The 43,825-nt window shown below is 42.0% G+C and carries 40 protein-coding genes and 1 pseudogene; 16 read left to right on the forward strand and 25 right to left on the reverse strand.

Annotated features, from left to right (window positions below):
* Positions 1-95 precede the first annotated feature (95 nt).
* The 12 genes from D0T84_RS11360 to D0T84_RS11415 form a co-directional block, all read right to left on the reverse strand.
* The gene (locus D0T84_RS11360) at positions 96-896 is read right to left on the reverse strand and encodes an alpha/beta hydrolase (protein ID WP_163307990.1); all 801 of its coding nucleotides are present in this window, start codon (positions 894-896) and stop codon (positions 96-98) included.
* 137 nt (positions 897-1,033) lie between these two features.
* On the reverse strand, positions 1,034-1,600 hold the full coding sequence (locus D0T84_RS11365; RefSeq protein WP_163307991.1) for a hypothetical protein: 567 nt from the start codon (positions 1,598-1,600) through the stop codon (positions 1,034-1,036).
* 110 nt (positions 1,601-1,710) lie between these two features.
* Positions 1,711-2,331 (reverse strand): peptide chain release factor H, encoded by a 621-nt coding sequence (prfH, locus tag D0T84_RS11370; RefSeq protein WP_163307992.1) that lies wholly within the window; start codon positions 2,329-2,331, stop codon positions 1,711-1,713.
* 40 nt (positions 2,332-2,371) lie between these two features.
* Positions 2,372-2,554 carry a hypothetical protein gene (locus tag D0T84_RS11375; RefSeq protein WP_163307993.1) on the reverse strand — a complete coding sequence of 61 codons (183 nt, stop codon included), beginning with the start codon at positions 2,552-2,554 and terminating at the stop codon, positions 2,372-2,374.
* A gap of 373 nt (positions 2,555-2,927) precedes the next feature.
* Positions 2,928-3,521: a hypothetical protein gene (locus D0T84_RS11380; protein WP_163307994.1), complete on the reverse strand. Its 594-nt coding sequence runs from the start codon at positions 3,519-3,521 to the stop codon at positions 2,928-2,930.
* Positions 3,522-3,523: 2 nt separating this feature from the next.
* Positions 3,524-4,093: a hypothetical protein gene (locus D0T84_RS11385; protein WP_163307995.1), complete on the reverse strand. Its 570-nt coding sequence runs from the start codon at positions 4,091-4,093 to the stop codon at positions 3,524-3,526.
* A 327-nt stretch (positions 4,094-4,420) separates the two neighbouring features.
* Positions 4,421-5,266, reverse strand: a complete 846-nt coding sequence (locus D0T84_RS11390) for a metallophosphoesterase (protein ID WP_163307996.1) — start codon at positions 5,264-5,266, stop codon at positions 4,421-4,423.
* A gap of 1,037 nt (positions 5,267-6,303) precedes the next feature.
* Positions 6,304-7,701: an RtcB family protein gene (locus D0T84_RS11395; RefSeq protein WP_163307997.1), complete on the reverse strand. Its 1,398-nt coding sequence runs from the start codon at positions 7,699-7,701 to the stop codon at positions 6,304-6,306.
* Positions 7,698-8,420, reverse strand: a complete 723-nt coding sequence (locus tag D0T84_RS11400; RefSeq protein WP_163307998.1) for a hypothetical protein — start codon at positions 8,418-8,420, stop codon at positions 7,698-7,700. The genes D0T84_RS11395 and D0T84_RS11400 overlap by 4 nt, the downstream gene beginning before the upstream one ends.
* Entirely contained in the window at positions 8,405-9,181 is a 777-nt protein-coding gene (locus tag D0T84_RS11405; RefSeq protein ID WP_163307999.1) for a hypothetical protein, read from the reverse strand. Before D0T84_RS11405 ends, D0T84_RS11400 begins: the two co-directional genes overlap by 16 nt.
* 397 nt (positions 9,182-9,578) lie before the next feature.
* Positions 9,579-10,895, reverse strand: coding sequence for a gliding motility-associated C-terminal domain-containing protein (locus tag D0T84_RS11410; protein ID WP_163308000.1), 1,317 nt, complete (start codon positions 10,893-10,895; stop codon positions 9,579-9,581).
* A 161-nt stretch (positions 10,896-11,056) separates the two neighbouring features.
* Positions 11,057-12,262 (reverse strand): pyridoxal phosphate-dependent aminotransferase family protein, encoded by a 1,206-nt coding sequence (locus D0T84_RS11415; protein WP_163308001.1) that lies wholly within the window; start codon positions 12,260-12,262, stop codon positions 11,057-11,059.
* Between the two features lie 270 nt (positions 12,263-12,532).
* Here D0T84_RS11415 and D0T84_RS11420 point away from each other — a divergent pair, with 270 nt between their 5' ends.
* From D0T84_RS11420 to D0T84_RS11450, 7 genes are all read left to right on the forward strand, one after another.
* Entirely contained in the window at positions 12,533-13,405 is an 873-nt protein-coding gene (locus tag D0T84_RS11420; RefSeq protein ID WP_163308002.1) for a murein hydrolase activator EnvC, read from the forward strand.
* Positions 13,406-13,421: 16 nt separating this feature from the next.
* The gene (locus tag D0T84_RS11425; protein ID WP_163308003.1) at positions 13,422-14,570 is read left to right on the forward strand and encodes a 1-deoxy-D-xylulose-5-phosphate reductoisomerase; all 1,149 of its coding nucleotides are present in this window, start codon (positions 13,422-13,424) and stop codon (positions 14,568-14,570) included.
* Between the two features lie 329 nt (positions 14,571-14,899).
* Positions 14,900-16,237 (forward strand): RIP metalloprotease RseP, encoded by a 1,338-nt coding sequence (rseP, locus tag D0T84_RS11430; RefSeq protein ID WP_163308004.1) that lies wholly within the window; start codon positions 14,900-14,902, stop codon positions 16,235-16,237.
* A 42-nt stretch (positions 16,238-16,279) separates the two neighbouring features.
* A complete protein-coding gene (locus D0T84_RS11435; RefSeq protein WP_163308005.1) occupies positions 16,280-17,233 on the forward strand; it encodes a methylenetetrahydrofolate reductase in 954 nt (317 codons plus the stop codon).
* 92 nt (positions 17,234-17,325) lie between these two features.
* Positions 17,326-18,450 (forward strand): DNA polymerase III subunit delta', encoded by a 1,125-nt coding sequence (gene holB, locus D0T84_RS11440; RefSeq protein ID WP_163308006.1) that lies wholly within the window; start codon positions 17,326-17,328, stop codon positions 18,448-18,450.
* An 85-nt stretch (positions 18,451-18,535) separates the two neighbouring features.
* Complete coding sequence (locus tag D0T84_RS11445; RefSeq protein ID WP_163308007.1) at positions 18,536-20,062, forward strand: regulatory iron-sulfur-containing complex subunit RicT; 1,527 nt, start codon at positions 18,536-18,538, stop codon at positions 20,060-20,062.
* Positions 20,028-20,531, forward strand: a complete 504-nt coding sequence (locus tag D0T84_RS11450; RefSeq protein ID WP_163308008.1) for a gliding motility lipoprotein GldH — start codon at positions 20,028-20,030, stop codon at positions 20,529-20,531. The genes D0T84_RS11445 and D0T84_RS11450 overlap by 35 nt, the downstream gene beginning before the upstream one ends.
* Here the strand turns inward: D0T84_RS11450 and D0T84_RS11455 are convergent, their stop codons facing one another.
* Together D0T84_RS11455 and D0T84_RS11460 are read right to left on the reverse strand one after the other, a co-directional pair.
* Positions 20,532-21,131 carry a ribonuclease HII gene (locus D0T84_RS11455; protein WP_163308009.1) on the reverse strand — a complete coding sequence of 200 codons (600 nt, stop codon included), beginning with the start codon at positions 21,129-21,131 and terminating at the stop codon, positions 20,532-20,534. It abuts the gene before it with no gap.
* A gap of 199 nt (positions 21,132-21,330) precedes the next feature.
* A complete protein-coding gene (locus D0T84_RS11460) occupies positions 21,331-22,575 on the reverse strand; it encodes a metallophosphoesterase (protein WP_163308010.1) in 1,245 nt (414 codons plus the stop codon).
* Between the two features lie 89 nt (positions 22,576-22,664).
* Between D0T84_RS11460 and D0T84_RS11465 the strand changes: the two genes are divergently transcribed.
* The 5 genes and pseudogenes from D0T84_RS11465 (at position 22,665) to D0T84_RS11485 (ending at position 27,736) form a co-directional block, all read left to right on the forward strand.
* Positions 22,665-24,212, forward strand: coding sequence for a glycoside hydrolase family 10 protein (locus D0T84_RS11465; protein ID WP_163308011.1), 1,548 nt, complete (start codon positions 22,665-22,667; stop codon positions 24,210-24,212).
* Positions 24,213-24,357: 145 nt separating this feature from the next.
* On the forward strand, positions 24,358-25,056 hold the full coding sequence (locus tag D0T84_RS11470) for a hypothetical protein (RefSeq protein WP_163308012.1): 699 nt from the start codon (positions 24,358-24,360) through the stop codon (positions 25,054-25,056).
* Between the two features lie 3 nt (positions 25,057-25,059).
* A pseudogene (locus D0T84_RS11475) lies at positions 25,060-26,208 on the forward strand (class I SAM-dependent RNA methyltransferase); the annotation flags it as partial.
* 16 nt (positions 26,209-26,224) lie between these two features.
* Entirely contained in the window at positions 26,225-27,019 is a 795-nt protein-coding gene (locus D0T84_RS11480) for a hypothetical protein (protein ID WP_163308013.1), read from the forward strand.
* A 153-nt stretch (positions 27,020-27,172) separates the two neighbouring features.
* Positions 27,173-27,736 carry a GNAT family N-acetyltransferase gene (locus tag D0T84_RS11485; RefSeq protein WP_163308014.1) on the forward strand — a complete coding sequence of 188 codons (564 nt, stop codon included), beginning with the start codon at positions 27,173-27,175 and terminating at the stop codon, positions 27,734-27,736.
* Here the strand turns inward: D0T84_RS11485 and D0T84_RS11490 are convergent.
* From D0T84_RS11490 to miaB, 6 genes are all read right to left on the reverse strand, one after another.
* Positions 27,715-28,479 carry a DUF6599 family protein gene (locus tag D0T84_RS11490; protein WP_255495330.1) on the reverse strand — a complete coding sequence of 255 codons (765 nt, stop codon included), beginning with the start codon at positions 28,477-28,479 and terminating at the stop codon, positions 27,715-27,717. The genes D0T84_RS11485 and D0T84_RS11490 overlap by 22 nt on opposite strands.
* On the reverse strand, positions 28,480-29,631 hold the full coding sequence (locus D0T84_RS11495) for a DUF362 domain-containing protein (RefSeq protein WP_163308015.1): 1,152 nt from the start codon (positions 29,629-29,631) through the stop codon (positions 28,480-28,482).
* Between the two features lie 541 nt (positions 29,632-30,172).
* On the reverse strand, positions 30,173-30,532 hold the full coding sequence (locus D0T84_RS11500; protein ID WP_163308016.1) for a hypothetical protein: 360 nt from the start codon (positions 30,530-30,532) through the stop codon (positions 30,173-30,175).
* Entirely contained in the window at positions 30,522-30,899 is a 378-nt protein-coding gene (locus D0T84_RS11505; protein WP_163308017.1) for a hypothetical protein, read from the reverse strand. Before D0T84_RS11505 ends, D0T84_RS11500 begins: the two co-directional genes overlap by 11 nt.
* Entirely contained in the window at positions 30,889-31,092 is a 204-nt protein-coding gene (locus D0T84_RS11510; protein ID WP_163308018.1) for a YtxH domain-containing protein, read from the reverse strand. Before D0T84_RS11510 ends, D0T84_RS11505 begins: the two co-directional genes overlap by 11 nt.
* A gap of 209 nt (positions 31,093-31,301) precedes the next feature.
* A complete protein-coding gene (gene miaB, locus D0T84_RS11515; protein ID WP_163308019.1) occupies positions 31,302-32,675 on the reverse strand; it encodes a tRNA (N6-isopentenyl adenosine(37)-C2)-methylthiotransferase MiaB in 1,374 nt (457 codons plus the stop codon).
* A gap of 146 nt (positions 32,676-32,821) precedes the next feature.
* Between miaB and D0T84_RS11520 the strand changes: the two genes are divergently transcribed.
* On the forward strand, positions 32,822-33,610 hold the full coding sequence (locus D0T84_RS11520; protein ID WP_163308020.1) for an aspartate dehydrogenase domain-containing protein: 789 nt from the start codon (positions 32,822-32,824) through the stop codon (positions 33,608-33,610).
* Here the strand turns inward: D0T84_RS11520 and D0T84_RS11525 are convergent.
* Positions 33,593-34,477: a D-isomer specific 2-hydroxyacid dehydrogenase family protein gene (locus D0T84_RS11525; RefSeq protein WP_163308021.1), complete on the reverse strand. Its 885-nt coding sequence runs from the start codon at positions 34,475-34,477 to the stop codon at positions 33,593-33,595. The genes D0T84_RS11520 and D0T84_RS11525 overlap by 18 nt on opposite strands.
* A 27-nt stretch (positions 34,478-34,504) precedes the next feature.
* Positions 34,505-34,786, reverse strand: a complete 282-nt coding sequence (locus tag D0T84_RS11530) for a hypothetical protein (protein ID WP_163308022.1) — start codon at positions 34,784-34,786, stop codon at positions 34,505-34,507.
* 527 nt (positions 34,787-35,313) lie between these two features.
* Between D0T84_RS11530 and D0T84_RS11535 the strand changes: the two genes are divergently transcribed.
* Both D0T84_RS11535 and D0T84_RS11540 read left to right on the forward strand, forming a co-directional pair.
* Positions 35,314-36,123, forward strand: a complete 810-nt coding sequence (locus D0T84_RS11535) for a metallophosphoesterase (protein ID WP_163308023.1) — start codon at positions 35,314-35,316, stop codon at positions 36,121-36,123.
* Positions 36,104-36,748 carry a hypothetical protein gene (locus tag D0T84_RS11540; RefSeq protein WP_163308024.1) on the forward strand — a complete coding sequence of 215 codons (645 nt, stop codon included), beginning with the start codon at positions 36,104-36,106 and terminating at the stop codon, positions 36,746-36,748. Before D0T84_RS11535 ends, D0T84_RS11540 begins: the two co-directional genes overlap by 20 nt.
* Positions 36,749-36,750: 2 nt before the next feature.
* Here the strand turns inward: D0T84_RS11540 and D0T84_RS11545 are convergent, their stop codons facing one another.
* Entirely contained in the window at positions 36,751-37,812 is a 1,062-nt protein-coding gene (locus D0T84_RS11545; protein ID WP_163308025.1) for a lipopolysaccharide assembly protein LapB, read from the reverse strand.
* A gap of 399 nt (positions 37,813-38,211) precedes the next feature.
* Here D0T84_RS11545 and D0T84_RS22965 point away from each other — a divergent pair, with 399 nt between their 5' ends.
* Entirely contained in the window at positions 38,212-38,346 is a 135-nt protein-coding gene (locus D0T84_RS22965; protein ID WP_255495331.1) for a hypothetical protein, read from the forward strand.
* 7 nt (positions 38,347-38,353) lie between these two features.
* On the opposite strand, the gene D0T84_RS11550 is transcribed toward D0T84_RS22965, so the two are convergent.
* Together D0T84_RS11550 and dnaG are read right to left on the reverse strand one after the other, a co-directional pair.
* On the reverse strand, positions 38,354-40,444 hold the full coding sequence (locus D0T84_RS11550; RefSeq protein ID WP_163308026.1) for a dihydrofolate reductase: 2,091 nt from the start codon (positions 40,442-40,444) through the stop codon (positions 38,354-38,356).
* Between the two features lie 1,042 nt (positions 40,445-41,486).
* Positions 41,487-43,487 (reverse strand): DNA primase, encoded by a 2,001-nt coding sequence (gene dnaG / locus D0T84_RS11555; protein ID WP_163308027.1) that lies wholly within the window; start codon positions 43,485-43,487, stop codon positions 41,487-41,489.
* Positions 43,488-43,825 lie beyond the last annotated feature (338 nt).

Consider the following 43,825-nt stretch of genomic DNA (forward strand, 5'->3'; position numbering starts at 1 on the left):
GGCTTACTTTTGATTATGCGAAAAACAAACACTGATATACAAGAGGATATGTCTAAAATAGGCAAGCTTTCTGCTTTTAGCGGACAACAATGATTCTAACTATATTTCTTCACCCAATCCAATATCAATAAACACCCCGGAGCACACACGCTTCCGTGATCAAAACCCTGCAATTCGTATAATACAACATCCTTATTTCCTAAGGACTTGAGTACAGCTTCCAGATGCGCATTTTCTTCATATCTGGCTGTCATTTCCAGTTTGCGATCTCCCGAAATCAGCAGGGTAGGAGGGATATTTGAACGAGCCCTGTTCAGAGGTGCATATTCATCTATTACAGGGATATTAGAGGGGATACCCCGCTCTTTGCGGATGGTATAATGTGTATTTGTCTGGCCGCTGATAGGGATCAATCCTTTTATATTATCTGCATCTATGCCATATTTGTCCAGGTAACTTTTATCCAGGCCTACCATCAGAGTTAAATAGCCTCCCGCCGAATGCCCCGAAATATAAATATCTTTTACACTGCCGCCATATGCCGCAATATTATTAAATGTCCAGGCAATGGAAGCTGCTGCATCATCCGTGTAAGCCGGATTTGTGGCTTTTGGGCTAAGACGGTAATTTACTGCGACAACAGCTACCCCTTTCTCTTTCAGTTCATCGGGAATACCTTTCTCTCCACCTTCGAGTCCTCCTCCATGAAACCAGACAATGACAGGAAAGTCTTTCTTGTCCACCGGATAGTATATATCCAGCTTGCAACGTTCCTTACGGTAAGCATCTGTTTCGTTATCACTGATATAGGATATGTTATTCTCCGTTTTATAGCCGTTTTGGGCAAATATGAATGAAGTACATAAACAGAAGATTATAAAAACTAGCTTTTTCATGACATGGTTTTTTATATTGAGATATAAAGGTAATGGAATTTTCGTGAAAACAATAGAAGCGAGCATCCCTGCCCACTTCTACTAAAGATTAATTAATTAATTAATCAATCTTACTGAACTTAACTTATTAACTTATCCTATTTTCTGTTAGCATTGTTCGTATTTCTGCTATTGTCAGACTGCCTGTTATTTGTATTCCTGCTATTCTTAGAACTTGTATTACTTTCTCTGGCTTCTTGTATCTTATTGGAAGAGTTTGGATTAGAGCTATTCGTATTTACCCAACTTCTCGTATTGTTCTTACTATTATTGTATTTCGTATTGTTGCTGTAACGGATAGGCTCTTGTGTCCTGTCTCCCTTATACTGGGAATATGACTTCTTATGAGTTTTGTTTTGCAACCAGGGCTGTTTGTCATTTATCACCACTTTGTACATGCTATACAGGTCGTATTTGCGATAGTTTGACGGCAGATACTTATTAGATATCCATCTGCTTCCACTCAGATAATAGAAAAGAGAGTTGGCCACATCGAAATACACGTTGATATCAGGGAAATAATAATATCCTGCATAATCGTATCCTATTGGCCCCCAAGCTGGTTGTTGGTCCAGATTAATATTTATATTTATGTTCTGCGCAGATGAAAGATTGAACAGTCCTGCTGCAAAGAATATGCTGATGATTACTATAAACTTTTTCATAACCTCAAGGTTTAATTATTTATCCAAAAATATGAACAGTAATTCAGCCTTACAACGATAATCGACAAAGAGCGAAATTCTCTCGACGAAAAAGTTAAAACTATCAGCTTCTAAGTCAATGGCGCTTCTATTGTCTTTACAGGATTTCCCCGCTGTAGATTATTGTGGTTACTCCAGTTCGACTGAGCCACAATCATCGCTTGTTCTACGTTCCATGCCGCTAGTTTGATCAACAGGCGTTCGGTTGCCAGTATCTTATTCTGTAATTGAGACCGCTGGTCGGATGCCGTAACCGAAATACCTGTAGGCGTATGAATAGCCCTTACTGCCGATTCGGTTTTATTCACATGCTGACCTCCGGGACCCGATGCGCGAAGTGTTTCGTAACGGATCTCCTTCTCGTTGGCTTCCTGATTTGTCGGTACAGTGAATGTTTGTACTCCTATAAACCAGTTCTTCCGTTTATGGTAAATACGGTATGGGCTTTTTGATATCCATTGTATGGTTCCCTCCCATTCCGAGACTATTTCCTTTGTTCCCTTGCCTTCGATAGATAAGGTAGCTGACAATAAGGTTCTGTTTAGTGGACCGGCTTCCCGATCTATAACTTCGGCTTTCAGCCCTTTATCTTTTACTTGTTTCAGCATCTTTTCCAGTACCAGGGCTACAGCACGGCAGCATTCGGCCGGGCCCCGTCCGGAGGTTATTTGTAAGTATATTTTATTATTCATGCGAATTAGTTTTTGTTTAAACTATATGTTGTTTAATATTCTATTCTGCGCGCAATCTCAGATTGCTTACCTTACTTTTGGCCGAAGCTCCAAAAGTAAGCAAAAAAGCATTGCGCCCCGCTTCGCCGTACGACCCACCATCGGTTTGACGGCTGAATGAAGTGATGAAAGATTCATCATTGCAATAATCGGCAGACGATGCATAAAAGCGCCCGCACTTCATTCTACGCCGCCTGCACCGGGTGGGTACCCCGTACGCTTGCTAATGGCGCTGGCTGGCGCCTGACAAATAGGGTCTATCTTCTGCCTTGACGTTACCTTGCGCCCGGGAGAGAGCCCGGCAGTTAGGAAAAGTAAAGCAAGCAATCGCAGATTGCGCGCAGCACAATAAAATTAAAGAACGATCATATTAATTATATTTTCAACTACTGATTGACATTATTCATTATCGGTCAAAAAAATGTAGTCAATAAGAAACTGTTTAAATTTTATTCGTTCAAATTTTTAGAATTGTTTTAGAGATGTTTTTTTCTTCCTCGAAACGATAATAGCGGGCTATTTGAGTTGAGAGAAAGGAAAAAACAGCCGAAAACAGACTAAAAATGAACGAAGAAAAAAGTATAATAAAATATTCGTATAAAATTTGAACAGTTTCTAAATAATTGAAAGATATTTTCCAGCTCGCTGTGATTACCATCTGTTTTCAATACAGATAAACCGAGATATTCTTTTCTGTAATGATTTATGACTCCTGTGTTAAATGTAAACGGACTAGTTTCTTCCAAGAGAAGCGTACACAGCACGGTTTTCAGCGTATTTGCCTTTACACGCATGGTATGTGGCGAATAGCGCGAAGGATGTATATGGATAAACTCTTCTTTCTCTATCATACGTAGTGTCCATACAGAGCCGTCAGAAAGTTGTAATTCACGATAATCGTTATTCAAAGAAAGCCAGAGCTTATACATGTTTTTGTCCAGAAGATTCTGTTCTTTCAAAATCTTGTAAATTTCATCTTTAATCTGCTGGCTGATAAGTTCGCCTGTATAATAATCAAGCTGCGAAGCCCCAAAAGACTTAATATCCGCATCTATACTCCCGTTCCATCTCCCTTTATTATTTTTCAGCCATTCAACTCCGGACAGAAAATGATGCTTAAAGTCATGATAATGTATAAAACTGATACCCATCGTTATTTTCTTTCTAGTCGTTCTATTTCTTTAATAACATCGCTTCTGTTTTTCGCGTCTTTTATAAATGCCGGTAATTTTGCAGTCATTGTCATCAGGTATGGCCATTTCCGTTCGCGCAGGTCAGATTCTACAAACTCTTTTATCTCTTGTAAATGTTCGCGGTTGTATGCCCAGAAAAGATTCCCCCTGACTGTGCCCTGTAGCCAAAGTGGCAACCTGAAAAATGGGTCTTTCATAAGACCTGAATTTTGAGGTAGAGAGTTTATCTTTCTGTAACTTGCTACATTTGGCGAATACTCGATGGTTGCTTCACAATGGGAACAAGTAACACTGAGTTCTTTTGGCGCAACCTTAAATCCCGATTGTTCGGCATAGATGTCTTTTCCGCAATAGGGGCAAAAGCGTTTGATATATGCTTTATACAGAATATTATCATTAGCATCCTTTTGTGCCATGCAGTTGGGACAGTTTAATATCCCTTTCTCTACATTTGCCGGTTTATGGCATTCAGGGCATTCTACAAGATAGTAATTGGCGTAGTACCTTCCTGATTTGGTATATCTTTTCATTGTGAACTAAACTAATTTTACTAAAAAGTGACAAAAGTGACAAAAGTGACTCTTTTTCTGTTCTTATCAATGTTACTTTTTCCCGATATAAAAATAAAGACCTTATAAGAGTCTGTTCAAATTTTATAGCAAGTCTTTTTTATAGCTATTTTTAGATGGATTTTACCCTTTTTGCTAGCAGGTTTAGCGGGCTAAACCAAGAGTAAAAAGGGTAAAATACGCTAAAAAGAGCATAAAAAAATTGCTAAGAACTATTGACCAGAACCTGTAATAAAAATTTTCGCTAAAATTTAAACAGGCTCTAATATTAGATAATTTTATTTGAAATCACAACAACCATGTATGTTTATTGAACTGACAAAGAAAATCGATACTCACCGGGTCCCCTTCAATCACACCGTTCACTTTGTCTACAATAAACATGCAACCTTCGGGTAAATTGCCGGAAACATCAAATTCGAGTTCCTTTATTTTTACGGAAAAGGTCTGGTTGTTTTCATCTATCTCTACTTTATAAGGTTGACCTGTATGCCCGAAAAAATGAGCGAAAGGCTTCAATTGGTTCAGTACAGGCCGGAGTTCGTCCATGCCGAATCCCGGGCTTGTCATCTCGGAGGATATGTCATGTGAGATGAGTATATCAATCTTTTGTCCCTGATCCAGTGCCCTCTTTATCTCCCTGCGTTCGTAGTCCTGTATAAAACGTTTGTCGTTCCGTTGTTTACGGTCGCCGATACGCCCTATTCCCATAAAGTCAAAATCTTCACCATCTGCATAAAATGTCTGGAAAACACCGCTCTTGCATACATAGACCCTGTGATAACAATCGATAGGATAACGGCTGTTTGTGTTTTTAGCCTCCTTTTCGTCCAGAAAATCATGATCTTCGTGATTGCCACGTACACAAACCATATCGATATCCAGCTTGTCCAGAAATTGCTCAATGTCTCGATTGATGTAGAGGAACTGTTTGCTGAAACCGAGTTCTTGTTCATCCCGTTTGGCATGTTTAATTGTAGCTTTATCTAAATTTTCGATATTAGGAAAAGCACCTATATCCCCGCATTGGAGAATAAGGTCAATCTTTTCGCCATATTGTTTTTGATATGCATCCACCATCTTGAACGGTAGAAGTATCTTGCCGTGTATATCGGCAAATATTGCTATTTTCATTTTAGTTAATTATATATGCCCCTAACCCCAACGGGGGAGTTCCTCACCGTCTCCGTAGGGCCAATTACATTTATTATTCATGTGAATCAGTATTTCGTTTTGTTTAAATTATGTGTTCTTTTATCTTATGATAAAGGCTATCCTAGGCTAAATACTTTAGCCGTAGCTCTCTGCTGCCGCGCCCTCCCGGGCTTGTCCTTCCTTTTGGCATTGCCCAAAAGGAAGCAAAAGGCTAGTGCTTTGTCCCTCGGCGACCCACCAACGGCTTGCCGGCTAAACGGGACGAAACTCGCCTTCGGCTCGGACAACATCCCGTTTCACGCCGCCTGCACCGGGTGGGTGCCCCGCCTGCGGAACAGATGCACGGAGTCGCGACGCAACATCAAGACAGAGGCTAGACCCTATTTGTCAGGCGTCAGCCAGCGCCATTAGCGAGCGTACGGGGTACCCACCCGGTGCAGGCGGCGTAGAATGAAGTGCGGGTGCTTTTAAGCATCATCTGCCAATTATTGCAATGATGAATCCATTATCACTTCATTCAGCCGGCAAACCGATGGTGGGTCGTACGGCGAAGCGGGGCGCAATGCCTTTTTGCTTACTTTTGGAGCTTCGGCCAAAAGTAAGGCAAGCAATCTGTGATTGCGCGCAGATAGAAAAGAACATTTAACTTATCAACTACTGATTGACATTATTACTATTTTCCTCCTACGGAGACATATTTTTTAGTCAGTTCCCGCCACGGGTTTCACCCGTGGTTATCCACCTTTAGAATAAGTTCCCGTCGTCTCATCCATCGTCTCATCGGATTTGTAATCCGATGATTTTGTAACTGCGGATTTTAAATCCGCGACTAAGAACTACGGGATTGCAAATCACGTAGGACGGACGCATGCGCATTTCTACCGGGCAATTTATCCCTGTGGAATGATGGTTGGGTATTTAACGGATAGCCATATTCGTATTATTTATTCTGTCCATACTACTAATACTTTCTTCTCCTGCCAGGCTTTCGTTCTACAATTTTCCAAGCCATAGCCCTACTCTTTATTCATTCTTACTATGCGTGGCATAAATCGTCCATGTATGTCTACCAGCGATTCTTGTGCCGGCATCACCCTGTCGATGTCTTTATAGGCTAGTGGCATCTCTTCCACACTACCCCCTATTAGAGTTACTCCTTGTTGGCTAAGCAATTTCTTCAAAGCAGACTGAGTGAATTGCTCTTTCGCTTTTTGCCTCGACATAGCACGCCCTGCGCCATGCGATGCCGAATTAAGCGATTCCAAACCCCCTTTTCCACATATCAGGTAACCCGGTGTAGCCATGCTGCCGGGTATAAATCCGGCAACGCCTTTTCCGGCGGGGGTAGCACCTTTGCGATGTACGATGGCAAACTTTCCGGGTGCGATTTCTTCGCGCCATGCAAAATTGTGATGGTTATTTACATTGCCCAGCGGTTTCAACCCTAGCGCTTTGGAAAGATTTATGTGAATCCTCTCGTGGCACGCCTGTGCAAAGTCACCTGCCAGATTCATGCTCATCCAGTATTCCTGCCCTTCTTCGGTATCGAGTCCCAACCATGCAAAATGTTGTGCTTGGCGTGGTAGTTTACACATTTCGCGTGCAATATCGCTATAATGCCTTGCTATAGCCGCACCCATACCGCGAGAACCGGAGTGGGAGAGCAGGGCTACATAACTGCCTGCCGGAAGATTCAGCACATTGTTTTCTATCAACTCTATCTCTCCAAATTCCACAAAGTGATTGCCTCCGCCGGAAGAACCTAGTTGACGGACTACTTTGCCATGAAGCATTTTCAGTAGTGGAGTGAGCTGAAATTCGTTCCGGTCAAGGATTTCGTGTTCTTGAGCGAAAGTCAATCCTCCATCCATACCAAAGTGTGTATATTCCTTCAATGCCTCTTTTATCTGATGTGAATAACGTTTCAGATAATCCGTCTTCGCATCGAATACGGTAAGGCTCATCCGGCAACCAATATCTAATCCCACAGCATAGGGTATCACGGCATTATCTACAGCCAGCACCCCGCCGATAGGCAAACCATATCCGGCATGCGCGTCCGGCATCAGGGCACCCGAAAGCGTAATGGGGAGGCTCATTGCCAGTTCCATTTGTTGCTTGGCCAGGCTTTCTATAAATTTGTTCCCATAGGTTTTGAATGCCAGAGGTTGTTCCAGCAGGTTGTACACTGTAAAATTCTTTTCGTAAGTGGTCGGGGCAAAATGCTCGGCTAACCTGCCCCATGTTTCATCGTTCTTATAATTTTCGGGATACGCCAATATATCTGTCAATGTATTTTTAATCTCTTCTTTTGTATTGTGCTTGCAATTCTTGCTGATAATATTGATAGCAAGGCTGCGCGCCACATTGTCGGTATATCCGATTTTACTTAGGTCTTTTAATCGTATGCTCATAAGTCTTTTTCGTCAGTATATTCTTCAATTATTTCATGGATTGGTTTATTATGAAAAGGATCATCATTTATTTCTTTAAACCAATCTTTTCTCCATTCGTACAAAGTACCCCAATGAAGTTTGTCCAATCTGTTATAATACCTGTTTTTGTTAATTAAATCATCTATTTCTTTATATCTGCTCTCTGCTTCCCAATTTCGTTTTTGCACCTTGGTTAGCATATTGGGGCGAATGCGCAGGACGAATATTCCCGGTTCGATGAAACGGTATAATGTCTCCCATATCCTGCGATTGCCATCATAATGTGCTACCGGATGAAAATATATCTGCTCATCAGGGTTTAGATTATTCTGAAATTCAGATTCAGATAGGTCGCGTAGTTTTTGTTCATACATTTTCTTATACTTCCATTTACCCCTCTTGCGCCTTCGTATTTTCTTGAAAGATTTGTATGGGCTATATTGTATCACATTTATTTTTTCCAGTATTTGTCGAAAAAATTCCGCTTTTTCTGTGAATTTTATGCTCTCGTCCAACTCGAATAATCGTTTGTAGCCTCGTTGTATGGGTTCTTCCAACTCTTCATATTCCATGTTGCGCATTATTTCCCGTAGCTTTTTCCGTTCAGCATCCAATGCTAACAGATATTTATCAAAGGCTTTTTTTTTGCGGCTCTTTTTCCAGTGAGACGGGCGTATTTTATTTATATAGTTGTCCATAACAAATCTTTTTCTTCTCTGTATTCATTTTCTACAACATGAAACGAAACGTTTACAAACGAACTGTATCTATATCGTTTCTTATCTTCTTTTTCGTTTAGTACTTTCTTCCATGAATACTTTCTACTTTTCATTTTATATATTCTACCTCTGTTTTTGTGCCGATCCAGATAGTCACTTAGTTCGCTCTCGTATTTCTCCAGTTCGGAGTCTTTTATTTTAACCTGTGTAATCATATTTGGACGTACACGCAGTACAAATCGCCAGGGTTCGATAAATATATATTTGGTTCTATATTTTTTCATATAGGTATCATAATACTCAACAGGGTGGAACAGTTCTTTTTCTTCGTCTGTAATTCTTTTTGAATTGAGAAAGGTCCATTCGTCCAATTCCTGCAAAGTTTGTTCATTCCGAATTTTATATTTCCATTTTCCTATTCTTCGCTTCTTCTCTTTAAAGGTTTTGTGCGGACTATACCGTATAGTGTTTATCTTATCTAATAGTTCCTGATAGAAGTCGGCACATTTATTGTATTTTGTTTCCTCAGTTAGTGTAAACAATCGTATATACCCTCGTTGTATAGGCGGATCCAGGTCTTCATAACCTAAGTTTCTGATTTGGTTATAGACTTGTGTACATTCCTTATCTGTACGGCGCAGTTTCTTGTCTGCGGCAGTACGGATACGCCTTATTTTCCAACGTCTTGAGGGCAGATTGTTTTCGAAAATGAGGATATTCTCATCTCTGGTATTGCCCATGACAATTGTTTTATCTGATACAGCGCGGCGTTAGGGATATAAGAATCCTGTTTGCCGATATATCAGCATTGATAATAAAATAACGATTTGGATTGCAGGACTAATCAACATGTACCGGCAGCAGTTTCCGGCACTATGATTTATCAGATAAGTTGCAAAGGCTCTTCATCCCGATGAGCCAGCTTAGTCCTAAAGTTTGATTTATTTTTTCTCTAACATAATTGTACCCTTTCTCTATATTTTTAAAGGGTTAATACTCAAATTTCGATTGCAAAGATATTGGAAGTTTTTGAATTAACAAATATTTAGAATAAAATATTTGTGTGCGGTTTGAAAATATGGCTTTTCTAGCCTTGATCTTTACGAGTTAGAGAATCCGTATCGGCAACTGGGAAGTTTAGTTTTTTCGAAGTACATTGATATCGCTGTTCTTAGTCCGTTTTTTTCCGTCTCCGCCGGTATATTCTATTACACAGTAGTAAACGCCTGTAGATACATACCTGCCATTGTGCCTGCCATCCCAGCCTTTCGAAGGGTCGTTCCACTGGTATATTTTTACGCCCCAACGGTTGAAGATAGTGGCCTTAAATTTGATAATCGATTTATACTTTACCTTAAACTCGCTATGTGTCGCCCCTCCCGGCGAAAAATAATTAGGAATCTCCAGTTCCGATTCCTCTGTGCTTACTGATACGCTTGTAGTGTCTATACAAACCGCTGCACGGTCTGCTACCTCAAGTTGTACTACAAATTCCCCGGTTCTGTCGAATGTATATTTGATATCCTTATCGGTATAGCGCACGATATAGTTGTCCATATCTTCCCTGTTGTATATATGCCATGTGTAAAAATAGGCAACGGATTCATTCGCCCGTCCGTAGAAATTAATCGTTACGGGAACGGAACCACCCAGGTTGCTTTCCGTGGTTTCGCTTGCGCCCTCCTGTTCGGCTACAATGTGGCTTTCCACGGCTACAGCCTTATATTCCGCAGATGTGATCTCTTTTGCGATATTGAAGTGCTCGGCAAACTGGTCACCTCTTAGTTTAAATGTGGTGTTTGTCAGGGGTGCGTCTATAATTACTTCTGTTCCTATCTCTTGCGCGCTGGTTGTTTCTATGCTTTCTGTAAATGTGCCGTTATTCTCGTTCCATTCCAGTTTGTTGTAACTGATCGTATATTTCCGGTATATATTTACCTTGATTCCGCTAACAGCATAAAAAGAGAGGTTTTCTTCCGTTTTCGTTATAAATAGTTTCAGCAAATCACATTTATCTTCATTTTCTATAGTCTCTATTGAGCTCAGAACAGGCAGGTATTTGCTGTAATCTATAATCCATGCAACGGCTTTCGTGCTTCCGTTTTCTTCGGCTAAATAGCCGTATCCATCGCTTAAATGGGATACTGTATAAGTGGAATTTCCGTTTGCCGATATTACCGAAATGTCCGATTCGGGGATTAATTCTTTGTCCGATAGCGAATTCCGGTAACGATAAAAATTGACTATGGTAGCTGATGAACTGTATTTGATAGTCGCTCCGGCTAATGTGTTTAATAAATATACTCTTTCGACACCTGTACCAGTAAGGTTTTCTCCGGAGTGGCCGCCATATACATATGGTGTCCCCTGCCCTCCGGATATGGTATAGCTTTGGGCAGATAACCAGATAGGTAAGCAGATTATGATAAGTAGTAAAATAAGCAGCCTTTTCATACGGATGTATATATTATAAACGGGTCTGGAGGCAACTGTAAAGCATAAGAGATATATTGTTAACTGCTGACTGATGCCTGTTAACTGACAAAACCCTCTATCTTTTAACGGACAGAGGGTTTTCTTATTTTATAAAATGTTTATTTTGCTCTACCCTTATATCAGGCTTTAACTCCAAGCAAAACTCCCATTTTTTTAAATATATTTTCTATTTTCTCCAAAGCTATGTCTACCTGTTCTTTGGTATGTGTAGCCATCAGGGAGAAGCGTATCAACGTGTCGGCCGGTGCTACTGCAGGAGATACTACCGGATTTACGAATACTCCTTCTTCGAAAAGAAGTTTTGTTATCATGAATGTTTTCTCGTTATCTCTGATAAACAACGGAATAATAGGTGTAGATGTGTGTCCTATCTCAAATCCGCGTTCACGGAATCCGTCGAGGGCGTAGTGGGTAATATCCCACAGGGCTTTGATCCTTTCGGGTTCAGCTTCGATAATGTCAAGAGCCGCGTTTGCTGCTGCCGTAGCCGCAGGTGTCGCACTTGCCGTAAATATGTATGAACGGGAGTTGTGGCGTAAGTAGTCCAATATAGCTTCATTACCCGCGATAAAACCGCCCAGCGAAGCCAGAGACTTGCTGAAAGTACCCATTATCAGTTCGGTTTCATCTATAAGGCCGCATTCTTCGACCAATCCTTTTCCACTGTAGTTCTTTCCCATTACACCAAGGCTGTGAGCCTCGTCTACCATTACACTGGCATTGTATTGTTTTGCCAGCCTAATGATTTCAGGAAGATTTGCTACATCTCCTTCCATGCTGAATACTCCGTCGATAACGATAAGTTTTACTTTATCGGGCTCACATTTCTGTAGTTGCTTTTCCAGCGACTCCATATCATTGTGGCGGAACTTCAGTTTCGTTGAGTAAGATACTCTTGCTCCTTCGATGATGGAGGCGTGATCCAACTCATCCCATAGAATATAATCTTCGCGCCCGGTAAGGCATGAAATAACACCCTGATTTACATTAAATCCTGTAGAGTAAACGATTGCGTCCTCTTTTCCTACAAATCTGGCAAGCTTTTTCTCCAGTTCTATATGGATATCCAATGTGCCATTCAAAAAACGGGAACCGGCCATGCCTGTTCCATATTTCTTGACTGCATTGATTGCAGCCTCTTTTACTTTTGGATGATTTGTAAGTCCCAGATAGGCGTTTGAGCCAAACATTAATACCTTTTTCCCGTTAATTATAACCTCGGTATCCTGGTCACTCTGGATTTCTCTAAAATAGGGATAAATACCCGCAGCACGTGTGTTCCTCGCCGCGTCGTACCGATACAACTTATCAGTTAGTAGACTCATATTAAACTTATAACAAATGTAATTATTATAGCTGCATGCAATGAAAACTTGATTATCTCACCAAAATGCAGGCTGCAAAAATAGCTAAAAAAAATAACAATGTAATCATTTTGGAGTAAATATTTAAAAAAAGGATATTTTAAGGGAATCTTCTGGGGCTTCTATCAAAGGTATATTGCTTTTTTTCTTAAATTTGTAGCTTGATCTGCTATGGGTTGTTGAAGTATGCAGAAATTAGTCTGCATGAGTAATATAAGATCAAAGCAATGAATGGCTAAAAAGAAAAAAAACAAGCATAATTTTTGGAAACGGTTGCATTTCAAATACCGTCTTTCCGTGATGAATGAAAATACCTTGGAAGAAGTATGGACGATAAAGGCATCCATGTTTTCGGGCGCGGTATTACTTCTCGTATTCGCCGTTTTTCTCATAACGGTTACCTCCATTTTTATTATCGCTACTCCCGTACGGTACTATCTGCCGGGTTATCTCGATGCCGAAGTCAGGGAAAAAGCGCTCCGTTCTGCTATCAGGGTAGATTCGCTTCAGCAACGGTTGAATTATCAGGAGGCATATATCAATAACCTGAAAAATGTTTTCGAAGGGGTTTTGGATATCGACTCCGTGAAAATAGTGGACGATATATCCATATCCGAAAATGATCCGTTGTTGCAACGTACCAAGAAGGAAAAAGCCTTTGTTGACCGTTACGAAGAAGAAGAGCGCTACAACCTCTCCGTCATTTCTTCCGCTACTTCGGGGCCGATGGAAGGTGTCGTGTTCTTCCGTCCGTTGAAGGGTTTGGTCGTGAATAAATTCAATCCGCTGAATAACAAGTATGGGGTAACGTTGAAGGTAGTGTCTCAGGAGACTGTCTCATCGGTACTTGAAGGTACTGTGGTTTTCTCCGGTTACGACCTGACTACGGGATATACCGTGCAGATTCAGCATAAAAACGGATTTATTTCGATTTATAAAAATAACACATTGCTTCTGAAAAAATCCGGAGATAAGGTTCTCACAGGAGAGGCAATCGCTGTAATAGGCGATAACAAGAATAAAGAAGAGAAAGACTTCTATTCAGAGTTTGAACTTTGGTATAAGGGCAATCCTGTAAACCCGGAAGACTACATTGCTTTTTAATGAGCTTGAAAAATATATGAAACGGAATATTGCAATACTTGGTTCTACAGGTTCTATCGGCACGCAGGCACTCGATATAGTGAGGGAACACGCAGGGCAGTTTGAAATATATGCACTCACAGCCAACAATAACGCGGAACTGCTGATTAAGCAGGCAAAAGAATTCTTGCCCGAAGTAGTTGTTATAGCCAATGAAGATAAATATGCGATGGTAAAGGACGCATTATCCGATTTGCCTATAAAAGTATGGAGTGGCAGCGACTCTATCGCTCAGGTGGTAGAGAGCCAGCCTATACATGTCGTGTTGACGGCTATGGTAGGTTATTCGGGGCTGAAACCTACGATAAATGCAATAAAGGCTGGTAAGGCTATCGCGTTGGCTAATAAGGAAACGCTGGTGGTTGCAGGTGAGCTGATTACCTCATTGGCTATAGAACATAAAGTACCGATACTTCCGGTAGATTCGGAACATTCGGCTATATTTCAATGCCTGAATGGTGAAAATTCCCCGATAGAAAAAATCTTACTGACAGCATCGGGAGGCCCTTTCCGTAATCATACGAAAGAACAGCTTTGTAAAGTGACCAAAGCGGAGGCGCTTAAGCATCCGAATTGGGATATGGGAGCGAAAGTGACTATCGATTCGGCCTCATTGATGAATAAAGGACTGGAAATGATAGAGGCCAAATGGCTGTTTGGCGTAGAGCCATCCCAAATAGAGGTGGTGGTGCATCCGCAGTCTATTATCCATTCTATGGTGCAGTTTCAGGATTCATCCATTATCGCTCAACTGGGTTTGCCCGATATGCACCTGCCGATACAGTACGCGCTGGCTTATCCTCAGCGGTTGAAGTCAAGTTTTGAACGCCTGGATTTCTTCAAATTACAAACAATGACTTTCGAAAAACCCGATACATGCCGTTTCAGGAATCTTGCCTTTGCCTTCGAGGCAGCCAAGGTAAAGGGAAATATGGCATGCATCATGAATGCCGCTAATGAAGTAGCTGTGGCGGCTTTCCTACAGGATAGGGTAGGGTTTCTCGAAATGAGCGATGTGATAGAAAAAACAATGCAAAAGACAGGTTTTATCTGTTCCCCTACATACGAGGATTATGTACAAACAGATATGGAAGCCAGAAGCATAGCAAAAGAGTTTATCAAATAACACTATAATAAATGAAGTATATTTGTGGACATAATGATATGCTGCCCTTACAGGGCGATGTAAATTGTATGTAAATATTACCCGAGGCGTTGCCATCGGGCTATAATATACTAGGCTTTCAGCCTGTTCTTTTAGAGGTCGATTATGAAGCCCCTCGAAAGGGTAATATAATTTGAATAATATATAGGTTTATTGCCTGTTTTAGAGATATGAAATAAAGACGCCCTGAAAGGGCAATATAATCCAGCCCGATGGCAACGCCTCGGGTATAACAGTAAAAAGGAGCAGAAGCGCCCTGTAAGGGCAGCATAATAATAAATAATTTTTTAATGGAAACTATTTTAATTAAAGCGTTACAATTAATACTGAGTTTATCAATACTGGTTATTATACACGAATTCGGGCACTTCCTGTTTGCCCGTCTTTTTAAAATAAGAGTTGAGAAATTCTATCTTTTCTTCAATCCTTGGTTTTCCCTATTCAAGTTTAAGCCTAAAAACAGTGATACGGAGTACGGTATCGGCTGGCTGCCGCTGGGTGGATATGTGAAGATTGCGGGGATGATAGATGAATCGATGGACAAGGAGCAAATGGCTCAACCCGCACAACCGTGGGAATTCCGTTCCAAACCGGCATGGCAGCGCCTGTTGGTAATGGTGGGCGGGGTATTGTTCAACTTTATTCTGGCTATCATTATTTATGGGATGATACTGTTTGCATGGGGTGATTCATATATCCCTGTAAAATCGGTGAAGGACGGTATGACTTTTTCCGAAACGGTAAAAAAACTGGGTGGTTACCAAGAACGAGATATAATTCTCAGCATAGATGGTAAAGATATGAACAACCGTAGCGGCGTTCTCAATATGAATACATTTATGCAGTTTCTTGACGCCGAACAGGTCGTTGTCGAACGTGGCGGGAAACAGGTTACACTGGTTATGCCGAAGAACTTTGCCGAAGATGTAATTGCTGCGGAAGACCCGGTGCCTCCTTATTATTACTGGACTCCGACTACTTTGGATTCTGTATTTGACGCGGCAAAAACAGCCGGTTTGCAAAAAGGGGATAGCATTCTCTCTATAGACGGTCAGAAGGTAACATCATGGATACAGGCAGTGGCGGAAATATCCAAAACAGAAAATAAAGGAAAAGAAATAGCGATCACTTATGCGCGTGATACATTGGTTGCAACAGCGAATGTACGCGTAAACGATGAGAATAAAATAGGTATTGGAGGTAAGAGTCCGATATACGATGTTCAGACAGATAAATACAGTTTTCTGAAAGCTATGCCGTCAGGAGCCGTTCTGGGAGTTGAAACCCTGAAAGGATACGTAGCCCAGATGCGCTTTGTATTCTCGTCCAAAGGTGTGCAAAACCTGAGTGGGTTTGCTGGTATAGGAAACCTTTTCCCTCCAGCATGGGACTGGCATGCATTCTGGTCTATGACAGCCTTTTTGTCCATTGTCCTTGCATTTATGAATATATTACCAATCCCGGCTTTAGACGGAGGACATATCATGTTCCTATTGTATGAGGTAATAACGAGGCGTCAGCCGAATGAGAAATTTATGGAATATGCGCAGATGGGAGGTATGATATTCTTATTGTTGCTACTACTGGTAGCCAATGGGAATGATATAATCAGGATATTCTTTAAATAAAACATCGGATCTTAATATTTCGAAAAGCAACTTGTAACTGATATGAATACTATAACAGAATTAATAAATAAAAGTAATAAAACAGCTTTTTCTTTCGAAATCCTTCCTCCTATGAAGGGGAATAATATAGAAAAGGTATACAATATAATAGATAAACTGATTGAATTTGACCCTCAGTATATAAATATTACCACGCACCATAGCGAATACCTGGATCAGACGATGCCCGATGGTATGGTGAAGAGGGTGAATATCCGCAAGCGTCCCGGATCGGTGGCTATAGCGGCTTCTATCCAGCATAAATATAATGTGGCGGCTGTTCCGCACATGATATGTAAAGGCTTTTCGCGTGAAGAAACAGAGTACGCCCTTATAGACCTGAACTTTCTGCATGTACAGAATTTATTGCTGCTAAGGGGGGATACAAAACGCCTGGCACCCGAACAGATATACCCTAACCGCAACGAATATGCGACAGACCTCCAACAGCAGGTAAACGACTTTAATGAAGGCATTGCGGCCGATGGGACTACCTTTGAGAAAAATGCCACGCCTTTTTCTTACGGTATGGCCTGTTATCCGGAGATGCATGAGGATGCACTCAGCATGGAGTCTGATATACATTACATGAAGAAAAAGGCAGAGAACGGAGCCGGATATTTTGTAACACAGATGTTTTTTGACAATCAAAAATACTTTTCTTTCGTCGATAAGTGCAGGAAAGAAGGCATTACACAACCGATTATTCCGGGAGTGAAACCAATCGTACTGATGAGCCAGTTGGAGATACTGCCTAAAATATTCCGTTCCAGCATACCGGAAGAACTGGCCGTAGAGTTGCGGAAATGCAAAACTGATGATGAAGCAAAGGAAGTAGGAGTAGAATGGGGTATCAAGCAGTCGAAAGAATTGATCGCGTATGGTGTACCGAGCATTCATTTCTATTCGCTCCTTGCTACCGATAGTATCAGGCGGATAGCTAAAGAGATATATTAGCCATCCAGCCACCCCGGAGGGGAGGTGCAGGAGGCTGAATAAATAAAAGTAGAAAGAAAAGCCCTTCCTTGGAGGGGTTGGGGAGGCTGAAAATGTTTTTTAGAGATATTATAGGGCAAAATGAAGTAAAAGAGCATCTGGTCAGTTCGGCCGGAAAAGGGTTTATCCCCCATGCTCAACTCTTCTGCGGACCAGAGGGAGTAGGCAAGTTCCCGCTGGCTCTGGCTTATGCGCAATATCTTAACTGTGAAAACCCGACGGAGGGCGATTCCTGCGGCAAATGTCCCTCCTGCGTAAAGTATAACCATCTGGCACACCCTGACCTTCACTTCGTTTTCCCGATAGTGAAAAAGGCTAAGAAAAAAGAGGTATGCGATGATTATATAACCGATTGGCGTGAGTTTGTAAAACAGCAGAATTACTATTTCAATCTCAGTCAATGGCTTGATTATATAGATGCGGAAAATTCTCAGGGGCTTATCTATGCAAAGGAGAGCGAAGAAATTCTCCGCAAATTGAGCCTCCGTATCTATGAGGCGAAATATAAGGTAATGGTTATATGGCTGCCCGAAAAGATGCACGAATCGTGTGCCAATAAGCTGTTGAAGATAATAGAAGAACCTACGGACAACACCCTGTTTATACTGGTGTCGGATACGCCCGATAACATTATTACAACCATTCAGTCGCGTTGCCAGCGTATCAATATACACGGGGTTTCGGAAAGTGACATTACACAGGCCTTGGAGTCTGAGTATAATATAACGCAGGAAGATGCCGTAAGTGTGGCTCATTTATCGAAAGGCAGCTATCTGAAAGCGGTGGAAACAATCAGCCTGAACGAAGAACATAAAATGTTCTTCAATCTCTTTATCCAGATGATGCGGGCGTCTTATGCACGCAACATAAAGGAAATAAAGGCTATAGGGAACGCTTTGGCCGCTATAGGCAGAGAGAACCAGAAAAGCTACCTTATCTATAGCCAGCGGATGATCCGCGAATACTTTGTAAGCAATCTCAGCCAGCCCGAAATGATATATCTGGCTCAGGATGAAGCCAATTTCGGCATACGTTTCGCTCCCTTTATCAACGAGCGCAATATTATCGGCTTTATGGATGAATTGGCTTTGGCAGAACGCCATATAGAGCAAAACGTAAATGCAAAGATGGTGTTTTTCGATCTTTGCCTGAAAATAACAATGCTGATAAAACAATAAGTAACGGATAGGTCACAGACCTTAAATATAAACCCACAAGGCCGGGAAAAGGGGCTTTGTTTCAATTAATTAAATACTATAAATAATGGATTCAAATCAAAATACATTTACTCCTCCTATGGATTGCCAGGGGACTTGCAAAACACCTGTCGGGTGTACCTGTGCCAGGGCAAATAGGAAAGCATTAGAATTAGTACCTCCCACTAACGGGGCTGCCAAAACCTGTGGTTGCGGATCGGGCGGAAGTTGTTCGTGCAAGTCAGGTGGCGACAGCTCTTGTAAATCAGGCGGCGGTTGTTCGAAGGGTGGCGGCTGCTGTAGCGGTACCCACAAGCTGGAAGTTTACAACTGGCTCGAAGATTTGCCGGAAGTACCGGGCAGTTCGCAGATGGTGGAAGTACAATTTAAAAATACGCGCAAGGGCTATTACCTTAACAGTAATAACATTGAGTTGTACAAAGGCGATATAGTTGCCGTAGAGGCTACTCCCGGGCACGATATAGGCGAAGTGACCCTGACCGGTAAACTGGTACAGTTGCAGATGCTGAAGAATAATTACCGTGGGGAAACGAAGCGCATTTACCGTATTGCCAAACAAAACGATATTGAGAAGTGGGAAGAAGCTAAGAAGAAAGAACATAAGACGATGCTCCGCTCGCGTGAGATAGCCGAGGAACTGAAACTGGATATGAAAATCAGCGATGTGGAATATCAGGGAGACGGCAACAAGGCCATTTTTTATTATATAGCCGACGAACGTGTCGATTTTCGCCAGTTGATAAAGGTTTATGCTTCTGAGTTCCGTGTAAAAATAGAGATGAAACAGATTGGGGCGCGTCAGGAAGCCGGAAGGGTAGGAGGTATCGGGCCTTGCGGAAGGGAACTGTGTTGTTCCAGTTCGATGTCCAACTTTATCTCTGTATCTACCTCCGCTGCCAGATTGCAGGATATTCCGCTGAATCCTCAGAAACTGGCGGGACAATGCGGAAAACTGAAGTGCTGTCTCAACTTTGAAGTGGATACCTATGTGGAAGCCCAACGGAAGCTGCCTTCTCGCGAAGTGGTGCTTGAAACCAAAGATTCTTCTTACTATCATTTCAAAACCGACATCTTATCGGGAACCATGACATACTCTACCGATAAGCATTTTGCGGCTAACCTTGTAGCTTTACCGAAAGACCGCGTTTATGATGTGATGAGGATGAACAAGAAAGGCGACAAACCTCTGCATCTGGCTATGGAAAATCAGGTTCAGGACGAAAAGCCGGCATCGCATGATATATTGCAAGAGAATATTAACCGTTTCGACGATAACGGAAAGAACGGTAACCGCAACAATAACAAGAAAAAGAAGTTTGTAAAGAATAACAAAGGGGGAAATAATAACAGGCCTGAGAACGGACATCCTGCTAATAATAATCAGCGGAATAACCAACAACAAGGAAATAAAACGGCCGCGATGAATAGCAATAACAAGCCACAGCAACAAGCAGAAGGCAACCAGCAGGGACAGGGGCAGAATCAGAATAGAAACAGGAATAATAAGAACAGACATAACAGAAACAGACCAAACAGGAATGGAAATTCAGAACAGAAAAGGCCTGAAGCATAAAGTCGTTTTCGCACTATGCTGTGTGCTGTTTACCTTTATAAATATCTCCTGCGATGAGCAGGAGATATATTCTCGTTTTCATGAACTTAAAAACGCGGAATGGGCGCAGAATGATACATTGGTATTCGATATCGATTCTACCTTGTTCGAGCTGGATAGGCCATATAGCCTGACAATTGAGCTTACGAATAATGTGAACTATCCGTATCAGAATATCTGGTTTTTTGTACAGTCTGATTTTGAAAGCGATACCATTTATGCAGATACGTCCAGAGAATTTCTGCTGGCTGATGAGTTCGGAAAATGGAAAGGCTCAGGCTTCGGGTCATTATATCAGTCATCCCTGCCTTTCGCGGAAATTACCTTTAAGGAGAAACGCAATTATCGCGTAAAGCTGGAGCAGGGTATGCGCGACCAGCCATTGGCAGGAATAGAGAGGGTAGGTATCAGGATTACTAAAATCCAATAATCAGAAGTCTAGCTTCAACTGCTTCTCCGTCAGGTTGAATGTTAACCGGTGGTATGGGGTCACACCATACTTTTCTATCGCCTCACGGTGCTTTTTTGTAGGATAGCCTTTGTTATGATCCCAGTCGTAAAGAGGAAATTCACCATGCAATTTCAGCATATAATCATCCCTGTATGTCTTGGCCAGTACCGATGCCGCCGCTATAGGCAATAGCTTCCCATCGCCTTTTACTACACATGTATGAGGTATATCTTCATATTTACGGAAACGGTTCCCGTCTATCAGCAGGTGCTGGGGGCGTACCTTCAAGGCTGCTACAGCCCGCTGCATAGCCAGAAAAGAGGCGTTCAGTATGTTGATGTCGTCTATTTCTTTCTGGTCTACTATGCCTACTGCCCATGCTATGGCCTTTTCTTCTATAATCGGGCGCAGGGCATATCTCTCTTTTTCAGTTAGCTGTTTCGAATCGTTTAATTCTTCGCAGGTAAAGCCTTCGGGTAATATTACAGCCGCGGCAAATACCGCTCCTGCCAGACAGCCTCGTCCGGCTTCATCGCATCCGGCTTCTATCAGGTCAGGGTATAAGGACAGTTCGAGCATATATTTTTAGATTTTAATTATTGTGATTATCCGCTTTAACACCCAACCCCTCCCCGCCTGTGGCGGTACTCCCCTTCTGCGAGGGGAGAGTTCTGGTTTTTTATCTTTGGCTAAAATACCATGCAACAATGAAAGACCAGCGACTGTCCCCTTTTGATAAAGGGGACGAGCGAAGCGGAGGGGTTAGGCAATAAGAATATCAAAAAATGATACGCAGATTATTATCTGCCGGCGGGAAGTCCAGTTCAATTTCATTTATATCAATCGGGCTGTCCATCGATTTCGACAATTTGTTGATAGAATCTACCAGCGCCCCGTCAATCACTTCATCGCCATAGGCATGCCTGACGAAAATCTGCCCCAACACATTGGCAAACAAAGCTGATGTTTCATCCGGAAGGGAATAGCCGAATTTGCCGAGTTTTCCTTTAGCCAGCTTCGTAGATAGTTCGAGCATCCGCTGTTTGTCCTCTTCGGCCAGCTTCGGATTTTCGGGTACAGCCGTTACATTCTTTGTCTCTATGCTCATACCCTCCTGGTCTAAATCCACATAGCGGTACGAGAACGGGTAGGCAGCCAGTGTCCCCGTTTCTATGTCATATATCGTATTTCCGTTGTCGGACTTAAATGCTGTAATGTCATTGGAATGGAAGTGCCCTGTAAACATGGCTTTCATGCTATTGTCGGCAAAGAGGTTCGCCAGCCGTTTCCAGTCGTCTACCAGATAATCTTTAAAGATCATGGACTGGTACATGATATGCTCGGTCAGCCCCCAATGCATCATGCCGATGACCTCTATTCTTTTTTCTTTAGCTTCTTTTAGTACATCGAGTATCCATTTTTCCGTTTCGGGGGAAATCCTTCCGGCGGTAATGCTGCCTGTGGTATATTCTTTGTATCGTGCCGCGTCTATGGCCAGCAGCCATGTGTTGTGAGATAAATCTGCAACATAGCTCAGCGAGTTGTCGTCCCTTTTCAGCGCGTCCCCGTATCCGCACTCTTTGTATATGCCGGCAAACTCGTCCGGCGATACGGTTGGCACAGGCAGCCTTTTGTCTCCTTTGTACCCGGAGGCAACCGGCATATTTATATCATGGTTTCCGGGAATGACGAATACACGGGTTCCGTTATCCTGCAACGGTTTTATCTTTTTCAGAAAGTCCAGATGGCTCTGCTTCTCGCCGTCATTGGTTATGTCTCCGCACACCAGTAGTATGTGTATGTTGTTCTGTAAGTAATCATCGACAACCTTGTCCAGAACGGCAGGGATATATTTTACATTTTTTCCGCTGGCCGATATATAGCCGTCGAGTGCCGGCCCGTTGCTCATCAGTTGCTCCGACAGGTAATGTGTATCCGTGATAACTCCCATCCTTAGCGGTTCTTTTGCCGGAGTGCAGGACGATATGATCAGAAGGATTATACTTAATAATGTATATTTCATGCATCTGTATGTTTGTTATAGGCAAAAGTAAAGTATTTATTCTACTTATTATTCCTATTTTTGCAGATACATAATTAAATAATGTTACAATGATTAAGAATAGAGCCTTCCTGTTTTCTGTATTAACGATTAGTTTAATTTTGTTTTCTTCATGCGGCTCGCAGAAGCAGCGAACAACATTCGCGGATATAGCCCATCCCAAAAGGGAGTTTAGGGGAGCATGGGTAAGCACGGCATGGCAGTCGCGGTATAAAACGATGAATTCGCAGCAGATGAAAGCTTATTTTGTAAATATGCTCGACGAGTTGCAGGCTGACGGTATCAATGCAGTCATCTTTCAGGCTCGCCCGTATGCGGATGCTTTTTATAAGTCGAATCTGGAGCCGTGGAGCGCATTTCTTACAGGTACACAGGGCAAGGCTCCCGACAATGGCTTCGACCCTTTGGCTTTCCTTGTAGACGAATGCCATAAGCGGAATATGGAATTGCATGCATGGCTCAATCCGTACCGGGTATCATCGGGCAGTAATGATGTTTTTTCACGAAACCATATTTATTATAAATATCCGGAACGTTTTGTAAAATATGACGGTAAGGTCTATTTTGACCCGGGTATTCCAGCCAACAGGCAGTTTATATGTGATGTAGTAAAAGATATTGTACTGCGTTATGACGTGGATGCCATACACATGGACGACTATTTCTATCCCTACCCTGTGGCAGGGCAGGCATTTCCCGATAATGGGAGTTTCGATACATACGCCAGAAAACAGGGCTTTTCTCAAAACCAGCTTGCCGACTGGCGCCGCAATAATGTGGATATGCTGATTCAGGATGTGAAGCATACCATACAGACTACGAAGCCGTGGGTACGGTTCGGTATCAGCCCGTTTGGTATCTACCGGAATAAGAAAAGTACACCTGACGGCTCGGGCAGTAATACAAGCGGGTTGCAGAACTATGACGACCTGTACGCCGATGTGAAACTATGGGTTAACAAAGGATGGATAGATTACAATATGCCACAGATATATTGGGAAATAGGACATAAATCGGCAGATTATAAAATCCTGATAGAATGGTGGGCACTCAATAACTTTGAACAACCCCTGTATATAGGACAGGATGTGAAAAGGACTATGGATGCTACCCAGTGGTCAGGCGATAACCAGTTGGCGGAGAAGATGACTTTGTCGCGCAGCTTCAATACTGTGCATGGCAACTGCTTTTGGCCTGCATACGAATTGCTTGATAACTATAAAGGTATAGCAAACCGTTTGCAAACGAATTACCACAAGTATCCGGCACTTATCCCGGCATATACGCACATGCATAAGAAAAAGCCGAAGAAGATAAGCAGTTTGCAGGAATTTTATACCGCAACCACACATATATTGCAATGGGACAGTAAGTCGGACAAGTATGACCCCGAAACAGCCCAGTATTATGTCGTTTACCGTTTCGCCAAAGGGGAAAAAGAAGATCTGGAAAGCGCGCAGAATATAGTTTCTATAACAAGGAAAAAAAATATAGTTCTGCCTTACGAGGGAGGTAATAAGCAATATAAATATGTTGTCACAGCTGTTGACGCTTTCCATAACGAATCGAAGGGGAAATCGAAGAAACTGAAATTGTGAAAAGCGGAAATATTTATCTAATATATAGAGCTATAAGTGGAAAGTGATGAGAGAAAAGTAACAGGGGAGGAATAATGGAAAAGTGTCACTTTTGTCACTTTTTAACAATTAAACAAATTGACATACACACAAAAAAACAGAAACTATGAAATATCTATTATTCGTATTCTTATTTACCGGATTAATGTTTAGTTGTTCAGAAAAGGACAGGCAGGTTGATTTAGATGAAAGCCCGGCCGAAAGCCTGAGTATGGACAGCCTTTTTGAAGATACAACGAAAGTACTGAATGTATATTTGCCTACGTTGATCGATTCGGCCAATCAGATTTTAGTTCATAAGATCTACGTTTCGAATGGTAAAGATGTGGATGCGTCTTTTTCATTGAAAAGGGCAAAAAGCTATGAAGGACCGAATCTTGTAAACCTGATATTCGAAGATGTGATTAATAAAAAGACATATTTACTAACTAATAACCAGCTGCAAATAACGTCTTATGATGTAATCAGCCAGTTGATAGGACGAATCGGTAAAAAGTATATACTGTATCGTGTAATAGATAAGGATTATAATAAAGACGGAGTACTTGATGGCAGGGATATTGGTAGCCTGTATATCAGCGATATAGATGGAACATCCTTTACGAAGATAACCAAAGACAACGAGGATATGAAGAATAGCGAATGGATGTATCCCCTCAACCGGTATTATTTCAGGACGATGGAAGATACGAATAAAGACGGCTATTTCGACATTAAGGATAAGATACATTATTATTATATACAATTTGACGGACAAGGTTATCAGACGGTAGAGTATAGCCCGCTGGAAATATTCAATAAATAAAAGATGACAAGAGAATTTAAGATGATAGCCAAGACAATGGCGGGGCTTGAGGAGGTTTTAGCGGAAGAACTGATAAGTTTGGGCGCAAACAACCTTGAGATAGGGAAGCGTATGGTTTCTTTCGAAGGAAATCTGGCATTGATGTACAAGGCGAATATTCATTGCCGTACCGCGTTGCGCATTCTTCGTCCCGTTTTTGAGTTCAGGGCTAAGACTACTGATGAGATATATAAGAAGGTGAAGGCTATGAACTGGTTTGAGCACCTCACCGAGGATAGCACCTTTGCCATAGATGCCATTACATTCTCCGATTATTTTACACATTCCAAGTTTGTGGCTTACCGTGTAAAGGATGCCATTGCCGATTACTTTATGCAAAAAACAGGAAAACGGCCATCGGTGAATACGGAGAATCCCGATTTGCTTATCAACTTCCATATAGCTCACGACAAGTGTACATTATCGTTCGACAGTTCGGGCGAATCCCTGCACAAAAGAGGGTATCGCATAGCCCAGACAGAAGCCCCGTTGAACGAAGTGCTGGCTGCCGGAATGATATTGAAGACTGGCTGGCGTGGCGAGTCCGACTTCGTAGATCCCATGTGCGGGTCGGGTACATTGCTGATAGAAGCGGCGATGATAGCCATGAACGTGCCGCCGGGGATATACAGGCAGAACTTTGCATTCGAGAAGTGGAAAAACTTCAATGCCGAACTTTTTGAAACGATATATAATGACGACTCGGGAGAACGGGAATTCAAACATAAGATATACGGCTCTGATATTTTACCCGAGGCGATTGACATAGCCGCAAAAAACATTAAGAACGCGGGGGTGGATAAATATATAGATTTGAAAGTGATGCCTTTTGAAAAATATATGGAGGCTCCTGCCGAGAATGGGATACTGGTAACCAACCCGCCATACGGGGAGCGCATCAAGCCTGACGACCTGTTAGGGTTATATGAGCGCATAGGAGAGCGGCTCAAACATGTCTTTATGGGATATTCGGCGTGGATACTCAGCTATAAGAAAGAATGCTTTGATAAGATAGGGCTGAAACCATCGAAGAAGATACAACTGGTAAATGGCTCATTGCAATGCGAATTCCGGCGATATGATATATTTGCAGGGAAGAAGTACCCAAAAGCAGAATAATAGAAAAAAAATGACACATCAGCAAATACTAGACAAACTACACAGGCGTATGGCTGAATCTATGGATTCGGACCTGCGGAGGATTATATGGAGCCAGATGACTTATCATAATGTGGCGGATAAAAAGAAAGTACTGGAATTGCTTATGATCCGCTGGAATTGTGCCCTGAAGGGAACAAAAGAAGAAGTGACGGATAACTATAAGGATATGGTAATACTTACGCTGGCAGTTCTCCTGCACAGGTATGGGATGGTGGATGAGCAGATAACGAAAGACGCTTTGGCGGCTATAGACAGCCTGAACGAAAAGGTGGTGACCTCGGATGCTTTTTTCCATCAGACTGCTAAGATGAAAGAGTTTCTGCAAAACGAGCCTGCATCGTTGACGAAACGTCCGGTCAGGCCAAAGGCAGATGTGACATTTTACAGGGCGCAGGACGTTATATCGTTTAAGCAGGATGGTAAGTACTGTGCCGCCTATGTACATAATAATCATCAGAATGAATATCCTGTTATCGAATTCTATGATTTTGTTTCAGACAAAAAGCCGGACATGCAGGATTTAGCCGGAGCAAAAGCGAAGGGTATTACAAGGGCGAACGGTAATATGGAGAAATGTAAATATATGGTATTCGGACTAAAGGATTTGCCTGATTATGCAAATCAGGTGCACCTGATACAAGCAGCTGTGGCTAGCCCGCCCGATAACGAGCACCTGAAGCAGGGAGACGGGGTTTGGGAACATTCCGCCATCGGTTCCGATATAATAGAGATACAGAAGGTTATAAAAGGAATTATCAAATGATAACCCGCTATATACAGGGTGCTTCTTTGACTTCTCAAATCCTCTTGTAAAGCTTGAGATAGAGAAAGAGACTTTGGTTTATGAACAAATAGTACGTATAGATATGGACTGTATGTCGTCTGTAGAGGTTACACAGCTTATTTTCTGAATATTATGGATAGTTTCCCTGTCTTACATACCCGGCGGCTCAATTTAATAGAGATCAAACAATCTCATCTGAATGACTTGTTTAACCTTTTCAGCGATAAAGAAGTGATCAGCTACTATAACCTGTTGCCATATAAGGATATAGAAGATGCGCAGCCGTTGCTTGATTGGTTTATCAGCCGTTACCGGCAAGGGCTGGCTGTGCGTTGGGGGATAGCCCTCAAAGGCAGTGAGCATATTATAGGTACAGTTGGATTCAACAACTATACGGAGAACCATCGCGCTAATATAGGGTATGACCTTCAAAAGGAGTATTGGAACAAAGGGTATATAACGGAAGTATTGCAAATGGTCATTTGCTTCGGCTTTAATGAATTGAATGTCAATCGTATCGAAGCTGAGGTAATGCAAGGAAATTTGGCTTCGGAGAAAGTGCTTGAAAAACTGCGCTTTAAGAAAGAAGGGGTTCTTCGCGAATGGATGTACTGGAACGGCGCACACTACGACATGACGATGTACTCTCTATTGAAAAGTGAGTATAATTCATCTCAGAATCCAAAAGAGCCATGACTGTCCGTTTCTTCTTTTTCGGGGCATTTTACATAAAGGGATCCATTGTCGGCACTGATTATATTTTCCTTCGGTATCCTATCCTTTAGCCTGTCCATATTTTCATCATCTGTAGGATGTATGAGTGCATTGTAGTTCTTTGAAATATTATCATTTACAAGCCATATACCGGAGAAGGCAATGCCTTCCATCCATTGGAGAAGTGACGGTTGCGCGTTCGATATGGAGAGGTTGCCTTTCAGGTATTTAACGGATGACGAAAAAGGTATATGCTTATTTATTTCTGCCGGGATAAGTACTTTTCGGGCATTTAATGTATCTGCATACAGGAATAACAGCTCATCTGCGTTTCTCCTTGCTTTCCCCGAACCGGACTGGAAGACGATCGATATATATTTGTTATCAATAGCAGCCTGATACTGATAGGCTGATAAGCAATTGAAGAAGCTGAGCGTATCTGCTCTCATACATCTGAACGTATGCAGCGAATAGATACCAAAAGCGTTTTCAGGAGACGGCATTTCGTATATATCCACTGTATAGCTCTCGTCCTTATATTTTATATCTCTGGTTATGAGTTTTTCAAAACCGTATTCGAGATACAGGTCGGAACCGCCGTTCATAAACCCGTAAAGGCCTGTTCCCGTAAATGTGCGTTCTCTTTCTACGGTAATATGAGGTGTCGTTTGAGCCGAAGATAACAGCCAAAGCGAACTCAGTAGTGTGAGTACGATGTATTTCATTTATGCCAGATTTATTTCAGTCAGGTTTATCCTGTCTTTGTTGGCTACGCCTAAATTTAGTTCCTGAGCCATATTCATAAACTTGAGGGCGCCTGCCTTATCTTCGGTTTGAATTCCTTCCTCTATCCGTTTTGCTATCACGATGTCGTGCCCTATACGGTCAACAGCCACGGGGTCGCTTCCGGCGAGGAGTGTATTATAATTGCAGATAAACTGCGGGTTGGCAGAAGGGCCTCCTTCGAAGCAGCCGATCAGCCCGTCTACTATATTCAGTACCACCTTATCGCGCAGTGGGGGAAAGGCGCACGCATACGCTGATGTTTCGTGCCACAGGTCTTTGTGCAGTCTCGCAGTGTTGGTTATTGAGCCGAAAGCAAGGTTTTTCATGCATAATGTAACGGAGGAACCCGCGTTTTTCAATACCGGCAGGTTAATGATCTTAGTTACTTTCTGCGTGCATATCTTTGTGAAGTATGAATATTTCCCTCCGTTTACCATAAAAGGCATTGTGTAAGCATCATATTCCATTTCCACGTCCGCGTACAGGTAATGATCCTTGTCGATACGCTCTTCACTATATAGTTTACCTTCATTATTGTAATAGCTTCCTGCCGCGTCTTCGCACTCCGTTCCGGTAATGGTTATTCCCGGATAGTTTTCTTCGGTATATCCGGTTTCATGCAGTTGCATTTCGCGTCTGTCCCAGATTACCATGTTTTCCCGTAGTATGCCTGCTTCTTCCAGTTGTTTCACTACTGCCTGTGTAAGGGCATGCGATGTAGTTAACAGCTTTCCTGCCACAGGGTTGACTTTCAGCCCTATTATATCTTTTTCGTCGACAAACTGTAGCCATGCTTTATTCAGGTCGGTTTCCCCTGTTAATTGCAGCATACTTTCTTTGAGCATGTCATATACTATTTCTTCTGATGGTTTCCCGTCAACTATGACCGAACTGTGGTTTACTCTTACAACCTTTCCGGGATATTTTCCGGGCATGGAAGATGCGTTTCGGGGAATAGCCAGAGCATCTTTTATATTTGTCTCCGGTTTGATGTCCTCTGTCACTAATGAGGGCGCGGCTTTCAATATAGGAGAAACTGTGGCGCCTAATCCGCCTAAGAACAGGGATTTGAAGAATTTTCGTCTTTCCATAGTGCTGAGGTTAAGTTAACTGATTATCAAAAGTAAAAAATAATTCTAAGTACAAGACAAAAATAATAGAGTTTATATTCAATAAGATTATATATGGTTTATTCTCTGTGATTTAATTGCCTCCTGCTTTAGCTGGAGGATAATAGTCTAATCAGATAATGGCTTTAGCCAAAATGTTTTGACTAAAGTCGTTTTCTATCTGTATTATTATCCACGACTTGAAAGTCGTGGCAACTAAAACTCCTAAAAATATGCATCTTACTCTTTTATTGAATATAAACTCTAATATAAAACTTGTAATTGCCAGTTATACTGCCCCTTCAGGGCGTTTTGATAAAACAGGCTGTAAGCCTAGTATAATTCAGCCTAGGGCAATGCCCTAGGAAACATTAACAAAGTGCCTGCGCCCTGTAAGGGCAACATAATAAGACTTTTAATATATATAAATGTTTTTTGTCATGTACTGTAAAAAATAATTCTAGATCTTGTTAACTTATAAAACAAAAAACAAGAAAGTAAATGCACTTTCTTGTTTTTGTTTTTAGTCATCATCATCCTTCCGTTTTTTCTTTTTCTTTCCGGAGAAGATGGACTTTATTTTTTTCATAAAGTAACGCCAGAGAAGTGGCTGTACAAGTTCCCATACTACGGGATAATAAGCAGTGAGTCCACTAAGCAGGCTGTTCGATGTTGATGTTTCTTCCTGTTGTTTCTTCTTGTTCGCGCCAAAGCCAAATGAACTTAATATCGCGTTTACTGTACTCTGAAACAATAAAGAACCGGCATTATCTGAAAGATACGTCCAATGATCCGACAGGCGGTGTTCGCTTTCTTCACATTCGCGCCTTACCATATCTTTTTCGCGGCGTAGCTCTTCCAGTGGTGTCAAACTATTTTTCATCGGCTTCTACTTTACGGATAAATCTGATTGTGTTATGCAATATCGATTGTTTTATTTTGCCTCTGCAAAGGACTACAACCAACAGGACAAGTAGCGAAAACAGAGCCATAATACCAAATCCGGCTGCCAGACTGTTCAGCAGTTCGCCTACAAAGAATGCCATACCTATCAGTACGAAAAACAGGATGACAGCTACAATAGCAAGGATTATTAAGCCATATCCCAGACCGGAAGCAGAGATACTCAACTTCTCAAAGGCATCCAGTTTGAACAACCGGATGCGTCTGTTGATATAGCTTAATAATTCTAACTTGATTTCTTCAATTATAATATTTAAGCTTTTTTCGTCTTCTGAATTATTCAACATCGTCTATTAATTCATCTATTTTTCCTCTTCCCTTTCCGGCCGCGTGTCTTACATTTCCTTTTACTTTGTCTACCAGGCTGTTTATGTCTTTCAACCATTCTTCTTTCTTATCAGAAGCAGCAACATAGCCAACCGCAGCACCTAGTGCAGCGCCAATGGCCAAGAACAATAAGTTCGAACCAGTTTTATTCATAATTATTATTTTATAAGTTAATTCTATATCATTATAACGTATTTAACGATCTTAAATTTTATCAAAAGAATATTTCTAATATAAAATTATACATCAGTTAAAACAGGGGTAAATGCCTAGTACTCTTTTTACTTTCCCGTAAAGGACAACTAATATAGCTATTTTTTGAAATACGGGAAATAATTTTTAGCAAAAAACTATTAAAGGAGCTATTCTATAGCCTCTCCGAATAATGTAGCTGAAGTGTTTCCTGTAATCCTTACTATAACAAAGTCGCCTACGCGATGGTTCGCTTTGTCGAAAATAACTACTTTATTCTGGGATGTCCGCCCGAAGAGTTGTTCTCTCGACCGCTTGGAGAATCCTTCTACAAGAACCTCAAAAACTTTGCCGATATCCCTTTTATTACTTTCCATCGAGCATTCATTCTGTAAATCGATAATTTGCTGCAAGCGTTTTATTTTTACATCTTCGGGAATATCATCTTCCAGTTTTTTTGCCGCGAATGTTCCGGGGCGTTCCGAATATTTAAACATAAATGCCGAATCGAAGCATACCTCGCGCATCAATGACAAGGTATCCTGCTGGTCTTCCTCTGTTTCGGAGTGGAATCCGCACATGATATCCGTGGATATGCCACACCCGGGTATAATCCGCCTGATGGCTTCGATGCGGTTGAGGTACCATTCACGGTCGTATTTTCGCTTCATTACGTTCAGCATTCTGCTGCTGCCCGATTGTATCGGCAGATGAATGAATTTGCAAAGGTTGTCATATTTGGCAATCACTTCCAATGTCTCATCCGTCATGTCTGTAGGGTAGGAGGTCGTGAACCTGATCCGCATTTTAGGCGCTGCTTTGGCGGCAAGTTCCAGTAACGCTGGAAAATCTACAACCGCTCCGTCCTCATCTTCATAGCGGTATGAATTTACGTTCTGTCCCAGTAAAGTGGCTTCTTTAAAGCCTTTGTCCCGAAGGTTTTCGAGCTCGTTGAGAATGCTTTGCGGCGCACGGCTGCGTTCGCGTCCTCTGGTGTATGGGACAATGCAGTATGAGCAAACCTTGTCGCATCCGCGCATAATGGATATGAAGCCCGAAATATGGTTCCCTCCTATGCGCAACGGGATAACATCTTTGTATGTCTCCGTCTTTGATAATTGTACATTGATCGCTTTTTCGCCTTTTTCGGCGGCTCCCACCAGATTGGGCAGGTCGAGATAGGCATCGGGTCCTACTACTACATCGGCATGGTGCTTGTCGTGCAGTTCCTCTTTTACCCTTTCGGCCATACAGCCGAGAACCCCGATAATCATATTGGGTTTCTTCTTTTTCTTGATGGCGTTGAAGTAGTCGAGGCGTTGAATTACTCTTTGTTCGGCGTTGTCGCGTATCGAACATGTGTTTACGAAAACGGCGTCAGCGTCTTCCAGCTTATCCGTCATGGTATAACCATCCATCTGCATCACAGACGCCACAACCTCGCTGTCGGCAACATTCATTTGACAGCCATAGGTTTCGATGAACAGTTTCTTTTCTTCGGTAGAAGTCGTGGATTTAAAGTCCAGTCCTTGCTCGTTGTTCATAGAAGTATATTTTTAGTATGTAATTAAGTACAGATGATTTATCTCAAAACATCTTTGGATGGCAAAAGTACGAAGAAAAACGGAATTGCATTACCGCTTTAAGCTTTTTAAGAAATTATCAGATTATAAAGCTTATCTTTGCCTGCATGAAAAAGTTAGTTATTGTAGGATGCGGACATCTGGCCGAAATAGTGGCAGATGCTGTTATAAATGGCTTATTGCCGGAGTACGATTTAGTAGGTGTTTATTCGCGTACTGCTGCTAAAGCAGACTATTTAGCGAATAAGATGCAACAGCACGGAAAACCATGTGTGGCATGTACAAGCCTCGATGCTCTGTTTGCACTGAAACCGGATTATTTAGTAGAGGCGGCATCTCCTGCGGCAATGAAGGAATTTGCCCTGCCCGCGTTGAAAAACGGGATATCTATCATAACCTTGTCTATTGGTGCTTTTGCAGATACCGCCTTTTATGAAGAAGTAAAAAGTACTGCACGGGAAAATGGTACACGTATATATATCGCGTCAGGAGCTACCGGTGGTTTTGATGTGCTGAGGACTGCTTCGCTGATGGGAAATGCCCGGGCTGAATTCTTTAATGAAAAGGGAAATGACAGGCTGAGAAGGTCGGTCGTTTACGATCCTATATTGGAAACCGAGAAACGTGTTGTGTTTTCAGGTACGGCAAGGGAAGCCATAGCCGTATTCCCCACCGGGCTTAATGTATCGGTAGCCGCTTCGCTGGCATCAGTGGGTCCGGAGGATATGCAGGTCACAATGCAGTCTACACCCGGTTTTGTAGGAGATACGCAAAGGGTAGAGATTAAAAATGATCAGGTGCATGCAGTAGTGGATGTGTACAGCGCCACTCCCGAAATTGCTGGATGGTCAGTGGTGAGTACCCTTATCAATATCGTTTCACCTATTGTATTCTGACAGGTTTTTCAATACTTTTTCGCTCAGGCGGTCGAAGGCCTGACGGGTACGTCCTGTGGATACCTGCATACAGCGAACATGCGGATGATTGAGCAGACGTTCCCCGCCTAATGCTCCGGCTGTGTCGCAAAAGCACAGGTTGTCTCCTTCGAGCCATTTGGTAAAGGCAGGTTCGTCCCATGCCGGAGATAGCCCTGTATTGAATAATATCTTTTTATTACCGAATAGGGAGAACTCATCCTCGTGCAGTAATATTGTGTTCTTGTTGAGGCAGCAACAAACGACCTCGCTTTGTGAGAGAAGTTCTCCTAATGGGAGGAAGCGGTAACCTTTATCTTTGGCTTCCTGTTTTTCGGTACGGGAGAAATAGGCAATCTCAGCTCCAAAGAATCTTAGCGCGTCAGCAATCATGCCACCCGATTTACCTAGTCCTATGATACCCGCTTTCAATCCGGTTATCTCACGGGGCATTCCATCCCACGGTTCTTGTCCGAATCCGTGGAGGCAGCGTACAAGTTCACTGATAACGTATTCTACCACACCTTCGTCGCCATAGTCGCGTATGCCTGTTACTGTGATGCCACGTTCGTTGGCATACAGAATGTCAACATTAGCGCTCTCAGGCGAGTATAGCGAGCAGCACATGCCGATATACTTTATGTGCGGGCATTTTTCCAGTACTGTACGGTTAATCCGTGATGTATAGCTTAGTAACACAGCATCTGCATCTCCGATACGCTTTGCTATTTCTTCATCATCAGTTGGTATGTTATCGTACATTACTATTTCTTTGGCAAAGTCATGTAATGCTTTTTCTGCGGATGGAATCAGGCTTACGGGTTCGATAGCTACTAGTTTTCGGAACATAGGATGGTTATTGGTTTAGGGAGGATATTACTTTTCTTCTTCAACGATGAACCAGCGCGTACTGTCCTTTTCGCGGGCAGCCGCCTGCCCCGGTTGCAGATCGGGCAATTTTCTGAGAGCGGGCTCCATTTCCAGTATTTCATCTACCGAAACGAGGTAGGCGTCCTCGTCTTCACTTACTTCATCGTCGCCGAACAGTTGCCAGTCGCCATCTTCGTCGTAAAGGACGAAAGTAACGGGGGAGCCATTGGTCAGTACATAGCTTGTAGTCAGTATCGACTTATTCTTTTGTTCTTCTTTTAGTTTCATTGTATTGTATTTTGAAATAAAGGTAGTGAATTATTTGATGCAAATACGCCAAAAGAATTTTTCTCTGAGTAAGAAACTTTTTAAATTATATACGAATAAGTACTAAGTTGAAATTAGTTTGTATTATCCATATTTACATAAATGTTGATAATCAGATATATACACTTAAAAAATAATATAAACTAATTCATGTTCTGTACTTATTTTATTATACCTTTTTCTTCGTTCATTTTTAGTCTGTTTTTTTCCTTTCTCTCAACTTAACCAACGGTCACAGGAGCGAAGCGAATAAAAGAATAATCGGTCGGGTTACTTCTTCATTGCTGAAAAATACATATAAATGCCACTCAGGAGTTGAGCTACTTTCAACCCCTGATTCGCATTATAAATAGGATTATATGGAGGTACAACTATATTTGTTAAAATAATCTTAAAAAAATGAAATAATCAGCCTTTATTATTTTTTCTATATACGAAATCCTTTTATCAGACGTAATATTGCACCCCCAAGCAATTATTTTTATTTTATGAGAAAAACTATACAATTACTATTCTTGTGTATTCTCTTCATTCTGCAATCCTGTGAAATGATAGAATACCATCCCTACGACGGACGTATAACCGGCGAAACAGATATAAATAAAAAGAATATCAAAAGAATAGAAGCTGCATGTAAAGACAAGGAAACCATTCGCTTTGCTATGATAGGAGATACCCAGCGCTGCTATAATGAAACCGAAGATTTTGTAAAGGCATTGAATAAAAGAGATGATATTGACTTTGTTATTCATGGCGGCGATATTTCTGACTTTGGCGTAACAAAAGAGTTCTTGTGGCAACGGGATATGCTGAATAAGTTATCGGTTCCTTATGTCGTATTGCTGGGTAATCACGATTGTCTGGCAAATGGGGTGGAAGTATTCCAGAAGGTATTTGGCGAGGTCAACTTCTCCTTTATTGCAGGCCGGACAAAGTTTGTATGTCTGAATACAAATGCGCTGGAATTTGATTATTCTCTTCCTGTTCCCGATTTCCAGTTTATAGAAGAAGAACTGAAAAGCCGGAAAGATGAATACGAAAAGACAATATTCGCGATGCATGTACGCCCTTTTAATGAGCAGTTTAATAACAATGTGGCGAATGTGTTTCAGCGGTATATCAAAGAATATCCGAACCTTCAGTTTTGTTTAAACGCCCACGACCATCATGTTTCGGTTGATGATTTGTTTGAAGATGGGGTAATATACTATGGTACACCCAATATAGGCAAAAAACAATACTTCCTTTTTACTCTTAACACGGATAATACATATAACTATGAAGTGGTTTCTTATTAAGAAAGGGTTCTTTATCATTTTTGTACTCCTATTCTTCCCTGTTGTCAGCTTTGCCCAGAACGGGTATGAAAAGCGTGTAGAAAAATATCAGAACCAATGGGCTAAGCTGATACCTACACATGCTAAAATACAATATGCCGGAGGTATGGGGCTTATCTCTTTGGGAGCAGGCTGGGACTATGGGAAAAACAACCAGTGGGAAACGGATGTATTCTTAGGATTCCTGCCTAAATACTCCACAAAGGAAAGTAAGATAACATTTACATTGAAGCAGAACTTTATTCCATGGAACAAGAAGATAGGCACAAAGGGCTTTTCTATCAATCCTCTTGCCTGCGGTCTGTATGTAAACACGATCTTCAATGGCGATTTCTGGGTAAGTGAGCCGGATAAATATCCGAGCGGGTATTACTCCTTCTCCACAAAGATGAGGTTCAATATTTATGTCGGGCAGCGGATTACCTATCGGATTCCGGAAGAAAAGCGCTTTTTCGCTAAATCGGTTACTGCTTTTTATGAGTTGAGTACCAATGATTTGTATATGGTAAGTGCTTTTACAAACAGTTATCTCAAACCCGATGACTATCTAAGATTGTCCTTTGGCCTTAAGTTTCAGCTGTTTTAGGCTTAATACTGGTCTTTTACAAACTTATTTTTGGAAGTTAGTTTTATGGGGTTGTTGGAGAACCATTCCATGAAACTCTTCCATTCATTTTCGTTTGCCGATTTCCACCCTAGGAAGCCTTCGGTATCTCCCTGCATCAAAATCCAATGGTTGTAAGCATCGATATGTCCTGCATCTTTTACTTTTTTCTGATAAGACATTAACGCATTCGGATATATATTTTCCAGGTTCTTTCTATAATAAATGTCAAGGAAGTTTTTCCGGATCTTGTTTAACGTGTTCATGTCTATGACTTTGATATCGGGGAGCGACATCATCAGTATGGGCTCGTAAATACCTGTGCCGAAAGATAACTTTGCATTGTCAGAGCTGAGTTCCGCATATTTACAGAAGCTGACAGATACAGTAGAGTCATTCAGTATTTTAATCTCATTCTTGTATGTATCATATAGCAATCTGCTAATTTCCACGGTACGCTTGCTATTTCTCTCCAGGTTCATAAACAACTCGCCATACATCATGCCCCACACCTCGTCTTCGGTGTTCAGGTAGATTTTGGCAGCCCAATAGTAGTTGGAAGGGAACGCCGGTTCCAGCTCAATCCCTTTCTCGAAACAAGAAAGAGCGTCATATTCTTCTCCGTTGGCCATTTGCATATTTCCCAGTTCGAGATACAGGCAGCCTGAGTGCGGGAATTTTTTTAGCCCTCTTTCGTACGTTTTTACGGCTTCTTTGCTGTCTCCCAGATAATCGTAACAGTTGCCCATCATCTGGTATAACAGGTCGGATGCTTCCTTGTGCTTCTCCAGTTTTTTCAATATTTTGAGAGCCTCTTCATATTTTTTATCCAGGCAGAGAGCATAGGCAATCTCGTATGGATATATAAAGCTTTTAGGATCTAGTTCGCGTGCGTCCTGTAGTAATGCGATACTTTCCTGTATCTGCCCTTTGTCCATCAGCTTAACGGCTTCTGTTCCTATCTGATACGCTCTTTCTTCTTTCGATTGTGCACTGACAGAAAGGAGTGGAAGAGAAAGGAATAATATGATTATGATGTTTCTCATTATGCTTGGTATATGTGGTTCAATTGTGTTTCTACATGCAAATATAAAAAGAAAAAAGCTGCAAAAAGCAATTGATCCGGCTTTTAAGGTTTTATGCCTGCTTATTACTTTGTTATGTGCTTAATTATAAATATAGTATTGGTGGGGGCTGAGTTTGCCCGCCCGGTGTAGATATTATTCATATAAGAGGGCGTGTCAAAAGTCAAAAAAGAGTAATTGTCGTTGCGGGCTTGATCCGCAATCCCCCTCATAATCAAGGTTGATTCCTTTGGGATTCCGTGTCAAACATGGAATGGCAGGCTTTTGACACACCTTCTATAAATTATTAATGTGTAATTATTTTATAATCAGATAGATATTATTTTATTTGATGTAATTCAAACAGTTTCTTCACAGTACATGACAAAAATTATTCAAACACGATTTGGAGACGATGTAGGGGCAGTGGCTTGTCCCTGCCCGCTTGTCATCGTTTACGGGCACCCACAAGGGGGTGCCCCTACAGCAGGATATAAAATTTTGTCATGTACTTAGCAGTTTCTTAGTCATTGAATGTAGGCAATGTAGAGAATTCTTTAGAATAGCGTATCATTTGCTCCGCGTATCCCTCTTTATATGAAATCTTTACGTCTGTAATCTTGCCATCATTATCCTTTACCAGTTCGAAGGTAGGGTTAACAAAGCCTTTATATGGTTTCATATTCAGGGTTTTGTAACGTGCAAGCACTTCATTATGCAGCTTCTGGTCTACTTTGATCGCATAGTTCTCTACGATTGCTTTGGCAGCCTTGAAGTCGCCTTCCGATTTTATGCGCTGTATTTCAGCCAGTAAGTCACCGAATAATGTACGTAGCTTACTATAGTCGTTCACTACGACGTATGTTTTCCCGTCTCTCACTTTATATTCTACTACATTATCCGCTTTGCCTTTCTCATATACCCATTTGGCTATCAACTGACGGTTGCGCATGTGAGATTCTTCTATATCCTTACCCGGCTCTATGCGTACCAGCTGGGTCATAAGTCCGTTCATCATAAATTTGTAGTATTCAGCCTTGTATGCTTCGGCATTTGGGATAATACCCAACTCTACCAGTTTGGCATCGGCAAGAAAATACAGGCCGAACAGGTCGGCACGGGCTTCTTCTATTGTGGAACTGAATTCGCCCAAGGCATTCGGGTCAACTTCGGGCATCAACTTACCTGAACCGTGCCCAAGACATTCGTGCAGGTCGGTGTGCAATACATCTGTAACAAAGCCGTATTGCTTAAGCAGGTTAACTTCGCTTTTCGACCACATAAATTCGTCATTGAAACCGGTATGGGCTCCCGCCGCGTCGTAAGCCTCCATGATGTTTTCGATGGTTACCGATTTAGAGCCGTGGTCTTTGCGTATCCAGTCGGCATTCGGCAGATTTATACCTATCGGGGTGCCCGGATAGCAGTCGCCTCCCAGTTGGGCTACGGTTATCACTTTGGCAGATACTCCCTTTACATTCTCTTTCTTGAATTGTTTGTCTACAGGCGAGTGATCCTCAAACCATTGAGCGTTTGTACTGATGATTTCCGTACGCTTTGTAGCCTCTACATTCTTGAAATTTACAATAGATTCCCAACTGGCTTTGATTCCCAGCGGATCGCCATACACTTCGGTAAAACCGTTTACAAAGTCTACCTGAGAATGGAGGTCTTCTACCCATGCGATAGCATATTGGTCGAATGTTTTAAGGTCTCCTGTTTTGTAATATGAAATCAGTTTTGTTATAACCTCCTTTTGCTTATCATTTTCAGCTACAGCCTGTGCTTTTTCGAGCCATCCTACAATTCTTTCGATAGCAGGAGAGTAAAGTCCGCCCACTTTCCATACATCTTCCACCAGCTTGTCGCCTACCTTTATCAGGCGGCTGTTCAGCCCGTACGAAACCGGGGTCTGGTCGGTAGTATCCTTCATCGCATTGTAGAAATCCTGTACTTCCTTTTGTGTTACCGTTTCGCCGTAATAATTATTGGCAGAGGTACGTATCAGGTCGCCGCCCGATTGGTTTACCTTTTTAGCCATAATGTTGGGGTCGAACATTACAGGGGTAATTATTTGTATGAAGTTGTCTGCGCTGATGTATTCGCATAGCGAACGGCAATCTCTCGGTATCAGGCTGTCGGGGAGTGCTTTTACCTGTTCGGCGAAGAACTGTTTGGAAAAACCAGGAAGGAATTTTTCTTCTCCGTAATGATGGTGTATCCCGTTGGAGAACCATACGCGTTTCAGGTAAATCTCAAACTCCTTGTAGTCTTTGGTATTCTTGTCGCCTTTGTAATTCTCATAAATGGCTTCCAGTACACGGCGGATAGCCAGATTGTATTTATTATTCTGGTCGAAAAGGATATCACGCCCTTCGATGGCGGCCATAGAAAGGTAATAAACCAGTTCTTTTTGTTCCAAAGAGAGATTGTTGAATCCCGGAACATAGTAACGGAGAATTTCGAGGTCGGCAAATGCGTCTACCTCATATCTAAAGTCAGCAGGGACTGAGTCTGTCAGGGCAGCTTCATTATGAGACGCTTTTTGACTTCCTCCGCAGCCTGCAAATAACATTGTTAATCCTGTCATAGCAATTAATACTGTTTTTTTCATTGGGTTTATATATTTGAGTTATAATTTATATTGTTGAAATTATTCACTTTGGTTTTCAGTGGTTTATTTATAAAAAGTAACAAAGGTAACACCTTTTCAGTTCTTTTTTTATGTTACTTTTTCCTTTTTTCAAAGAATACATTCTATAGTTCCCGCAATGTTCCATATCTGCCGGATTGTTGTAAGAATTACCTTTCATAATTCAGGCTATGATTATTTTATTAAAAAGTGACAAAAACATTGAAACAGGCTTGAAAAACCTGATTTTGGCTCCTCCGATTTTAGCTCCGCTGATTTTCAATTCATAACCGAAGGTTATCGGTCCAGTGTCATCAACTTAAGGATTATGGAACCAAAGATCAGGGCTGAAAGCCCGTCTTATTTCAGCCCAAGGCAACGCCTTGGGTCAGAATATCCAAACATAGAGCGAGCGCGCTGAAAGCGCAGGTCAATGATTTGGTCTTGTTCTTAAAGTTTAACCTGCGCTTTCAGCGCGCAGTTTCTGTTAGATGCTGTTTACCCAAGGCGACGCTTCGCTTGCCATTGGGCTGAAATAATAAAGGCTTTCAGCCTTAGCTTGAAGACATTGGGGTATCGGCCTGCGGAAATTGCAATGCTTAGAAACTACTGCCAGAAAGACAGGACAGCATATATTTTGCCTTTCGGACAATTTGTTAATTATCAATGTTTTCCATATTGGATATTTTTTGTCATGTACTTGTAATTATTTTATTAAAAAGTGACAAAAGTGACTCTGAACTACTGTTTATTTAGAGTCACTTTTTCCTGTATTGCCATCACAGGTGAAAATATAATAGTTGAAAGCAAGATACATAAATAAGACAAATTTATATTAAAAACACGCAGTCAAATTCAATCAGGGTAAATGAAATTGTACAGTCTCTGTCGAAACTCCGTAGGGGTGTATTGCATACGACCGCATAACGCAATGTCACAGCCGGACGTATGCAATACGTCCCTACATGAGCCCGGAAACAGTTTGTGAATTTTGATGCGCTTACCCTAAATTTGCGCCAGCATTTTACCAGCGCAGAATAATCCGTTCGCCTAACTCCTTTGCTAGGATTTTTTTGATTTCTTCGAGTTCCTTCATTTTTTGCATCAGTTCGATGGCGCCGTCCCAGTCGCCGGCTTTTTGTTTTTGCTCCATCTCCTCTTTTATATCTTTCATTTGTTTGGAGATATATGCGTCCTTCAATTCGGTAACGGCACGCGGTACATTTTTCCAGAGATGTTTTTCTTCGGCAAGGGGAGTATCTTCCTTTTTCATGTTTTCGCCGAACTGTTTGATATGCACCTTGCTCAATTGGTACCTGTCACTAACTATCTCTGCCGCTATTTTACTTATTTCCGCATCCCTGTGGGCAAGGAAATAACGGCTTGGGTTGAATGTCTCGTTTTCCGATTGCTCGATAGATTCTTCCAGCATTATCTTATACTGCGGATTCACAAACCAGAACCCGTCGCGTTTCAGGTCAAACTTTACCCAGTCGATTACCGTTGTAGGCATATCGCCTGTCACGGTATTGCCTTCCCCTCCTTCTGCCAGTATCTCCATTCCATAGCGGACGATAAAGTAAAGGATGGCCAGTTCGAATTTATCGATATTTGTTTTTTTCGTAGCTGGTTTGCCCGAACGTACTACAGGCTGGGATAGGTCTACATTCAGGGCAGACATCTCCGGCTCAATCTTTGGCTGGGGCGCTTTTCCCAAATGAGCCAGCCGCTTTTTATTCACCTCCTGTATGAGTATGCGTTCGTCAATGTCCAGTAATATACTGCAATCTTTTATATATACGCTGCGGATAATATTGTCGGGGATAACGGAAATACTGCTTACGATGTCTGTGATTAGGGTCGCCCGTTTAATAGGGTCGTTACCGGCCTCGTCCAATAGCAGTTGGGTCTTGAAACGGATAAAATCCACTTCGTGCTCCTTGATATAATTCGTGAGCGATTCGGCATTTTGCTTGCGGGCAAACGAGTCAGGGTCTTCGCCATCGGGCAATAGCACGACTTTGATCTTCATGCCTTCCTCCAGCAAGAGGTCTATCCCCCTCAGCGCGGCTTTTATCCCTGCCGCATCGCCGTCATAGAGGACAGTCACATGTTCCGTGAAACGATGGATAAGCCGTATCTGCCCATGTGTAAGGGCTGTGCCCGATGAGGCGACAACATTTTCGATTCCCGCCTGATGCATGGATATGACATCCGTATAACCTTCTACCAGATAACAACAATCGGCCCTACTTATAGCCTGTTTGGCAAAATATATGCCGTAGAGTTCATTCCCTTTATGATAGATTTCGCTTTCGGGCGAATTGACATATTTACCTGTATTTTCCGCCTTTTTGAGGATGCGTCCACCAAAGGCGACAACCTTACCGGATAAGGTATGCACGGGGAACATGACCCGCCCGCGAAAACGGTCGATAAGCGAACCGTTGCTCTCACTTTTAATCGTTAAACCGGTCTTTACCAGATAGTCTTCTTTGTATCCGGTTCTCAGGGCTTCCTGTGTAAAGGCATCCCGCTGCTCGAGGCTATAGCCAAGCTGGAACTTACGGACAATATCATCCCTGAACCCCCTCTCTTTGAAGTAGCTTAATCCTACCGATTTTCCTTCGATATGCTCGTGCAGGGTATTAGCAAAGTAGGTACGGGCATAGTCGTTAAGGATAAAGAGGCTCTCTCGTTCGTTGTATGCCTGCTTTTGCTCTTCGGTAAGTTCGCGTTCCTGTATCTCTATATTGTACTTCTTCGCCAGATGGCGGAGAGCATCGAAATAAGAAAGCTGTTCATGCTTCATGATGAAGTGGACGGCAGTCCCTCCCTCGCCACAGGCAAAGCATTTACATATATTCTTAGCCGGGGAAACATAGAACGAAGGAGTCCTGTCTTCGTGAAACGGACACAACCCAACATAGTTTATCCCCCTGCGTTTCAGGGTAACATATCCGGACACCACATCAACTATTTGCGCGGCATCTATTATACGGTCTATAGTAGCTTGATCTATCATGATTTTTACAGACACGAAAATAGTGAAAATATTCCGGTTGTATATTTCCTTCTCCCATTTGAATGGTTAAATATAAGTAAGAGGGTGTCTCAAAAGTATTTTTTCATATCTATGTACATACGCTACGCTCCTGTGACCGTTGGTTGTCATGTTGAACGGAGTGAATTGAATTGAAAATCGACAGAGTCAAAATCGACAGAGTCAAATATTCCGTGTCTGGAGGGTCGAGATTCTTCGTTGCACTACCAATGACGTCATTTAAATTATATCCGTTTTGACAATCATAAAATTGTGTTTTTTAGCTAGTTTACCCATAAGTCTTATTTCGTTAGCATTGA

The sequence above is a fragment of the Dysgonomonas sp. 521 genome (assembly GCF_010501055.1).
Taxonomy (GTDB): domain Bacteria; phylum Bacteroidota; class Bacteroidia; order Bacteroidales; family Dysgonomonadaceae; genus Dysgonomonas.

What these genes read in the sequence shown, in the direction of transcription:
- D0T84_RS11360 (WP_163307990.1), bottom strand. Translation starts at nt 896, where the DNA reads ATGAAAAAGCTAGTTTTTATAATCTTCTGTTTATGTACTTCATTCATA.
- D0T84_RS11365 (WP_163307991.1), bottom strand. Translation starts at nt 1,600, where the DNA reads ATGAAAAAGTTTATAGTAATCATCAGCATATTCTTTGCAGCAGGACTG.
- prfH (WP_163307992.1), bottom strand. Translation starts at nt 2,331, where the DNA reads ATGAATAATAAAATATACTTACAAATAACCTCCGGACGGGGCCCGGCC.
- D0T84_RS11375 (WP_163307993.1), bottom strand. Translation starts at nt 2,554, where the DNA reads ATGAAGTGCGGGCGCTTTTATGCATCGTCTGCCGATTATTGCAATGAT.
- D0T84_RS11380 (WP_163307994.1), bottom strand. Translation starts at nt 3,521, where the DNA reads ATGGGTATCAGTTTTATACATTATCATGACTTTAAGCATCATTTTCTG.
- D0T84_RS11385 (WP_163307995.1), bottom strand. Translation starts at nt 4,093, where the DNA reads ATGAAAAGATATACCAAATCAGGAAGGTACTACGCCAATTACTATCTT.
- D0T84_RS11390 (WP_163307996.1), bottom strand. Translation starts at nt 5,266, where the DNA reads ATGAAAATAGCAATATTTGCCGATATACACGGCAAGATACTTCTACCG.
- D0T84_RS11395 (WP_163307997.1), bottom strand. Translation starts at nt 7,701, where the DNA reads ATGAGCATACGATTAAAAGACCTAAGTAAAATCGGATATACCGACAAT.
- D0T84_RS11400 (WP_163307998.1), bottom strand. Translation starts at nt 8,420, where the DNA reads ATGGACAACTATATAAATAAAATACGCCCGTCTCACTGGAAAAAGAGC.
- D0T84_RS11405 (WP_163307999.1), bottom strand. Translation starts at nt 9,181, where the DNA reads ATGGGCAATACCAGAGATGAGAATATCCTCATTTTCGAAAACAATCTG.
- D0T84_RS11410 (WP_163308000.1), bottom strand. Translation starts at nt 10,895, where the DNA reads ATGAAAAGGCTGCTTATTTTACTACTTATCATAATCTGCTTACCTATC.
- D0T84_RS11415 (WP_163308001.1), bottom strand. Translation starts at nt 12,262, where the DNA reads ATGAGTCTACTAACTGATAAGTTGTATCGGTACGACGCGGCGAGGAAC.
- D0T84_RS11420 (WP_163308002.1), top strand. Translation starts at nt 12,533, where the DNA reads ATGGCTAAAAAGAAAAAAAACAAGCATAATTTTTGGAAACGGTTGCAT.
- D0T84_RS11425 (WP_163308003.1), top strand. Translation starts at nt 13,422, where the DNA reads ATGAAACGGAATATTGCAATACTTGGTTCTACAGGTTCTATCGGCACG.
- rseP (WP_163308004.1), top strand. Translation starts at nt 14,900, where the DNA reads ATGGAAACTATTTTAATTAAAGCGTTACAATTAATACTGAGTTTATCA.
- D0T84_RS11435 (WP_163308005.1), top strand. Translation starts at nt 16,280, where the DNA reads ATGAATACTATAACAGAATTAATAAATAAAAGTAATAAAACAGCTTTT.
- holB (WP_163308006.1), top strand. Translation starts at nt 17,326, where the DNA reads ATGTTTTTTAGAGATATTATAGGGCAAAATGAAGTAAAAGAGCATCTG.
- D0T84_RS11445 (WP_163308007.1), top strand. Translation starts at nt 18,536, where the DNA reads ATGGATTCAAATCAAAATACATTTACTCCTCCTATGGATTGCCAGGGG.
- D0T84_RS11450 (WP_163308008.1), top strand. Translation starts at nt 20,028, where the DNA reads ATGGAAATTCAGAACAGAAAAGGCCTGAAGCATAAAGTCGTTTTCGCA.
- D0T84_RS11455 (WP_163308009.1), bottom strand. Translation starts at nt 21,131, where the DNA reads ATGCTCGAACTGTCCTTATACCCTGACCTGATAGAAGCCGGATGCGAT.
- D0T84_RS11460 (WP_163308010.1), bottom strand. Translation starts at nt 22,575, where the DNA reads ATGAAATATACATTATTAAGTATAATCCTTCTGATCATATCGTCCTGC.
- D0T84_RS11465 (WP_163308011.1), top strand. Translation starts at nt 22,665, where the DNA reads ATGATTAAGAATAGAGCCTTCCTGTTTTCTGTATTAACGATTAGTTTA.
- D0T84_RS11470 (WP_163308012.1), top strand. Translation starts at nt 24,358, where the DNA reads ATGAAATATCTATTATTCGTATTCTTATTTACCGGATTAATGTTTAGT.
- D0T84_RS11480 (WP_163308013.1), top strand. Translation starts at nt 26,225, where the DNA reads ATGACACATCAGCAAATACTAGACAAACTACACAGGCGTATGGCTGAA.
- D0T84_RS11485 (WP_163308014.1), top strand. Translation starts at nt 27,173, where the DNA reads ATGGATAGTTTCCCTGTCTTACATACCCGGCGGCTCAATTTAATAGAG.
- D0T84_RS11490 (WP_255495330.1), bottom strand. Translation starts at nt 28,479, where the DNA reads ATGAAATACATCGTACTCACACTACTGAGTTCGCTTTGGCTGTTATCT.
- D0T84_RS11495 (WP_163308015.1), bottom strand. Translation starts at nt 29,631, where the DNA reads ATGGAAAGACGAAAATTCTTCAAATCCCTGTTCTTAGGCGGATTAGGC.
- D0T84_RS11500 (WP_163308016.1), bottom strand. Translation starts at nt 30,532, where the DNA reads ATGAAAAATAGTTTGACACCACTGGAAGAGCTACGCCGCGAAAAAGAT.
- D0T84_RS11505 (WP_163308017.1), bottom strand. Translation starts at nt 30,899, where the DNA reads ATGTTGAATAATTCAGAAGACGAAAAAAGCTTAAATATTATAATTGAA.
- D0T84_RS11510 (WP_163308018.1), bottom strand. Translation starts at nt 31,092, where the DNA reads ATGAATAAAACTGGTTCGAACTTATTGTTCTTGGCCATTGGCGCTGCA.
- miaB (WP_163308019.1), bottom strand. Translation starts at nt 32,675, where the DNA reads ATGAACAACGAGCAAGGACTGGACTTTAAATCCACGACTTCTACCGAA.
- D0T84_RS11520 (WP_163308020.1), top strand. Translation starts at nt 32,822, where the DNA reads ATGAAAAAGTTAGTTATTGTAGGATGCGGACATCTGGCCGAAATAGTG.
- D0T84_RS11525 (WP_163308021.1), bottom strand. Translation starts at nt 34,477, where the DNA reads ATGTTCCGAAAACTAGTAGCTATCGAACCCGTAAGCCTGATTCCATCC.
- D0T84_RS11530 (WP_163308022.1), bottom strand. Translation starts at nt 34,786, where the DNA reads ATGAAACTAAAAGAAGAACAAAAGAATAAGTCGATACTGACTACAAGC.
- D0T84_RS11535 (WP_163308023.1), top strand. Translation starts at nt 35,314, where the DNA reads ATGAGAAAAACTATACAATTACTATTCTTGTGTATTCTCTTCATTCTG.
- D0T84_RS11540 (WP_163308024.1), top strand. Translation starts at nt 36,104, where the DNA reads ATGAAGTGGTTTCTTATTAAGAAAGGGTTCTTTATCATTTTTGTACTC.
- D0T84_RS11545 (WP_163308025.1), bottom strand. Translation starts at nt 37,812, where the DNA reads ATGAGAAACATCATAATCATATTATTCCTTTCTCTTCCACTCCTTTCT.
- D0T84_RS22965 (WP_255495331.1), top strand. Translation starts at nt 38,212, where the DNA reads ATGACAAAAATTATTCAAACACGATTTGGAGACGATGTAGGGGCAGTG.
- D0T84_RS11550 (WP_163308026.1), bottom strand. Translation starts at nt 40,444, where the DNA reads ATGAAAAAAACAGTATTAATTGCTATGACAGGATTAACAATGTTATTT.
- dnaG (WP_163308027.1), bottom strand. Translation starts at nt 43,487, where the DNA reads ATGATAGATCAAGCTACTATAGACCGTATAATAGATGCCGCGCAAATA.